53 protein-coding genes and 1 tRNA gene (2 of these 54 only partly in view) are annotated in these 56,137 nt (G+C 64.6%); 21 read left to right on the plus strand and 33 right to left on the minus strand.

The annotated features are described in order from the left end of the window. A protein-coding gene (gene dapA, locus ADAD_RS0106500) for a 4-hydroxy-tetrahydrodipicolinate synthase (protein ID WP_010411342.1) crosses the window boundary here: on the plus strand, positions 1–753 show its 3' portion. Its footprint begins 129 nt before the window's first position; the window shows 753 of its 882 coding nt (coding positions 130–882); its start codon lies beyond the left edge, outside the window; its stop codon occupies positions 751–753. A gap of 559 nt (positions 754–1,312) precedes the next feature. On the opposite strand, the gene ADAD_RS0106505 is transcribed toward dapA, so the two are convergent. Further along, positions 1,313–3,250 carry an alpha/beta hydrolase family protein gene (locus ADAD_RS0106505; protein WP_010411345.1) on the minus strand — a complete coding sequence of 646 codons (1,938 nt, stop codon included), beginning with the start codon at positions 3,248–3,250 and terminating at the stop codon, positions 1,313–1,315. Between the two features lie 115 nt (positions 3,251–3,365). Between ADAD_RS0106505 and smpB the strand changes: the two genes are divergently transcribed. The 5 genes from smpB (at position 3,366) to alaS (ending at position 11,103) form a co-directional block, all read left to right on the plus strand. Then, on the plus strand, positions 3,366–3,848 hold the full coding sequence (gene smpB / locus ADAD_RS0106510) for an SsrA-binding protein SmpB (protein ID WP_010411348.1): 483 nt from the start codon (positions 3,366–3,368) through the stop codon (positions 3,846–3,848). Positions 3,849–4,000: 152 nt separating this feature from the next. Further along, positions 4,001–4,615 carry a DUF2062 domain-containing protein gene (locus ADAD_RS0106515; protein ID WP_237700787.1) on the plus strand — a complete coding sequence of 205 codons (615 nt, stop codon included), beginning with the start codon at positions 4,001–4,003 and terminating at the stop codon, positions 4,613–4,615. Then, positions 4,612–7,044 (plus strand): hybrid sensor histidine kinase/response regulator, encoded by a 2,433-nt coding sequence (locus ADAD_RS0106520; RefSeq protein ID WP_010411352.1) that lies wholly within the window; start codon positions 4,612–4,614, stop codon positions 7,042–7,044. The genes ADAD_RS0106515 and ADAD_RS0106520 overlap by 4 nt, the downstream gene beginning before the upstream one ends. A gap of 128 nt (positions 7,045–7,172) precedes the next feature. Continuing rightward, positions 7,173–8,234, plus strand: coding sequence for a recombinase RecA (recA, locus tag ADAD_RS0106525; protein ID WP_010411354.1), 1,062 nt, complete (start codon positions 7,173–7,175; stop codon positions 8,232–8,234). A 205-nt stretch (positions 8,235–8,439) separates the two neighbouring features. Next, the gene (gene alaS, locus ADAD_RS0106530; protein WP_010411358.1) at positions 8,440–11,103 is read left to right on the plus strand and encodes an alanine--tRNA ligase; all 2,664 of its coding nucleotides are present in this window, start codon (positions 8,440–8,442) and stop codon (positions 11,101–11,103) included. A gap of 9 nt (positions 11,104–11,112) precedes the next feature. Here alaS and ADAD_RS0106535 read toward each other — a convergent pair whose 3' ends face one another. The 8 genes from ADAD_RS0106535 to cpdR all read right to left on the minus strand — a co-directional run bounded on the left by ADAD_RS0106535 (position 11,113) and on the right by cpdR (position 17,603). After that, positions 11,113–11,301 (minus strand): hypothetical protein, encoded by a 189-nt coding sequence (locus tag ADAD_RS0106535; RefSeq protein ID WP_010411361.1) that lies wholly within the window; start codon positions 11,299–11,301, stop codon positions 11,113–11,115. Between the two features lie 11 nt (positions 11,302–11,312). Then, positions 11,313–11,867, minus strand: a complete 555-nt coding sequence (locus ADAD_RS15665) for a hypothetical protein (RefSeq protein ID WP_010411363.1) — start codon at positions 11,865–11,867, stop codon at positions 11,313–11,315. A 10-nt stretch (positions 11,868–11,877) separates the two neighbouring features. Further along, a complete protein-coding gene (locus ADAD_RS0106545) occupies positions 11,878–13,641 on the minus strand; it encodes a cation:proton antiporter domain-containing protein (protein WP_010411367.1) in 1,764 nt (587 codons plus the stop codon). A gap of 76 nt (positions 13,642–13,717) precedes the next feature. Further along, positions 13,718–15,373, minus strand: coding sequence for a GNAT family N-acetyltransferase (locus ADAD_RS0106550; RefSeq protein WP_010411372.1), 1,656 nt, complete (start codon positions 15,371–15,373; stop codon positions 13,718–13,720). Positions 15,374–15,377: 4 nt separating this feature from the next. Further along, positions 15,378–16,610: an NADP-dependent isocitrate dehydrogenase gene (locus ADAD_RS0106555; protein ID WP_010411376.1), complete on the minus strand. Its 1,233-nt coding sequence runs from the start codon at positions 16,608–16,610 to the stop codon at positions 15,378–15,380. 120 nt (positions 16,611–16,730) lie between these two features. Then, a complete protein-coding gene (locus tag ADAD_RS0106560) occupies positions 16,731–16,994 on the minus strand; it encodes a hypothetical protein (protein ID WP_010411378.1) in 264 nt (87 codons plus the stop codon). A gap of 73 nt (positions 16,995–17,067) precedes the next feature. Beyond that, a tRNA-Val gene (locus tag ADAD_RS0106565) sits at positions 17,068–17,142 on the minus strand. 68 nt (positions 17,143–17,210) lie between these two features. Then, the gene (gene cpdR / locus ADAD_RS0106570; protein WP_010411383.1) at positions 17,211–17,603 is read right to left on the minus strand and encodes a cell cycle two-component system response regulator CpdR; all 393 of its coding nucleotides are present in this window, start codon (positions 17,601–17,603) and stop codon (positions 17,211–17,213) included. 98 nt (positions 17,604–17,701) lie between these two features. On the opposite strand from cpdR, the gene ADAD_RS0106575 reads away from it, so the two are divergent. Beyond that, a complete protein-coding gene (locus ADAD_RS0106575; RefSeq protein ID WP_010411387.1) occupies positions 17,702–18,646 on the plus strand; it encodes an N-formylglutamate amidohydrolase in 945 nt (314 codons plus the stop codon). A 194-nt stretch (positions 18,647–18,840) separates the two neighbouring features. On the opposite strand, the gene ADAD_RS0106580 is transcribed toward ADAD_RS0106575, so the two are convergent. Together ADAD_RS0106580 and ADAD_RS0106585 are read right to left on the minus strand one after the other, a co-directional pair. Beyond that, complete coding sequence (locus ADAD_RS0106580) at positions 18,841–19,626, minus strand: SapC family protein (protein WP_010411388.1); 786 nt, start codon at positions 19,624–19,626, stop codon at positions 18,841–18,843. 74 nt (positions 19,627–19,700) lie between these two features. Further along, positions 19,701–21,143 (minus strand): FAD-binding oxidoreductase, encoded by a 1,443-nt coding sequence (locus tag ADAD_RS0106585; protein ID WP_010411391.1) that lies wholly within the window; start codon positions 21,141–21,143, stop codon positions 19,701–19,703. A 379-nt stretch (positions 21,144–21,522) separates the two neighbouring features. On the opposite strand from ADAD_RS0106585, the gene ADAD_RS16335 reads away from it, so the two are divergent. The 3 genes from ADAD_RS16335 (at position 21,523) to ADAD_RS0106600 (ending at position 24,916) form a co-directional block, all read left to right on the plus strand. Next, positions 21,523–21,870 (plus strand): hypothetical protein, encoded by a 348-nt coding sequence (locus ADAD_RS16335; RefSeq protein ID WP_010411394.1) that lies wholly within the window; start codon positions 21,523–21,525, stop codon positions 21,868–21,870. Between the two features lie 92 nt (positions 21,871–21,962). After that, a complete protein-coding gene (locus ADAD_RS0106595) occupies positions 21,963–23,342 on the plus strand; it encodes a DEAD/DEAH box helicase (protein ID WP_010411396.1) in 1,380 nt (459 codons plus the stop codon). Beyond that, positions 23,297–24,916 (plus strand): sensor domain-containing diguanylate cyclase, encoded by a 1,620-nt coding sequence (locus tag ADAD_RS0106600; protein WP_237700788.1) that lies wholly within the window; start codon positions 23,297–23,299, stop codon positions 24,914–24,916. The genes ADAD_RS0106595 and ADAD_RS0106600 overlap by 46 nt, the downstream gene beginning before the upstream one ends. A gap of 4 nt (positions 24,917–24,920) precedes the next feature. Here the strand turns inward: ADAD_RS0106600 and ADAD_RS0106605 are convergent, their stop codons facing one another. Beyond that, on the minus strand, positions 24,921–27,230 hold the full coding sequence (locus ADAD_RS0106605; protein ID WP_010411400.1) for an ATP-dependent helicase: 2,310 nt from the start codon (positions 27,228–27,230) through the stop codon (positions 24,921–24,923). A 143-nt stretch (positions 27,231–27,373) separates the two neighbouring features. Here ADAD_RS0106605 and ADAD_RS0106610 point away from each other — a divergent pair, with 143 nt between their 5' ends. Together ADAD_RS0106610 and ADAD_RS0106615 are read left to right on the plus strand one after the other, a co-directional pair. Further along, on the plus strand, positions 27,374–27,871 hold the full coding sequence (locus ADAD_RS0106610) for a hypothetical protein (RefSeq protein WP_010411402.1): 498 nt from the start codon (positions 27,374–27,376) through the stop codon (positions 27,869–27,871). 104 nt (positions 27,872–27,975) lie between these two features. After that, complete coding sequence (locus ADAD_RS0106615; RefSeq protein ID WP_050803703.1) at positions 27,976–28,275, plus strand: hypothetical protein; 300 nt, start codon at positions 27,976–27,978, stop codon at positions 28,273–28,275. 63 nt (positions 28,276–28,338) lie between these two features. Here ADAD_RS0106615 and rsmD read toward each other — a convergent pair whose 3' ends face one another. Both rsmD and ADAD_RS0106625 read right to left on the minus strand, forming a co-directional pair. After that, the gene (gene rsmD, locus ADAD_RS0106620; RefSeq protein WP_010411407.1) at positions 28,339–28,884 is read right to left on the minus strand and encodes a 16S rRNA (guanine(966)-N(2))-methyltransferase RsmD; all 546 of its coding nucleotides are present in this window, start codon (positions 28,882–28,884) and stop codon (positions 28,339–28,341) included. Beyond that, positions 28,884–29,642, minus strand: coding sequence for a pseudouridine synthase (locus ADAD_RS0106625; RefSeq protein ID WP_010411410.1), 759 nt, complete (start codon positions 29,640–29,642; stop codon positions 28,884–28,886). Before ADAD_RS0106625 ends, rsmD begins: the two co-directional genes overlap by 1 nt. A 504-nt stretch (positions 29,643–30,146) precedes the next feature. Between ADAD_RS0106625 and ADAD_RS0106630 the strand changes: the two genes are divergently transcribed. Next, positions 30,147–31,925: an AmpG family muropeptide MFS transporter gene (locus tag ADAD_RS0106630; protein WP_010411413.1), complete on the plus strand. Its 1,779-nt coding sequence runs from the start codon at positions 30,147–30,149 to the stop codon at positions 31,923–31,925. On the opposite strand, the gene ADAD_RS0106635 is transcribed toward ADAD_RS0106630, so the two are convergent. The 6 genes from ADAD_RS0106635 to trpB all read right to left on the minus strand — a co-directional run bounded on the left by ADAD_RS0106635 (position 31,926) and on the right by trpB (position 37,937). Continuing rightward, positions 31,926–33,221 (minus strand): bifunctional folylpolyglutamate synthase/dihydrofolate synthase, encoded by a 1,296-nt coding sequence (locus tag ADAD_RS0106635; RefSeq protein WP_029139958.1) that lies wholly within the window; start codon positions 33,219–33,221, stop codon positions 31,926–31,928. A 315-nt stretch (positions 33,222–33,536) separates the two neighbouring features. Further along, positions 33,537–34,385, minus strand: a complete 849-nt coding sequence (accD, locus tag ADAD_RS0106645; protein WP_010411421.1) for an acetyl-CoA carboxylase, carboxyltransferase subunit beta — start codon at positions 34,383–34,385, stop codon at positions 33,537–33,539. A 126-nt stretch (positions 34,386–34,511) separates the two neighbouring features. Beyond that, positions 34,512–35,300 (minus strand): tryptophan synthase subunit alpha, encoded by a 789-nt coding sequence (gene trpA / locus ADAD_RS0106650; protein WP_010411426.1) that lies wholly within the window; start codon positions 35,298–35,300, stop codon positions 34,512–34,514. Positions 35,301–35,592: 292 nt separating this feature from the next. Then, entirely contained in the window at positions 35,593–36,042 is a 450-nt protein-coding gene (locus ADAD_RS0106655) for a GFA family protein (protein ID WP_139020357.1), read from the minus strand. Further along, complete coding sequence (locus ADAD_RS0106660) at positions 36,039–36,434, minus strand: endonuclease domain-containing protein (RefSeq protein ID WP_010411430.1); 396 nt, start codon at positions 36,432–36,434, stop codon at positions 36,039–36,041. The genes ADAD_RS0106655 and ADAD_RS0106660 overlap by 4 nt, the downstream gene beginning before the upstream one ends. A 285-nt stretch (positions 36,435–36,719) precedes the next feature. Beyond that, positions 36,720–37,937 carry a tryptophan synthase subunit beta gene (gene trpB, locus ADAD_RS0106670; protein WP_010411435.1) on the minus strand — a complete coding sequence of 406 codons (1,218 nt, stop codon included), beginning with the start codon at positions 37,935–37,937 and terminating at the stop codon, positions 36,720–36,722. Positions 37,938–38,221: 284 nt separating this feature from the next. Between trpB and ADAD_RS0106675 the strand changes: the two genes are divergently transcribed. Next, the gene (locus ADAD_RS0106675) at positions 38,222–38,686 is read left to right on the plus strand and encodes a hypothetical protein (RefSeq protein ID WP_029139960.1); all 465 of its coding nucleotides are present in this window, start codon (positions 38,222–38,224) and stop codon (positions 38,684–38,686) included. A gap of 19 nt (positions 38,687–38,705) precedes the next feature. Here ADAD_RS0106675 and ADAD_RS0106680 read toward each other — a convergent pair whose 3' ends face one another. The 6 genes from ADAD_RS0106680 to purB form a co-directional block, all read right to left on the minus strand. Then, positions 38,706–39,338 (minus strand): phosphoribosylanthranilate isomerase, encoded by a 633-nt coding sequence (locus ADAD_RS0106680; RefSeq protein ID WP_010411442.1) that lies wholly within the window; start codon positions 39,336–39,338, stop codon positions 38,706–38,708. 56 nt (positions 39,339–39,394) lie between these two features. Then, positions 39,395–40,033, minus strand: coding sequence for a hypothetical protein (locus ADAD_RS0106685; protein ID WP_139020358.1), 639 nt, complete (start codon positions 40,031–40,033; stop codon positions 39,395–39,397). 139 nt (positions 40,034–40,172) lie between these two features. Further along, positions 40,173–40,697 carry a hypothetical protein gene (locus tag ADAD_RS0106690; RefSeq protein ID WP_139020359.1) on the minus strand — a complete coding sequence of 175 codons (525 nt, stop codon included), beginning with the start codon at positions 40,695–40,697 and terminating at the stop codon, positions 40,173–40,175. Further along, a complete protein-coding gene (gene pyrF, locus ADAD_RS0106695) occupies positions 40,694–41,368 on the minus strand; it encodes an orotidine-5'-phosphate decarboxylase (protein ID WP_010411449.1) in 675 nt (224 codons plus the stop codon). Before pyrF ends, ADAD_RS0106690 begins: the two co-directional genes overlap by 4 nt. Continuing rightward, positions 41,365–41,889, minus strand: a complete 525-nt coding sequence (locus ADAD_RS17090; RefSeq protein ID WP_010411450.1) for a hypothetical protein — start codon at positions 41,887–41,889, stop codon at positions 41,365–41,367. Before ADAD_RS17090 ends, pyrF begins: the two co-directional genes overlap by 4 nt. 72 nt (positions 41,890–41,961) lie before the next feature. After that, positions 41,962–43,278, minus strand: a complete 1,317-nt coding sequence (gene purB, locus ADAD_RS0106705; RefSeq protein WP_010411453.1) for an adenylosuccinate lyase — start codon at positions 43,276–43,278, stop codon at positions 41,962–41,964. A gap of 195 nt (positions 43,279–43,473) precedes the next feature. Between purB and ADAD_RS0106710 the strand changes: the two genes are divergently transcribed. Next, a complete protein-coding gene (locus ADAD_RS0106710) occupies positions 43,474–46,275 on the plus strand; it encodes a DUF3857 domain-containing protein (RefSeq protein WP_010411456.1) in 2,802 nt (933 codons plus the stop codon). A gap of 69 nt (positions 46,276–46,344) precedes the next feature. Here the strand turns inward: ADAD_RS0106710 and ADAD_RS0106715 are convergent, their stop codons facing one another. Then, the gene (locus tag ADAD_RS0106715) at positions 46,345–47,430 is read right to left on the minus strand and encodes a serine hydrolase domain-containing protein (RefSeq protein ID WP_010411459.1); all 1,086 of its coding nucleotides are present in this window, start codon (positions 47,428–47,430) and stop codon (positions 46,345–46,347) included. 114 nt (positions 47,431–47,544) lie between these two features. Here ADAD_RS0106715 and ADAD_RS0106720 point away from each other — a divergent pair, with 114 nt between their 5' ends. Continuing rightward, positions 47,545–48,297, plus strand: a complete 753-nt coding sequence (locus ADAD_RS0106720) for a winged helix-turn-helix domain-containing protein (RefSeq protein WP_029139961.1) — start codon at positions 47,545–47,547, stop codon at positions 48,295–48,297. Positions 48,298–48,326: 29 nt separating this feature from the next. Here the strand turns inward: ADAD_RS0106720 and radC are convergent, their stop codons facing one another. Then, positions 48,327–48,998: a RadC family protein gene (gene radC / locus ADAD_RS0106725; protein ID WP_050803713.1), complete on the minus strand. Its 672-nt coding sequence runs from the start codon at positions 48,996–48,998 to the stop codon at positions 48,327–48,329. A gap of 278 nt (positions 48,999–49,276) precedes the next feature. Between radC and ADAD_RS0106730 the strand changes: the two genes are divergently transcribed. The 5 genes from ADAD_RS0106730 to ADAD_RS0106750 all read left to right on the plus strand — a co-directional run bounded on the left by ADAD_RS0106730 (position 49,277) and on the right by ADAD_RS0106750 (position 51,873). After that, positions 49,277–49,612 (plus strand): AtpZ/AtpI family protein, encoded by a 336-nt coding sequence (locus tag ADAD_RS0106730; protein ID WP_010411468.1) that lies wholly within the window; start codon positions 49,277–49,279, stop codon positions 49,610–49,612. A 45-nt stretch (positions 49,613–49,657) separates the two neighbouring features. Then, positions 49,658–50,452, plus strand: a complete 795-nt coding sequence (locus ADAD_RS0106735) for a F0F1 ATP synthase subunit A (RefSeq protein WP_010411471.1) — start codon at positions 49,658–49,660, stop codon at positions 50,450–50,452. A gap of 40 nt (positions 50,453–50,492) precedes the next feature. Beyond that, entirely contained in the window at positions 50,493–50,717 is a 225-nt protein-coding gene (locus ADAD_RS0106740; RefSeq protein ID WP_010411474.1) for a F0F1 ATP synthase subunit C, read from the plus strand. Positions 50,718–50,798: 81 nt separating this feature from the next. Beyond that, positions 50,799–51,293: a F0F1 ATP synthase subunit B family protein gene (locus tag ADAD_RS0106745; RefSeq protein ID WP_010411477.1), complete on the plus strand. Its 495-nt coding sequence runs from the start codon at positions 50,799–50,801 to the stop codon at positions 51,291–51,293. Continuing rightward, a complete protein-coding gene (locus ADAD_RS0106750; protein WP_010411481.1) occupies positions 51,286–51,873 on the plus strand; it encodes a F0F1 ATP synthase subunit B family protein in 588 nt (195 codons plus the stop codon). Before ADAD_RS0106745 ends, ADAD_RS0106750 begins: the two co-directional genes overlap by 8 nt. A gap of 113 nt (positions 51,874–51,986) precedes the next feature. Here the strand turns inward: ADAD_RS0106750 and gloB are convergent, their stop codons facing one another. The 5 genes from gloB to cmk form a co-directional block, all read right to left on the minus strand. Further along, entirely contained in the window at positions 51,987–52,742 is a 756-nt protein-coding gene (gloB, locus tag ADAD_RS0106755) for a hydroxyacylglutathione hydrolase (protein ID WP_010411484.1), read from the minus strand. Between the two features lie 19 nt (positions 52,743–52,761). Beyond that, positions 52,762–53,217 (minus strand): hypothetical protein, encoded by a 456-nt coding sequence (locus ADAD_RS0106760; RefSeq protein WP_010411486.1) that lies wholly within the window; start codon positions 53,215–53,217, stop codon positions 52,762–52,764. Between the two features lie 243 nt (positions 53,218–53,460). Beyond that, the gene (locus tag ADAD_RS16345; RefSeq protein ID WP_010411489.1) at positions 53,461–53,709 is read right to left on the minus strand and encodes a GFA family protein; all 249 of its coding nucleotides are present in this window, start codon (positions 53,707–53,709) and stop codon (positions 53,461–53,463) included. Between the two features lie 98 nt (positions 53,710–53,807). Then, positions 53,808–55,511 carry a 30S ribosomal protein S1 gene (gene rpsA, locus ADAD_RS0106770; protein ID WP_010411493.1) on the minus strand — a complete coding sequence of 568 codons (1,704 nt, stop codon included), beginning with the start codon at positions 55,509–55,511 and terminating at the stop codon, positions 53,808–53,810. A gap of 215 nt (positions 55,512–55,726) precedes the next feature. After that, positions 55,727–56,137, minus strand: the 3' portion of a protein-coding gene (cmk, locus tag ADAD_RS0106775; protein ID WP_010411496.1) for a (d)CMP kinase. Its footprint extends 210 nt past the window's final position; the window shows 411 of its 621 coding nt (coding positions 211–621); the start codon falls outside the window, past its right edge; its stop codon occupies positions 55,727–55,729.

The raw sequence follows: 56,137 nt of genomic DNA on the forward strand, positions 1-56,137 counted from the left end.
ACGGGCGAGGCCTCCACGCTTTCGAATGCAGAGCATCACCGTGTGATCGAAATGTGCGTGGAGCAGGCGGCGGGCCGCGTGCCGATCATCGCCGGATGCGGCAGCAACGATACCAACAATGCGCTGCTGCACCTCAAGTTCGCCAAGAAGGCGGGGGTGACCGCAGGTCTGTGTGTCGCCCCCTATTACAACAAGCCGAGCCAAGCGGGTCTGATCGCGCATTTCAGCCATCTGGCCGAGCATGGCGAGCTGCCCATCGTGCTCTACAACGTGCCGGGCCGCACGGTGACCGACATCCTGCCCGAAACGGTCTGCGAACTGGCTGAGAAATTCCCCGAGGTGATCGTGGCGATCAAGGACGCGAGCGAGGATCTGTCGCGCGTGTCCGACCATCGCATGGGCATCAGCAGGGATTTCTGCCAGCTTTCGGGCAATGACGAACTGGCGCTGCCGTTCAATGCGGCGGGCGGTTCGGGCTGCATCTCGGTAACCGCCAACGTCGCGCCCGCGCTGTGTGCCGAATTCCAGCAGGCCTGCGCCGACAATGATCTGGTGAGGGCGCGCGAGCTGAACGACCTTCTCTATCCGCTGCACTACGCGATGTTCGAGGATTCGAGCCCCGCGCCGGTGAAGTATGCGCTCAGCCGCACGCAGAGCTGGATGACCGACGAGGTGCGGTTGCCGCTGGTCGCGTGTTCCGAGCACGCCCGCCGCGCGGTCGATAAGGCGCTGGAGCACGCAGGGCTGGTGTGAGGCACTCTGCTCTGATTGCCGCAGCCTTGGCTTTGTTGGGTTGCGGAGAGATCTCGCATGAGCGCCCTCGAAATGCAGATGCCTGGAACCTGCGATCAGACACCTTGATCCACAGTACCCCATTCACAGAGCTGTCGGTTGCGACGGATGGCGGGTTTTCGCTCGACGGCAGAGTTCATGCTGAAGATGATCTCTCGCGTGTATTGACACTAATCCAGCAAATCGAGCCTGCTCCGGTGCTCGTGGTAACCTATGAGGGTGAGGAAGAGCCCCAGGCCTGGGCTCGGACGATCGCCGCTGCTGAGTCCAGGTTTTGCGACCTGCCAGAGACCTGGTGCTGGAAAGGTCCAGCATCTGAAGCGCCGCCCGAGATACAGAGGGCACGCCGCGCGCGGGCGCGTTCGAACTAGAGCGATTTAAAGCACCTCGCCCTCGTCGAGCAGGGGCGTCGTCGGGTGGGGCGGTTCGCTGACTCAACGCTCCGAAGTGGCCCGCCATGCGGTCGAGGCGGGCTGGAGAGCGCAGGGCTGGTCTGGCTTCTGTCAGGGACCGAACAGCATCAGTCCGGAGGGTTGTGCTCCTGAACGAAGCGCATGGCGGACTCGAGCATCTGGCGGCGGGTGACCGATAGGGAGAGCCAGTGGTCCTCACCATCGAGGGTCACAAGTTCATAGGGCTTGTCGGCATCCTTCAGGGCGTCTGCCATCTTGTACGAATGCGAAAAGGGCACGACCGTATCGTCTTCGCCATGGATAAGCATCACGGGCGCATCTGCACGGTCCGCGAAGCGCCGCGGCGAAACCTCGTCCCACCCGCTTCTTGGCCCGAGCTGCTCGAGGAGCGCCGTTTTCGTGACCCGGCGTTCGCCCGAAGCCCGATAATCCTCGTCGTACATGGCCTTGAGGTCCGTGACGGGGGCGACCGCCACTGCACAGCGATAGATTCCCTGCTGCAGAGTAATGCCCGCCAGTGCGGCGTATCCGCCATAGCTCGCGCCCATGATGCAAGCGCGGTCCGGATCGACGATCCCCCGCTCGGCGAGTGCGGAGAGCCCGTCGGAAATGTCGGTCTGCATCTTGCGGCCCCATTCGCCGTAGCCGGCAGACTTGAACTTCTGGCTGCGATTGGTCGACCCTCGGAAATTGGGCTGGAAGACGGCGTAGCCGCGCGAAGCGAAGGCTTGCGCCCACCAGTCGAATTGCTCGCGATCTTCGGCGTGCGGTCCGCCGTGCGGGAACAGGATGACGGGCAGGTTTTCGGGTGCGCGGCCCGGCGGCAGGGTGAGGATGCCGTCCATTTCGAGCCCATCGGACGCGGTGTATTCGACGGTCGAAATCGGCCCCACCTGGTCGGGCGTGATGAGCCTGCGCTCGACGCCGAAACCGTCGGCGCGAAGGGTGGCCAGGTCCACGGTAAACCAGGATCCGCTGTCGCCGTTGCCGCTGGTGCGAACCAGAACCTTGTCGAAATCGGGTGTCCAGTCGACCATTCGCATATCGCGTCCGGCAAAGGCCCTCATGATCTTGGCAGCCGCCTCCTGATGCTCCGGATCGGCGAAGACGGGTCTGCCTTCACTGTCGAGATAACCCAGCAGGTGCCCGGTGTTCTCTGCAAAATACAAGCGCTCGAACCCTGCGCCCTCCAGGAACGGGTGAGGCGCACCGCCCGCCAGGGGGACCTCGTACCACCGCGTGATGTCGTCCTCGCCTCGTTCCGAATAGACAGCGGTTGCCCCACCGAAGCCGAGGCCGATCAAACCGACCCGGCCGGCGCTTTGGCGCCCCTCGGCCAGCCGATCATTGTCGGGACCGCGAATTTCCCAGCGACCGTTCGTCCGGTCGATGTCGAGCGTTGCGGCAACCTGCCCATTTCGGTCGATCAGCCAATCCCGGGATGTGCCGGCCCCGGTAGGAGACGCTATCCGGCGATTGTCGTCTTTCTCTATGTCCGTCGCATAAAGGAATGGGCGGCCATGATCGAAAGAATAGGCGCTGCCATCGCGCCGGAATTCGAGGGTTCCGAAAAAAGCGACCCAGCGTCCGTCGATCCGGCGTATGCCGTAGTCCCCGAAAACGGCATTTGCGAGCCGCCGGTCCGAACCGAAGATGGTCTGGATGGGGCCGTCGAAAGTGACCGGTATGACTTGCGCGGTCGCCACTTCGGCCTTGTCGGTCGTGAATCCCCGAAGGTCTTCTGTCTGGCTCCTCACCAGCATGACCCGGTCGTCCCCGATCCAGTCGAAATACCGGATTTTCACGTCGCCCACGGCCAGTTGTCGGATCAGGGTGTTTCCCGGACCGAGAAACACGAGCATCCGCGTTCCGTTCATCCGCACCAATACTGCGACGTTGTTGCCGCTTGGAGAGATGGCGGCATCCTCGACCTCCGGCAGATCGCCAAAGGCTTCCAGCGGCGGTGGCGCGGCAACGGCCGATGCTCCGATCGTGGTGGCGAGCAGGAGCGCCGCGAGCATCGCGCGAAGAACATTGTAAAACATGGTTGAACCCCCGATCCCTGATCCCGTGTCTGCGCTGTGCCGCCCCTGCTTTGCAAGAGAAATACAACGCCAAGTCTTTCGTTCTCACGACAGTATGCCTACATCGCGCCACCTTATGGCCCGTCCCAAACCCACCACTTTCGACAAGCGCAAGGTCGTCGCCGAAAACCGGCGCGCGCGCTTCGATTACGAGGTGGAGGAGAAATTCGAAGCCGGCATCGCGCTTCAGGGCACCGAAGTGAAATCGCTCCGCTCGGGCGAAGCCGCGATCGCCGAATCCTATGCCGAGGTGCGTGATGGGGAGGCGTGGCTCATCAACGCCAATATTCCCGAATATACGCACGGCAACCGCCTGAACCACGAGCCCAAGCGCCCGCGCAAGCTGCTGCTCCACCAACGTGAAATCCAGAAGTTGCTGGGCGCGGTCGAGCGCAAGGGCATGACGCTTGTGCCGCTGTCCGTGTATTTCAACGGACAGGGTCGGGCGAAGGTCGAACTGGCGCTGGCCAAGGGTCGCCAGACCAAGGACAAGCGCGATTATATCAAGGATCGCGACTGGCAGCGCGACAAGGCCCGCATCCTGCGCGAGCGCGGGTAAATTTTTCTGCGAAAGACCGGCGCGATTAAGGAACCGGCCATCGCCTTGCGACTATCGCGGCGAAATGCCCTCGGGCACGAGAATTTTTAACCGATTTCAGGGGTGCCCAGCTTGCCCTGCGCATCCCTCGCCACCATCATCGAACGAGCAGTATGAGCCAGGGATCAGACAGCCTACACAAGCCGGCGAAGCGGTCGGCGCCATGGGCTTACCTGCGTCGCTATACTGACCGCGAGATGCTGGCGCAGAACCGCATCCTGCGGCCTATCGCGCATCGTTTCCTCAGCCCCGAACTCTGGCGCTTTACCCGTCGCAACGTCCCACGCGGTGTTGCGCTTGGGCTGTTTGCGGGATTCGTCATTCCGATCGGCCAGATTTTCCTCGCCCTGATCCTCGCCTTCACCGTGCGCGCGAATGTGCCGATCGCCAGCGGGGTGACGCTGGTCACCAACCCGCTCACCTTGCCCTTCTGGCTCTGGGCGGCCAACCGCGTCGGTCACCGGGTCCTTACCATCGCTCCCGAAACGGGCGCCGCGCTGATGGAGCACGACGGCCTGATGTCGTTGAGCGGGATTTTCGAGGCTGCGGGCGCGACCGTGCTGGGCTTCCTGATCTTCACGGTGCTGTTTCCGCCGCTGGGCTACTTCATCTCCAAGGGCGTATGGCGGCTTGCGATGGGCCGCAGGCGCAAGACGCGGCTCAAGCGTGGAGCGCTGGCACGCCTCTCTGCCCAGAGCGAAGCTGCGAAGGAGAGCGGCCCGGAATGAGCCCGCTGGCCGAACCCACCCGCAACGGCACTCCGCTTGGCTGGGTAGTCCTGCTGCTGGCGCTGGTCGTCAGCGTGATGGTGGTCTGGCTGCTGAGTTCGCTTCCCCTGCTTACCGCTGCCTATGCGGGCGGCCTCGCCACGCTGATGGCGCTGCTGATCCTGCTGCGCGGGAAGGCGGACGGGGCGCGGGTGGATGCGCTCGCCCCTCCCGACTGGAGCGTGACACTGGCTGCCATCGATCAGCCCGGCACCCTGGTCGCGATTACCGATCGGGCGAACCGGCTGGTGTGTGCCAGCGCGGCGTTCTCTTCGCGCTTCGGGGTGGAGAAGGCTCCGCCAAATCTCGCACTGGGTGAAGACGGGGCGGACGAGATCCTGCTCAAGACTGCGCGCGAGGCATGGCGCGAAGGCAGGGCGCACGCCTCTCATCTGGCGCTCGGCAAGGACGATCTGCGCTGGGAGGTAGAGGCGTTGCGCGCCGGGCGCGGCGAGGATCATCTGGTGTGGCGTTTCCGCCCCGAATCGAGCGAGGATCTGGCGAGCGACGTCGGGCAGCTGGTAGCCGGGCCGCTGGGCAAGATGCTGGACCGGGCGGGTGTTGTCGCTGCACTGGTATCCCCAGAAGGCACGGTCCGCGCTGCATCGCCCGCCTTCGTCGATCGCGCGACCGGCGATCCATCGACCACGCTTGCCGGTCGTGAATTTGCGGATTTCCTGCGGCTGGACGAACGCGAGCGGATTTATTTCGCACGCTCTGGCCGCGAGGGCGAGCCGTTCAAGCTGGTTCACGTGCCGCTGAACGATCTCGATGAAAACTGGACGGTCGGACCTGAGGATGCGCCCTCGCTGATGCTGCTGATGGAAGCGCATGCCGCGGTGGCGGACAATGCGGCCAGCGACACCGCGCCCAAGGTGGAAGCGCTGATAGAGGCGCTGCCGCTGGGGCTGGCGATGACAGACCGCGACGGGCGCTTCCTGTTCGCCAACCCTTCCTTCCTTCGCGCGATCGGGCGCCCGGACAAGGGTCTGCCGACATTTCCCTCTGACCTCGTGGTACGCGAGGACAAGAGCGCGATTTCGGACGCGGTGCGCCGCTTTGGCAAGGGCGGCGTGGCGAGCGGGGATGTCGCCGTGCGGCTGGCCTCGGCTCCTGAGGAGCCGGTTTCGCTCGGCCTCGCCAGCATGCGCGGCCTGGGCGAGCCTGCGGTTCTGCTGACCCTCGCCGATTCGCGTGAGGAGACCGAGCTCAAGCGCCAGATCGCGCAGACCACCAAGATGCAGGCGATCGGCCAGCTTGCGGGCGGGGTGGCGCACGACTTCAACAACGTGCTCACCGCGATCATCGGCTATTGCGACCTGATGCTGCTGCGCCACATGCCTGGCGACAGCGATTACGACGACATCCAGCAGATTCGCGCCAATTCCAACCGCGCAGCCAGCCTCACCCGGCAATTGCTCGCCTTCAGCCGCCAGCAGACCCTGCGGCCCGAAGTGCTGCAGCTGCCCGATGTCGTTTCCGAGGTAAGCCAGCTGCTCAAGCGCCTGCTGGGCGAGAAGATCGAGCTGCGCGTGCGACACGACCGCGATCTGGGCCCGGTCCGAGCGGACCCGGGCCAGCTGGAGCAGGTCATCGTCAACCTCGCGGTCAATGCGCGCGACGCGATCGCGGCGCAGGGGGACGGCACGGGGACGCTGGTCATGTCCACCCGCAAGGTCTCCGTGAAGGAGACCCGCAGTCACGCAGCCGACATGCCGCCAGGCGAATATACCGCCCTGATCGTGCGCGACACCGGCGGGGGCATCCCGCCCGCGGTGATGGGCAAGATATTCGATCCCTTTTTCACCACCAAGGAGCTGGGGAAGGGCACAGGCCTGGGACTTTCGACCGTGTACGGCATCATCCGCCAGTCGGGCGGGCATGTCTATGTCGAGAACGTTGAAGGGGGCGACGGGCTCGGCGCGGGCGCACGTTTCGCGATCTATCTGCCGGTCCATCGCGGTTCTGCGGGCGAAGACAGGCGCGTCGAGCCGGATGAGCCCGCCCGTGCCTGGTCGAGCGGGGGGCGGGTGCTTCTGGTCGAGGACGAGGATATGGTTCGCGCGGTGGCCGAGAGGGCATTGGTTCGCGCCGGATTCACCGTCAACGCGCAGCCCGACGGGGAGGATGGTCTGGCGGAGATTGCCAATGGCGGCGAGTTCGACCTGATCGTCTCCGACGTCGTCATGCCGGGGATGGATGGACCGGCAATGGCCCGCGCGATCCGCAAGCTGCGGCCCAATATCCCGATTCTCTTCATGTCCGGCTACGCGGAGGAAACCCTCCGGGACGAGATCAACATCGAAAATATGCATTTCATTGCCAAACCGTTCAGCGTGGAACAGATTTCGCGCAAGGTGGGTGAGGTGCTGAGCTCTGCAAGCGCATGATAAATCGGGCTTAACTGCCCATATCGAGAAATTTTCGTTCTCCCCTTGTTCTATCGGAACATAAGCGGTACATACTGCTCATGTCGATAAGGGCTCGGCCCGACTAGGCACATCAAGGAGAGCGTGCGATGGCTGCGAAACTCAAGCTGGTAGATGACAAGGAAAGCAACGTGGACCGTCAGAAGGCGCTCGACGCCGCCCTCGCACAGATCGACCGGGCCTTCGGCAAGGGCTCGGCAATGAAGCTGGGCTCCAAGGAAGCGATGAATGTTGAAGCGATCTCGACCGGATCGCTCGGCCTTGACATCGCGCTTGGCGTGGGCGGACTGCCCAAAGGGCGCGTGATCGAAGTGTACGGGCCGGAAAGCTCGGGCAAGACCACGCTGGCCCTGCATGTGCTGGCCGAATGCCAGAAGGCTGGCGGTACGGTCGCCTTCGTAGATGCGGAGCATGCGCTGGACCCGGTCTACGCCCGCAAGCTCGGCGTCGATATCGACGAACTGATCGTCTCGCAGCCCGATACGGGCGAGCAGGCGCTGGAGATCGTCGACACGCTGGTTCGTTCCAATGCGATCGACGTGCTGGTGGTCGATTCGGTCGCCGCGCTGGTGCCGCGCGCCGAGATCGAGGGCGAGATGGGCGATAGCCACGTCGGCCTCCAGGCCCGCCTGATGTCGCAGTCGCTGCGCAAGCTTACCGGCTCGATCAACCGGTCGAAGTGCATGGTGATCTTCATCAATCAGCTGCGCATGAAGATCGGCGTGATGTACGGAAACCCGGAGACGACCACCGGCGGCAACGCACTCAAGTTCTATGCTTCGGTGCGGCTCGACATTCGCCGCACTGGCCAGATCAAGGATCGTGACGAGATCATCGGCAACTCGACCCGGGTGAAGGTGGTCAAGAACAAGGTGGCCCCGCCCTTCAAGCAGGTCGAGTTCGACATCATGTACGGCCAGGGCATTTCCAAGATCGGCGAGATTCTCGATCTCGGCGTGAAGGCGGGAATCGTCGAGAAATCGGGCTCGTGGTTCTCCTACGATTCCACCCGGATTGGCCAGGGACGCGAGAATGCGAAGACCTTCCTCAAGGAAAACCCCGAGATTTGCGACAAGTTGGAGGCTGCGATTCGCGGCAAGACCGACGATGTCGCCGAGGAGATGATGGTCGGTCCTGACGCGGAGGACTGATCGCTTCTTCTCTAGCGGGCGCAAGGGAGCGCCCGGAAACCCGGAAAGCCGGTTGCGGCCCTTCCTCGTGAAGGCATCGCAACCGGCTTTTCCGTTGGGGGCGCGTCCGAACAGGGCGGGAGGATGGTTTGATCCACGGCCTTGTACCGCCGCCGTTGTGCGAAAGCTTGTCGGTAGGGCGCTTCTTGCCTAACTCGGCTGCATCATGACGAGCACCAACGACATCCGCCGGACCTTCATCGAGTATTTCGAAAAAAGGGGCCATGCCCGCGTCCCATCCGCACCGCTGGTGCCGCACAACGACCCCAGCCTGATGTTCGTCAACGCGGGCATGGTTCCGTTCAAGAACGTGTTCACAGGGCTCGAAACCCCGCCTGCCCCCCGCGCGGTCAGCGCGCAGAAATGCGTGCGCGCAGGGGGCAAGCACAATGATCTCGACAATGTCGGCTATACCGCCCGGCACCACACCTTCTTCGAGATGCTCGGCAATTTCTCTTTCGGGGACTATTTCAAGGAACAGGCGATCGAACATGCCTGGACCTTGCTGACCAAGGAGTTCGGGCTCGATCCGGACCGACTGCTCGCCACCGTCTACCACACCGACGACGAGGCATACGCCCTGTGGCAGAAGATCGCGGGCCTCCCCGAAGACCGTATCATCCGCATCGCCACCAAGGACAATTTCTGGGCGATGGGGGACGACGGCCCCTGCGGCCCGTGCTCGGAAGTCTTCTGGGATCACGGTGACCACATCGCCGGTGGCCCGCCGGGATCGCCCGATGAAGATGGCGACCGTTTCGTAGAGATCTGGAACCTGGTGTTCATGCAGAACGAGCAGCGGGGCGGGGAGATCGTGGGCGACCTGCCAAGCCAGAACATCGACACCGGTATGGGGCTGGAGCGGATCGCGGCCGTCCTTCAGGGCGTTCACAACAACTACGATACCGATACCTTCAAGACGCTGATCGCCGCAGCCGAGGCGCAACTGCACGAAGGCGCGAGCGAGGCGACCATCGCCAGCCACAGGATCATCGCGGACCACCTGCGCGCCACCGGGTTCCTGATCGCCGACGGCGTGCTCCCCTCCAATGAGGGGCGCGGGTACGTGCTGCGCCGGATAATGCGACGCGCCATGCGCCACGCCCACCTGCTGGGCGCGGAAACCCCTTTGATGCACCGACTTGTCCCGACGCTCGTCGCCGAGATGGGGCAGGCCTACCCCGAACTCGCACGGGGACAGGCGCTGATCGAGGAAACGCTCGAACGGGAAGAAACCCGCTTCCGCGAAACGCTGGAGAAGGGCCTGCGGCTGCTCGACGAGGCGACCGGCAATCTTGCTGAGGGTGACGAACTCGATGGTGAGGTCGCCTTCAAGCTCTACGATACCTACGGTTTTCCCTACGATCTGACCGAAGACGCCCTTCGCGCGCAGGGCATCGCTGTAGACCGTGATGGCTTCGATGCCGCAATGGCCCGCCAGCGAGAGGCGGCACGCGCCGCATGGAAAGGCAGCGGCGAGGCAGCCGACAGCGAAGTCTGGTTCGCCATCGCCGAGCGCGAGGGCGCAAGCGAATTTACCGGCTACTCGGCAACCCAGGGCGAGGGGCGCGTGGTTGCCATCGTCAAGGACGGCGAGGAGGTCCAGTCTGCCGGGGAGGGGGACGAGGTTGTCCTGCTCACCAATCAGACGCCCTTCTATGGCGAAAGCGGGGGCCAGTCGGGCGATAGCGGAACCATCAGCACCCATGCGGGGCTGCGGATCGCGGTACGTGACACCGGCAAGCCGCTGGGGCGCCTGCACACCCATCAGGGCGTCGTGGAAGCGGGCAGCGTGACGGTGGGCGACGAAGTGCGCCTGTCGATCGATGTGGACCGGCGCGATCGTATCCGGGCCAATCACTCGGCCACGCACCTCGTTCATGCAGCGCTTCGCAATCGGCTTGGTGAGGGCGTAACGCAGAAGGGCTCGCTGGTGGCAGAAGGTCGCATGCGGTTCGACTTCTCTCATCCGACGCCGCTCACTGCAGAAGACATCGCGGCCATCGAAGCCGAAGTGAACGCCGAGATTCGCGCGAACGAGCCGGTCGATACCCGCCTCATGTCGCCTGACGAAGCGGTGGAAGCAGGCGCACTTGCCCTGTTCGGCGAAAAATACGGTGACGAGGTTCGCGTGTTGTCGATGGGGCGCGCCAGCGACGAGGGGCGAACCTACTCGGTGGAACTGTGCGGCGGGACGCATGTGAATGCGACCGGCGACATCCAGCTGTTCCGGATCGTTTCGGAAAGTGCGGTCAGTTCTGGCGTACGCCGGATCGAGGCGCTGACCGGAGAGGCGGCTCGTGCCTGGTTGGTTGCGCGTGAGGAAGGGCTGAAGGATGCTGCCGCCGCACTGCGCACGACGCCGGACGAAGTCACGGGACGCATCGAGGCGCTTCTCGACGAACGCAAGCGGCTCGAAAAAGAACTGGCGGCGGCGAAGAAGCAGCTGGCACTTGGCGGCGGCGGGAGCGCCGCTGGGCCGCAGACCGAAAAGGTTGGCGATATCGCCTTCTCCGGCCAGGTGATCGAGGGGCTGGACCCGAAGGAATTGCGGCCCCTGCTGGACGAGGCCAAGCAGCGGCTCGGCTCCGGAGTGGCGGCGCTGTGTGCGGCAGGCGAGGACAAGGCGGCATTTGCGGTCGCGGTGACGGACGATCTCACCGATCGCTTCAGCGCGGTCGATCTGGTGCGCGCGGGCGTCGCGGCATTGGGAGGAAAGGGCGGCGGCGGCCGCCCGGACATGGCACAAGGCGGCGGCCCCGACCCGTCGAAGGCCGAGGCCGCGCTTGATGCCGTGCGTCAGGCGCTGCGCGAAGCGGTCAGCGCCTGAGGTTCGGGCCTAGCGTGCGCCGCTGCCGGCGCGGCGCGCGTCGGGTTCGCTCCCGCGATTGATTCCCTCACCGCCGGTATCTGCCGGGCGGCTGGCATCGCGGCGCGCCGACGGCTTCGCCTTGCCCTTGCCTTCGACATTCTGCGGCTTGAACTTTTCGTCGTTCGGGATCGGTTTGGTCGGGTCGATATCGGACATTTTTCTCTCCTTCACCCGACCAATGCGTGAGCGCGGCGAGAGTTCAAATTTCCTTTGCGATTTTGCAGACTTCGGGCCGCGTAAAGATCCCGTAGAGCGGCTTTCGCAGGCAGAAGAACGTGCTCGACTATGGCCGGATCGCCGGTGAGAAGCGCATCCTCCAGTGATCGGACGATGGAGACGCGACGACTTTCGTGTTCGGGTGGAAGGTTATCGTCCGCCAGGCGCTGCGCCAGGCGCAGCAGGTCGAATGCCGGTCGAACCAGCAGAAAACGATCGATCATGGCTTGCGTCGCCACCGTTCGGCCCGGCTGGGCTCCGCTATGCGACAGCGCCTGTGTCACGAACTGGCCGGCGCCGAAGCAGTCGTAAGCGATGCAGCCACCAAAGCCGAGGCGTTCACGGTCTTCATAAATGGTGCAAGTGCCGCACGGGGCCAGCCGGGGGCAGGGTTCGCCACTGCGCTTGCTAGCCGCGAAGCCAGGCATATCGTCGGAGGGATAGGCAACGCAGCACAGCGCCGCGCATTTCGCGCAGTCCGATGTGGTGGCGATCCGTTCCGGCATGTGTTGTCTTTCAGCCTTCTGCGGTGCTCGTGCGGAGCTTGGGCGCGTGTTCCAGTGCGCCCTCGGTCTGAATCTGCGTACGGTACTCGTCGCGCTTTTCGTGGATCGAGGCGATGACGGGACCCATCGCCACGCCAATGTCGACCAGCACGGCCTCGGACAGCTGCAGCGAGCTTTCCAGCGTTTCGGGAACGGCGTGGCTTGCGCCGGCGCGATAGAGCTCCGCCGCATGCTGGATATCGCGTGCGCGGCTGACGATCAGCAGATCGGGATAGGCCTTGCGCAGCCGCGCGACGAGACGCTGCGCGAGTACCGGCGCATCCATGGTCAGCACGATGGCTGCAGCATCCTGCACCCGCAACGCCTGCAGCGTCTCCCGCCGGGAGGCGTTGCCGAAATAGACATTGTAGCCGTCGCGCTTGTCCTGCTGCACCAGATCGGCGTCGGATTCGATGCTGATATAGGGCTTTCCATGGACGGTGAGCATGTCTGCCACCAGACGCCCGACACGCCCGCCGCCCACGACGATGACACGCCCGGCCGGCAAGGTATCGTCGGGAGAAATATCGGGCACCGAATCCACCCGGCGCGCCACCGCTCGACCGATCAGCGCGAGAAGCGGCGTTATCGTCAGGCCGATAGCGGTGACGATCTGCCAGAACTGTGTCGTTCCGGGCTGAATCAGCATGGCCGAGCTGGCGGCAGTGAGGACGATCAGCGTCGTTTCGGACGGGCTCGCCATCAGGATGCCGGTCTCCGTCGCGGTATTGCGCCGTGCGCCCATCAGCCGCAGCAGCATGCCCGTGACGAAGGCCTTGAACGTCACCACCAGCACGACTGCGGTGAGGATCGTTCCGAGGTTTGCGCCCAGCACCTGCAAGTCGATGCTCATGCCAATGGTAATCAGGAAGATACCGAGCGCGAGGCCCTTGAACGGCTCGATGATCGCCTCGACTTCCCCGTGAAAATCGGTTTCGGCGATCAGCAGCCCGGCGATCAGCGCGCCGACGATTGGGGAGAGGCCTGCGACGCCGGTGGCGAGGCTCGCACCGATGACAACCAGCAGCGTGGCAGCAAGAAATACCTCGGGGCTTTTCGTTCGGGCGGCCTGCGCGAACAGGATCGGCAACGCGTAGCGACCGACCACCAGCAGCGCCGCCACCACGGCGGCGCCTTGCCAGAGTGTCGTCCACAAGCCCGTCATCCCGTCGGCCTGTGCATAGGGGGCAAGCGCGCCGAGCATGAAGATGATCGGCACGATGGCGATATCTTCGAACAGCAGCATCGAAAGCGCGGCGCGGCCGACGGGCGAATTTGTGCCTGAAATCGGGAGCACGATGGCGGTGGAGGACAGCGCCAGCGCAAGGCCAAGGGCCATCGCCCCGGTCCAGTACTGGCCCATCATGGCCAGCAGCAGCGCAATCGAACTGCCGATGATGAGCAGCTCCAGCGCGCCGAGGCCGAAGACCAGCTTGCGCATCTGCCACAGGCGCTTGAACGAAAGCTCCAGACCGATGGTGAACAGCAGCAGGATGATCCCGAACTCGGCGAATATGTCGAGCGAGTCCGGTTCCGATATCGTCACATGCGTCAGCCACGCGACTTCAGGGGTGAGCGCACCCAATCCATAGGGCCCCACCAGAATGCCGATCAGCAGGAAACCGATCACCGGCGTGATGCGAAAGCGTGCGAACAGCGGGATGACGATCCCTGCTGCGCCCAGGATTACCAGCGCATCGGAAAGCGCGGTTGTCGGTTCGAGTTCGCCGGCCACGGTTCAGCCTATAACCCGGTTTGGCTGACTTTGAACCCTCGATCCGCTGCAATGCGGCATAAGGGACAAGGCGAAATCAGCCGCCACCGGGGGTGCGCGGGCCGGTGGGCTGCGTATCCTGCGCGGCAGCTTCGGATTCGGCCTCGCCGATACGCGGCGAAACCTGGCCCACGCGCTTGTCCCACTCGATCTGGTAGAGATCGAAGCGGCGATCCGCGAGGTTGCGTACCGTGCCTTCGGCACGCGCCCAGCTCAGGTCCGCGAGGTTCACGTCGCTGATGGTCAGCGTCTCGACGTTCTCGCTTGCCTCTGCCGCGATCCCGTCGCGCGCGAAGGGGAAATCGCAAGGCGTCAGGATGCAGCTTTGCGCGTACTGGATATCCATGTTCGCCACATTGGGCAGGTTGCCGACGTTCCCGCTCAGGACGGTGAAGCACTGGTTCTCGATCGCGCGGGCCTGCGCGCAGTAACGCACGCGCATGTAGCCCTGCCGGCTGTCCGTGCAGAAGGGCACGAAGATGATGCGCGCGCCTTCGTCGACCAGCCGGCGCGCCAGTTCGGGGAATTCGCTGTCGTAGCAGATCAGCACCCCGATCGGCCCGCAGTCGGTAGGGATGGCGTCGATCGAATCGCCACCCTTGATGTTCCACCAGTAGGCCTCGTTTGGCGTGGGGTGGATCTTTTCCTGCGCATGGATCGATCCGTCGCGCAGGCACACATAGGCGACGTTGTGGATGTCGCCGTCGTCCATGCGCGTGGGGTGCGAGCCACCGATGATGTTGATGTTGTAGCTGAGCGCCATCTCGCTCAGCTTCTGGCGGATTTTGGGGGTGTAGCGGCTCAGCGCCTCGATCGCTTCGATCGGGCTCAGTTCCTTTTCCTCCGCGCTCAGCAGCATCAGCGTGAAGAGTTCGGGGAAGAGGATGAAGTCGCTCTCGTAGTCCGCCGCGACGTCGACGAAATATTCGACGTGACGCATGAACTCATCGAAACCGGACACCGCGCGCGCCTGCAGCTGGCAGGTGGCAATCCGCACGCTTTCGACATCGCGGGGCAGCCGGTGTTTGCGCGGCGCGTCGCTGTCCACGTAGGGGTTGCGCCAGACCATGCGCACCGCGAAGGCCTTCGATTTCTTGTCTTCGGGCAGGTAGTTTTGGAGGATGCCCTGCGGTTCGAACCCATTGGCCAGCTGGAAGCGCAGCACGGGGTCGTGGATCTTGTTGTCGATCACCTTGTCGAGGTAATCCTGCGGGCCTTCGGCATTGTTGCGCTTGCGCCGCATCGCGTTGGCGAGGCCGGGCATGCGGCCACCGAACACGATGCCCGCAAGATCCAGCCGCTCGGCCAGCGAACGGCGTTCCTCGTAAAGGCGCCGCCCCAGGCGCGTGCCACGCACCTTGGGGTCGACGCACATCTCGTAGCCGTACAGCCAGTCGCCGGTCGGATCGTGACGGCTGCCAAAGCCGTTGCCGGTCACCTCGTCCCATGTGTGGTTGGAGAACGCGACATTCTCCGACAGGCGCATCGAGGCGCAATAGCCCACGATCTGCCCATCGAGCTTGGCCACGAAACAGCCATCGCGGTAGTTGTTCAACTGCCCACGTATCTCGCCCAGCGTATAGGGCGGCAGATCGACATAGGCGCGGCTGACGAGATCGGCGATCTCGCGCACGTCCTTCAGCTTCGCTTGCCGGACTTCCAGCCGCGCCTTGGTCTTTGCAGTGCCGCTCAATGTCTTAGGCCGGGGCCAGGCCCTGCTTCTTCATCTCGGTTTCGAGGTTGTTCACGATCGCCTCGAAGAACTGCTCGGTCGTCAGCCAGCTCTGGCCCGGGCCGATCAGCAGGGCGAGGTCCTTGGTCATCTGGCCGCTTTCGACCGTCTGGATGCAGACCTTTTCCAGCGTCTCCGCGAACTTGACGACATCGGGCGTATTGTCGAACTTGCCGCGATACATCAGGCCGCGCGTCCAAGCGAAGATGCTGGCGATCGGGTTGGTCGACGTCGCCTTGCCTTCCTGATGCTGGCGGTAGTGGCGGGTAACGGTGCCGTGCGCGGCTTCCGCTTCCACCGTCTCGCCGTCCGGGGTCATCAGCACGCTGGTCATCAGGCCGAGCGAGCCGAAGCCCTGCGCCACAACGTCGGACTGCACGTCGCCGTCGTAGTTCTTGCAGGCCCACACGAACTTGCCGCTCCACTTGAGCGCGGCGGCCACCATGTCGTCGATGAGGCGGTGTTCGTAGGTGATCCCGGCGGCCTTGAACTTGTCCGCAAACTCGGCGTCGAACACCTCCTGGAACAGGTCCTTGAAGCGGCCATCGTACTTCTTGAGGATCGTGTTCTTCGTGGAGAGGTACACCGGCCACTTGCGGTCGAGCCCGTAGTTCATGCAGGCCCGGGCGAAGTCGCGGATCGAATCGTCCAGGTTGTACATCGCCATCGCGACGCCCGAGCTCTGGAATTCGTACACGTCGAGATCGATCTTCTCGCCGTCCTCGCCTTCGAAGACGAGACGCAGCTTGCCGGCACCGGGGATCAGCGTGTCCTTGGCGCGGTACTGGTCGCCGAAGGCATGGCGGCCGACCACGATCGGGTCGGTCCAGCCGGGCACCAGCCGCGGCACGTTGTCGATCACGATCGGTTCGCGGAAGACGACGCCGCCCAGAATGTTGCGAATCGTGCCATTGGGCGAGACCCACATCTTCTTGAGGTCGAATTCCTCGACGCGCTGTTCGTCGGGGGTGATCGTGGCGCATTTCACGCCCACGCCGTACTGCTTGATGGCGTTGGCGGCATCGACCGTGATCTGGTCCTCGGTCTCGTCGCGCTTCTCGATCGACAGGTCGTAATACTTCAGATCGATATCGAGATAGGGCAGGATCAGGCGTTCACGGATCCACTGCCAGATGATCTTCGTCATTTCGTCGCCGTCGAGTTCGACAACCGGGTTCTTGACCTGAATTTTTGCCATTATGGGTCCCTGCTGATCCGCATGTTTCTGAATGGGGGTGAAATCTGGCGCGGCTTTAGCAGAGGTCGGGGCTCACGCAAGGCGGGCGAACCGTGCATCTATCCCTCCGGCCGCAGATCTTCATGACAGATCCAGTGTTCGAAGCCAGGCCATGGCGCCCGCGTCCTGCCCCTTGAACTTCGGCCCGTCACGCAGCGGCGCGACAAGCAGGCCGGCATCCTCGGGAAGTTGCCATTTGATGCGATGATAGAGCTGCGAGCGTGTCAGTTCGCTCGAGATACAGTAGACGCCGGGCGAAAACCGCCGTCCGTCCCCGTGGAGTTCCAGATCTTCCGGAACGTCTTCCGGGTCCCGGACCACGAGAAGATAGAGGGATTCTGCCAAGGGAATTCGCCAGAATGCTTGCTGGTGACGTAAAACCCGGTGCCCTGTCGTACCCGGGCGAGGAAATCCCCCATGGTGGGCGTACCAAGATTTGAACTTGGGACCCCTACGATGTCAACATAGTGCTCTACCCCTGAGCTATACGCCCGCACCATGGGGATGTCGCCTTGACGGCGGACGCGCCAGATAGCCGCGCGGCGCGTCGGTTACAAGAGGCTAAAGCAGCGCTTCCTTCGCATCGGCAAAAACCCGGTCCACTTCCAGTACCAGATCGCGCAGGTGGAATGGCTTGGACAGCACCTTTGCCTGCGGCTGGTCGGCACTGGCCTTGAGCGAGACCGCGGCGAAGCCAGTGATGAACATCACGCGGGTTTCCGGGCTCATCTCGTTGCAGCGCTGGGCCAGTTCGATCCCGTCCATCTCCGGCATCACGATATCGGAAAGCAGAAGATCGTATTCGCCAGTTTCCAGCAGCGGCAGGGCCGCCGTGCCGCAATCGACCGAATCGACCGCATAGCCCGCCTTTTCCAGTGCGCGGCTCAGATAGGTCCGCATCGCTTCCTCGTCCTCCGCCAGGAGGATTCGCCGGTAATGTGAAGGTTCGCTCATAGGACGCCTCCATAGCGCGAGGCGCTTAATGAATCTTTGGCGTGGGCGGGGCTTGCCCTGCTTTGACACACACCCTCTTCGGGTACAGCGTGACACCGATGGAAGCGGCGGCGCACAGCGATTCGCGGGAGATGATTCCCGGAGGAATGATCCCCGGAAGCGGGGTGCCAGCCTTCACCTTGCTGGGCGTACGTCAGGCGAAACTTCCGGTGCTGATTGCTGCTCCGCACGGCGGGCGGTCCTATCCAGCCGAAATCGAATCGCGCATGCGCAATCCGGGGATCGCCAAGCTGCGGCTGGAAGATCGCCTGGTGGACGAACTGGCGACGGCCGTCGCTGATCTGACCGGCGCGGCCACGCTGGTGGCGCATGCGCCGCGAGCCATGCTCGATCTCAACCGTGCGCCCGACGATCTCGACTGGTCGATGCTGGGGGAGGGGCGGCCGACCGGGCAGGTCCATTCGAGCGCGAATCGGCGGGCGCGAAGCGGGCTCGGGCTGGTGCCGAGGCGCGTTTCGGGGGTGGGCGAGATATGGACTGCTTCGCTGTCGCACGCGGAGGTGGCCGATCGTATTGCGGGCATTCACGAGCCCTATCACCGTGCACTCTCCAAGGCGCTTGGCGAGATTCGCAAGGCGTGGGGCGTCGCCCTCCTCATCGATCTGCATTCGATGCCGCCGCTGCGGGCCGCGCACCCGGGGGAGCGGGCGACCGAGTTCGTGATCGGCGACCGATTCGGGGTTTCCTGCGACGACGCGCTTGCCAGCCGGGCGCTGCAGTTTCTGGCGAAGAACGAGCGTGGGGCGGCGCATAATCGCCCCTATGCGGGAGGCTATGTTCTGGATCGGCATGGCAGCCCGCCGCTTGCGATCCATGCCCTGCAGTTGGAGGTGTGCCGGACCCTCTACCTCGATGCGCGCTTCGACGGGCCGAGCGCGCGCATGCCCGCTCTGGCGCGGCTGGTGGCGGAACTCGTTCGCGCGCTGGCGGATGAAATCCTGCCCGATCGGGGCGAGCACGACCTGCCGCTCGCTGCGGAATAAAAAAACCACCTCGTGCAAGGTTGCACGAGGTGGCCAAGGTTCAGGGAGGAAACACGCTGGAAAGCGTGCTTATCCGGGGCGGCTATGAGGGGGGATGCCGCCCGGACACCACAGATTTGGGGTGCCTCAACGCATTGTCAACCATCGCCCGGACCGCTTGCGACCCGGGCGATGTGCGGAGTGGTGAAAGACGGTCAGGCGGCCGGTTTCTGATCGCCCGAGGGCATCTTGCCCTGCTGTTCCTGGCGACCGAAAATGTGGCGCATCAGCTCGAGCGAGGTGATCTGGGCGTAGATGATCGGCAGGATGCCGTCATTGCTCCAGCGTACCAGGGTCTCACCATCGAGCTTCTTGAACTTGTCGAGATCGACCATCCGGAAGCCCTTGTAGATATAGGGCTTGTCCGGGGCTTCGTTACGCTGGATGGCGACTTCGCCTTCCATCAGCAGATCATGCTTCTGCAGTTCGTCGGTCAGCATCTTCGTGCGCAAGCCGGCTTCTTCGAACTTCTCGCAGAACTCGAGGGCCGATTTCGTCTGGTCCGTGGTCGACCCGTCGTCGTTGAAAAGCCGCTCGCCTTCTTCGAATTCGCCGATCGAATCGGAGGTCGGATCGAAACACAGCGAAAGATTGTCGTTTTCGTTCGACAGCTTGGCGAGGATGAAGGGATAGCGGCGGATATAGGCCGGCACGTAAACCTGCTCGATCAGCTTGCCGTCATCGTCGAAGAAGGTGTTCACCCCTTCATTGAGGCCCATCAGAGCCAGCGGCAGGGGGTTCTCCCCCGAGGAGAACACGATCGGATAGTGCCGCGCCGCCTGAATGAACTCGTCAGCCGTCAGCGGGATCGCGTGCTGCTTCGCCAGCCACGGTGCCGAATCGGACATCCGGCTGCGGAAATTCAGGTGATCCCGCGTGTTGAGAGGCATCAGGTCTTGATAGAAAATCGGAAGCTGGGGCTTTTGCGGCGCGCTGGCCATCGGTCTCTCCATGAACGGTGGAAATGATGAAGGGGCGGGCGCCGATACGCCTTCCCGCGTAAAGAAGCCGCGCCTTAGGCGGCGGGCGCGCGGCTGGCAAGCGGCACCAGCTTCCCCGGGTTCATGATGCCTTGCGGGTCGAGCGCCTGCTTGACGCCGCGCAGAATGCTCAGCGTGGCCGGATCGGCAAGCCGGCCGAGCTCGTCGCGTTTCATCTGGCCGATGCCGTGTTCGGCGCTGATCGAACCGGCCCATTCGGTCACCAGGTCGTGCACGGCCGCACTGATCGCCTTGCCGTCGGCATCCTCCCACTCGCCACCCCTGGCCCCTTCGGGCGCGCGCAGGTGGAAGTGGACATTGCCATCGCCCAGATGACCGAAGGCGACCGCTCGCGTGCCTGCGAATTGTCGCTCCAGTACGGCGCTGGCCTCTTCGATGAAGGCCGGCATTTTTTCAGGGGGTACGGAGATATCATGCTGAACGGCAGGCCCGCGCGCGCGCTCGGCCGAAGAAATGCCATCGCGCAGGGACCATAGGGCCTCGGCTTGCGTCTCGCTTGCGGCGATGGTCGCATCCTCGACCAGCCCCTGCTCCAACGCGGTCTCGAGCAGGCTGGTGACGCGTTTCTGCAAGCTGTCCGCCTGCGTCTCGTCCGCAACCAGTTCGAGCAGCGCGTACCATTTGTGCGGTTCCCCCAGCGGATCGCGTGCGGCGGGCTCGTAAGCGAGCACGGCATCGAGCGCATCGCGCGGCATGATCTCGAAGCCTTCGAGTGCCGCGCCCTCGCGTTGCTGCGCCAGCAGGAGGAGCCTGCGCGCCTGGTGCACGGATGGCAGCCCGACGAACAGGACGCGCCTGGCCGCGATCTGCGGCAGCAGCGAAAGGGTGGCGCCGGTCACGATCCCCAGCGTGCCTTCCGACCCGATAAGCAGCTGCTTGAGATCGAACCCGCGGTTGTCCTTCTTCAGCGCCGCCAGCGTATCCAGTACGGTGCCGTCGGGCAGCACGGCCTCGAGCCCGCGTACCTGCGCACGCATCGTGCCGTGGCGCAGCACCTGCGTGCCGCCCGCATTGGTGGAAATCAGCCCGCCTATCGTCGCCGAACCCTTGCCCCCCAGCGTCAGGGGAAAGCGCAGGCCGCGCTCTGCCGCCGCCTGATGCAGGGTTTGCAGGACTACGCCTGCATCGCACACCACTTGCTGGGCGTCCTCGTCCCAGTGTCGAATCGTATCCATGCGCCTGAGCGAGAGAAGCAGCGAATCGCCACTCTCATCCGGGGTTGCACCGCCGGACATTCCGCTATTGCCACCCTGCGGGACGATCGGAACGCGATGCTGCGCGCACAGCTTCACCAGAGCGGCGACCTCTTCGGTCGAAGCTGGCGAGGCCAGGGCTAGCGCCCGCCCGGAATAGCGCCCGCGCCAGTCGGTGAGCCAGGGATTCATCACCTCGCTGTCGCGGCTCAGCCCGCGTTGGCCCAGAAGCGTGGTCGCGGCGGAGAGAAAGGCATCGCTCATGTTGGCGCCATGCCACACCCCGGCCGCCCTATGCCAGTCCGGCGCAAAAGGGGACTGCCGCAATTAAGCCGCCATTCAAAAGACGGGACTATGTGTTGCGTCCGGGTAGATCGAATGGGGCGGGGCGATCTCTTGGACTCCCGCCTGTGAGGATAACGGCACAACCATGCATTTCATGGCTGCATTTCTGGCACCTCTTCTCGCGCTGTCTCCAGCGCAGCGGGACGAATCGTCCCCGTCGCCCGTGTCCCTCCCGTCCCCGCTCCTGCTGACGGAAGCGCCGGTCGAGAGCCCCGGAGCCGAGGCTCCAGGGTGGCTCGCTGCAGAGGCATGGCGTGAAGGACTTGAAGCGCGGCAGGTGCGTATCCGACAGGAGATCATGATTCGCGTTTCGCCGCGCCGCTCCAATACGCGAGAGATGATCGCGGACTGGCGGCGGGTAATGCCCCGCCGCTTCGAACAGCGGAAAATCGGCAAATGCGTGCCAGCGCGCAGCATCGTGGGCGTGCAGACCGTAAGCTCGCGCGACCTCGTGCTCTACCTCTCGGACAATCGGATGATCCGCGCCCAGCTTGGCAAATCGTGCAATGCGCGCGATTTCTATCTCGGCTTCTACATGGAGCCGAACGATGATGGGGAGCTTTGTGCCGGGCGCGATACCTTGCGAGCGCGCAATGGCGCGACTTGCAAGATCGGGGCGATTCGCCAGCTTGTCCCGTTGGAATAGGCGCTATTCCTTGACAATCCGGCGCTGTTGGGCGATGGCGCGCGCGCTCCTGCGGCACAATGCAGTACAGCCCTCCACATCCGGAAAACTGAATGAAATTCGCCGATCTCGGCCTCTCCGATAAGTTGCTGCAGGCGGTGGAAGCCGCCGGATATAGCGAGCCTACGCCCATTCAGGAGCAGGCGATCCCGCCGATCCTGATGATGAAGGACATCATCGGGATCGCGCAGACGGGCACCGGCAAGACCGCCAGCTTCGTCCTGCCGATGATCGATATTCTCGCCAGCGGGCGGCGCCGCGCGCTGATGCCGCGCTCGCTCATCCTCGCGCCGACGCGCGAGCTTGCGGCGCAGGTGGCGGAGAATTTCGAGAAGTACGGCAAGCAGCACGATTTGCAGCTCGCGCTGCTGATCGGCGGGGTGCAGATGGGCGATCAGATCAAGGCGCTCAACGAAGGCGTCGATGTGCTCATCGCCACGCCGGGCCGCCTGATGGACCTGTTCGAACGCGGCAAGATTCTGCTCAACGGGTGCGAAATGCTCGTCATCGACGAGGCGGACCGGATGCTCGACATGGGGTTCATCCCCGATATCGAGACGATCTGTTCCAAACTGCCCGAACCGCGCCAGACGCTGCTGTTCAGCGCGACCATGCCGCCGCCGATCGAAAAGCTGGCGGGCAAGTTCCTCGATAACCCCAAGCGGATCGAGGTGAGCCGCGCGGCCTCCACCAACGAGAACATCACGGCGTTCAAGATCCCGGTCAAACCGCGCGAGAAGCGCGAGACGTTGCGCTGGCTGCTTCGAAACGACCTCGTCGAAACCGCGATCGTCTTTTCCAACCGGAAGACGACGGTGCGCGAGATCAACAAGAGCCTTCAGAGCCACGGTTTCGCCAGCGGCGAGATCCACGGCGACATGGACCAGTCCAGCCGGATCAAGGAACTCGACCGGTTCAAGGCGGGCGAGATCAACATCCTGGTCGCGTCCGACGTTGCGGCGAGGGGCCTCGACATCAAGGGCGTGAGCCACGTCTTCAACTTCGATACCCCATGGCATCCGGACGATTATGTTCACCGCATCGGGCGGACCGGCCGCGCCGGCGCGAAGGGACGCGCGTTCACCTTCGTGACCGAAGACGATGCGGAAGCGATCGAGAATGTCGAAAAGCTGACCGGCGCGACGATTGCGTCTTTCGGCAAGGACGACGTGCGGGTGGAACTGGCTCAGCCGGAATCGGAGCCGAAGCCGAAGTCCAGATCGAAGCCCAAGAGCAAGCCGGAGCAGCGTGACGAGGAGCGCGACACGCAGGAGCCGCGCAAACCGGCGAGCGAAAGCAAGCCGCGCAACAAAGGCGACGAGAAGCCGGCGCGCGGTCGTGGCGGGCGCAACCGCCGCGATGACGATGAAGTGATCCCGGCGGGCGAGTGGAACGGGCCCAAACCCGATTTCCTTTCTGTCAGCGCGCTCTGACGGGGCATTTGCGGGATATTCCGCGCCATGGAATTAGCGTCGTATTAACCAGCTTCGGGTCATTCCTTTCCGGCAGGGAAGGAATTGCAATGCCAGAACGTGCTGCCAGGGAGGAAATGCTTCGCCAGCGCACCCTCTCTGCGCTTCGAATCCTCGATACCGTACCAGAAGCCGAATTCGACGCCCTGGTCCGCTCAGCGCGCCGGATATTCGGCTGCCGCACAGCCTATATCTCGCTGATCGACACCGACAGGCAATGGTTCAAGGCACGCGAGGGCTTCGCACCGGATGAGGTTCCGCGCGAATGCTCCATCTGCGCGACCGCCGTTGCCGAGAACCGCGAGATCGTGGTGAACAACCTTCAGGAGCATCCGGTTTACGGCAGGAAGCCGGAAATCTCGTCGATGCCCGAGCTGCAGTTCTTCGCGACAATTCCGCTCATTGGGCCGGAACTGGACGGCGAGCGTGTGGCTATCGGCACCTTGTGCGTGATCGACGACAGGCCGCATCGTGCTGCGTGCGAGGAACTGGACGAATTACGCCAGCTCGCTCGTGTGATCGAGACTCTCTTGCGAACCAGAATGGAGTGCGAGCTTGCAAAGCAGGCGATCGCGCAGCGCAAGGACCTGGTTGAGGCCCTCCACCGGACGCAGCGACAATTCGAGCTAGCCGAGCAGATGGCGCAGATCGGCCATTGGCGGATGGACCTGGAAACACAGGAGCTTTTCTGGTCGCGCCAGACAAGCGCGATTCACGCGATCGAGAACCCGACCAGAGCGCATCTGGAGAGGGGGCTCGACTACTTCCTGCCGAAAGACCGTCCGCGCATCTCGAGCGCGGTAGAGGAATGTGCCAGAAACGGCATTCCCTACGATCTCGAACTGGATTTTCGTGATGCCAAGGGCGTGCTCAAGCGGGTTCGGGCGATCGGCGAACAGGAGATCGTTGGCGGCAAGCCGGTTGGGGTTATCGGCGTTTTTCAGGATATTACGGAGCGCTATCACCTTGAAACGCGGTTGCGTACCGCAGCGCATGTGGACGAACTGACCGGTCTGCCGAACCGTGCTCGGCTCAATCAGTATCTCGACCGAACCATCGATTCCGCCAGCCAGTCCGGCCGGGCGATGGCGATGCTCCTGATCGATCTCGATCACTTCAAGGAGGTCAATGACCGGCTTGGCCATGAAGCTGGCGACAGGGTGCTGAAGAATGTCGCGGTGCAGCTTCTGAGCGAACCCTTCGCCAATCAGCTGTCGGCGCGGCTTGGCGGGGACGAATTCGTGATGGTGATCGAGAACGAGGCGCTTTTGCTCGATCTCGAGGGATCGATACAGCAGCTGCTCGACAAACTCCGGATGGAGATCGGCGAGGGCGAGGAGCGGATGCAGGTCAGCGCCACGATCGGCGCCGCCTGGCTGACCCACGAAAACAACGAACGTAGCGCGCTGATGCGCTGCGCCGACCACGCGCTGTATCAGGCCAAGCGCAAGGAGCGTGGCACATCGACGATCTGCTCCGAAGCGGTGGCGGGTGAACGGCTCACGCTCAGGCCCCAGCTGCGCGCGGTAGGTTAGTCTTTCAGTCCGCCAGTTTCACGAAGCTGTCGATCACGCGTTTGGTGCCGCTGGTTTCGAATTCGATTTCCAGCTTGTTGCCTTCCTGGCTCATCACCGTGCCGTAGCCGAACTTGTCATGGAAGACCCGCGCGCCGAGTGCGACGTCGGTGCGCGGTTTCGCGGCGAAGCTGGCGGCGGAGCGGCGGCTTTCCTGCACACGTGCCGGCTTTGTCTCGTACCCGGTCGCCAGCGCCCGCTGCCAACCGGGGCCGCGCTTGTTGGACCGATCGGGCCGGTCGCGGGTGACGTGAGCGAACGGATCGTCCCGCTCGCTCCAGTTGGCCCGCCAGAGCGACGCCCCGCCAGACATCGTGCTCTCGCTTTCGATGTGGTCTTCGGGCAGCTCCCCGATGAAGCGACTGGGGAGCGAACTTGTCCATTGGCCGTAGATGCGCCGGTTGGCAGCATGGAAGATGGTGCAGGCTTTCCTGGCGCGCGTGATCGCCACGTAGGCGAGGCGGCGTTCCTCCTCCAGTGACGCAAGCCCGCCTTCGTCGAGCGCGCGCTGGCTGGGAAACACGCCTTCTTCCCAGCCGACCAGGAACAGGTGATCGAACTCCAGCCCCTTGGCGGCATGGATGGTCATGATGGTGACCTTGGGATCTTCGGCGTTGGCATCATTGTCCATCACCAGCGCGACATGTTCGAGGAAATCGCCGAGCGTCTCGTAGTCTTCCATCGCGCGTGCGAGTTCGGACAGGTTTTCGAGCCGCCCCTTGGCCTCCACCGAACGCTCGTTCTCGAGCATCGCCTGATAGCCGCTTTCTTCCAGCACCTGCCGCAGCAGTTCGGCGGGTGCCAGCTTGCCCGCCTCCTCGCGCCAATGGAGGAACTGACGCATCAGGCCGCCGATGGTGCTGCGCGCGCGGGCAGGCAGTTCGTCGCTGTCGGCAAGGTCGAGGCTGGCGGCAGCAAGCGGCATGCCGGTGCGCCGGGCATGCTGGTACATCTTCTCCAGCGTCTTCGCGCCGAGGCCGCGCTTGGGCTGGTTGTATATCCGTTCGAACGCGAGATCGTCCGCCGGCTGGGCGATCACCCGCAGGTAGGCTAGCGCATCGCGGATTTCGGCGCGCTCGTAGAAGCGGAAGCCGCCGATGATGCGATAGTTCATGCCGATCTGGATGAAGCGGTCTTCGAACTCGCGGGTCTGGTACTGCGCACGTACGAGGATGGCGATCTCGTCGAGGCCCACTCCGCCTCGCTCGAGGGTCTCGATCTCTTCGCCCACGCGGCGCGCTTCCTCGGGCCCGTCCCATACGCCGATGACGCGGACCTTCTCGCCCGTGTCGGTCTCGGTCCACAATTCCTTGCCGAGCCGCTGGCTGTTCTCCCCGATCAGGCCCGACGCCGCTCCGAGAATGTGCGGGGTGGAGCGATAGTTCTGCTCCAGTTTGATGACCTTGGCGCCGGGAAAGTCCTTCTCGAACTTCAGGATATTGGCCACTTCTGCGCCGCGCCAGGAATAGATCGACTGGTCGTCGTCGCCCACCACGCAGATGTTCTTGCGCTCCTGCGCGAGCAGGCGAAGCCACAGGTACTGGACCTGATTGGTGTCCTGATACTCGTCCACCAGTATGTACTTGAATCGGTTCTGGTACTGGGCGAGCACATCGCTGTGCTGACGGAAGATGTTGAGCACATGCAGCAGCAGGTCGCCGAAGTCGCAAGCGTTCAGCGCTTTCAGCCGCTCCTGATACGTCTTGTAGAGTTGCGCACCACGCCCGTTGGCGTAGCTTTCGTTCTCGACCGCATCGAGATCGCCGGGGTTCAGCCCGCGGTTCTTCCACCGGTCGATCAGCCCGGCCAGCTGGCGGGCGGGCCAGCGCTTCTCGTCCAGCTCCGCCTCGGCGATCAGCGTCTTGAGCAGGCGCAGCTGGTCGTCCGGGTCGATGATCGTGAAGTTGCTTTGCAGGCCGACCAGTTCGGCGTGGCGACGCAGCATCTTGGCGCCGATCGCATGGAAGGTGCCGAGCCACGGCATGCCTTCGACAGCCTCGCCGATATGCCGACCCACACGCTCGCGCATCTCGCGCGCGGCCTTGTTGGTGAAGGTGACGCACAGGATTTCGCTCGGCCAGGCGAGCCGCATGGCGACGAGGTGCGCCAGCCTTGCGGTAAGCGCGGATGTCTTGCCCGTACCTGCTCCCGCCAGCATCAGCACCGGCCCCTCGGTCGTCAGCACCGCCTCGCGCTGGGGTGGGTTCAGCCGTGCGGCATAGGGCGGGATATCCGCGTCACCGGCGGCGGTGGCAAGTGGAAGGGCATCGTTCATGGCTGTCTCGAACAGGTAGGGAACGCGGACTGCCCGAGCAAGGGAAGCGACCGTCTTGCTCCCCGACAAGGGCGGCGCATTCGGAACCTCGACACGGAGGGCTCGTTGGTGGGGCAAGGACGAGGGAAAAAGGAGACAGAGATATGAAAAAGCTTATTATTGCTTCGACTGCCGCCTGCGGCCTCGCAATTGCTGCCGTACCGGCGATCGCTGACGATCACATGCAGGAAGCCGAATCCTACATGATGACTGATGCGCAGGAAGCCATGTACATGGACTGGTCGGCGGAAAACCGCATGACCTATCAGGAATGGCCGATCGAAGCGCAGGAGTATTACTGGACGCTCAACGATAACCAGAAGTCGATCTGGTGGGATCGCCTGAACAACGAACAGCGCGTCAGGATCGTCGAAATGGCGCCTGCCCAGCGAACCGCGGCCTGGCAGTCCATCAACTCGCAACTTAGCGGAACCGCGACGGCCACGACCACGCGCACGACTTCGTCGGGCAACATGAAGATCAACTATCGCAGCAATGCGGTGGTCCAGCCGACCCCTGGCGATGAAGGTCCGCCGCCGGCAGATCTGCCGATCTGCGAACCGCAGGAGCAGGACAACTGCATCAATCGCGGGGCAGTGTAAGCTCTACCGAGAACATACCGGGCCTTTGATACAGGGCCGAACCGTGGCAGCATCCGAGAATATATCGGGTGCTGCCGCTTTCGTTGCAGAAGGAGTTTCGTGAAATGCGCAAGATTGCTCTTATCGGTTTGGCCGGCCTCGCCGCCGGTTTCGCTCTTCCGGCCACCGCGCAGACGGCGCCGGCACCCAAGATCAATTTCGTCAGCCAGGAAACCGTCCAGCCCACGCCGGGAGACGAAGGGCCGCCAACGGGCGATGTGCCGATCTGCAAGCAGGGCGAGGAAGACAACTGCATCAACAGCTGGGAAGCCAACCGCACCGGCAACCGGCCGATCAATTACTGGCCGGGCCGCCCGGCGAGCGAGATCGACGAACCGCTGCCGCTCGACCAGCCCGACCGCTAGGGCAGGGCAGGCAGTTTCAAGGTGAAAGGGCTCCTGCCAGCGTTGGCCGGGGCCCTTCGCATGTCAGGCCTCGGCTCTCAGCAAGAACAGCCTCGCCTTGCCCACCTTGCGTTCGGCATCGACCGTCACGCCGCGCAGGCGCGGGTTCTCCTTCACGCCGACCTCCAGCGATATCCACGTGGCAGGTCCGATCCAGCCGAGCCGCAGGAGCTTGTCGATGGCCACGGCGCCGGCTCCGGTTTCGTAGGGCGGGTCAAGCATGATCAGGTCGTGCGGCTGCTTCGCCGGGCCGAGCCTCAGCACCGAAGCCTGGTTGACCGAGGCGCGTGTTCCCGCGCCGAGCGAAGCGAGGTTCTTGCGGATTGCCTCGATCGCGCGCTTGTCTTCCTCGACGAACAGGCACGACGCGCAGCCACGGGACAGGGCCTCGATCCCGAGCGCGCCCGATCCTGCGAACAGATCCGCCGCGCTCAGCCCTTCGAACGTGCCGAGGCGGCTGGCGAGCATGTTGAACAGCGTTTCGCGCGTGCGATCCGCCGTCGGGCGGGTGGTGTCTCCCGCCGGTGCGACGATGCTTCGTCCACCCCATTCGCCCGCGATCACCCGCATCAGTCGCGCACCTGCTTCACGGAAGAGCGGAAGCGCCCGATGTCCTGTTTCTTGATCTCCACGGCCTGTCCGCGCCCGAGATCGCCGAGGGTGACCGGCCCGAATGCGGTGCGCACAAGACGGTTTACCTCAAGCCCCAGATGCTCGAGCACGCGGCGCACCTCGCGGTTCTTGCCTTCGGTAATCGTCAGTTCGATCCACTGGTTGGCGCCGGTGCGCCGTTCCAGGTTCGCATCGATCCGTCCGTAATGCACCCCGTCGATGGTGATCCCTTCGATCAGGCTCTCCAGCTGCTCCTGCGTGACGCTGCCATGCGCACGCGCGCGATATGTGCGCTCAACCGAATTGGCAGGTAGTTCCAGCATGCGCTTGAATTCGCCGTCATTGGTCAGCAGCAGCAGGCCTTCGGTGTTGTAGTCCAGCCGTCCGATCGGCATCACGCGGGGGGCCGATTTGGGCAGGGCATTGCGCAGCGCATCGTAGATCGTGGCGCGGCCCTTCGGATCGCGTTCTGCCGTGATGAGGCCGGATGGCTTGTGAAAGGCGAACAGGCGCGTCGGTTCGGGTTTGGTAACGGGCTTGCCGTCCACGGTGACGCCGCGCAGATGTTCGAGCACGGTGTTCGGCGTTTCGAGCACTTTGCCATCGATAGCAATCCGCCCGTCGGCGATCATGCGTTCGACCTCGCGGCGGCTGGCCACGCCGGCGCGCGCCAGCAATTTGGCGATCCGGTCGCCCTTGCGTGTCGTTTCGGTCATGACAGCCCGCTTAGCGGCACAGCGGCCAGGCGCCAACTGCTGCTGCGTTCAGGCTCCGGCCCTGTCGTAATGCGGGTGTGGCTCGCGCCGGCTATCCGAATCGCGATCGGTAAGAAAAGGCCGCCATTCAATGCTGTCCTTGATCATCGGACGATGGCACCGGCCGCATGTCGTCCGATGATGTAGACTGTCGTGCCAGACGCGCTTGCGGTCGATCTTGTGACCGAGCAGACCACATAAAATCTCATTCACCACGGCAACTACCCCCTAGGTTGTCAGTGCCTGGTTGGACTCAACTATCACACGATCTTTTCTATGCCACAATTCGCGCGGCATTTGTGAAGATTTGGGGATATTCGAGGCAGCGTGGAAGAAGCGCTTGGATTCACTTGGAAGATTTTTGCAGCGCAGCAATCCCAACCATCCCGCTTTCGTCTATCGGGGCTAGGCTTTGCCAACAGACACGGGCTAGAAGCACCCGGGAGTATCCAGGAGGGGTGGCCGATGGCCGAAGCAAAAGCCGACACGAAAAAGCCGGGTCTGGCCGCGGTGCTGCGCTCGCTCGGGCAGGCGAAGACCGCTTACATGTTGCTGTTCGGCTTTGCCGCCGGGCTGCCCTATGCGCTGGTGCTGGGCACGCTTTATGCCTGGCTGTCCGATTCCGGTGAAATCGATCTGGAGACGATGGGCGTCTTCTCGCTGATCGGCCTCGCCTACGCCTTCAAGTTCCTGTGGAGCCCCGCGCTCGACCGGGTCGATATTCCGGGGCTGCGCAGGCTGGGAAAGCGCAAGCAGTGGATCGTGACCGCGCAGGTGCTGATCGGGGCAGCGCTGCTTTCCCTCAGCTTCATCACCCCGACCAACGAGACGATCGGGATTTTCAGCCTTCTCGCAGGGCTGGCGGCCTTCGCCAGCGCGACCCAGGATGTCGTGATCGATGCTTGGCGCGTAGATGTGGCGGACGAGGTGGCGACCATCGATATCCTCTCCACCGTCTACCAGATGGGCTACCGCATTGCGGCGCTCGTCGGCGGGGCACTGGCACTGTTCCTTGCCGAGCGGACCGACTGGCCCACGGTCTATCTCAGCATGGGTGCGATCATGCTGCTCGTCGGCATTTCCGGTCTGTGGGCGCCCGATACGGACGCGTCCGTCGCGCTGGATCGCACCGATGCCGACATGAACGATCCCCATGGTCTGCGCGAAGCCGGACAGATCGTGCCGCGCGTACGGGCCTGGGCCCTCGCTGCCGTTGGCGTGCTGTGGGGCTGGGCGCTTGCCACCGTGGGTGTCTTCATGGTCCGGTCGCTGACCAGCGATCCCGATGCACGACCTGACTCGGTCGAATTCATCAGCGGAATGGGCCCGCTGATCGTGATTGCCACCGTGGTTGTACCCGCTCTGATCGCTGCGTGGCTGGTGCGCGTGCAGCGCAGCGGCAACCATGTGATCCCGGCCACCTTCGAGGGGCACGAGCCGGCCACGCAGACCGGCAAGCCGTTGTCGCCCTACGCCGCGACCGGCAGCCTGGACCGTGTGATGGACCACCTCTACCGCGCGCTGGTCCTCCCGCTGACGGACCTTGTCGGTCGGCTCGGCTGGGCGATGATCATCGTCATCGCGCTGGTGCTGACCTATCGCATCACCGACGCGATCTGGGGCACTTTCGCCTATCCGTTCTATCTCGGCGAGCTGGAATACACGAAGGACGAGGTCGCGGTCGCGTCCAAGTTCTTCGGTGTGGGTGCACTGGTGCTCGGGCTGGCGGTGGGCGGCTACATGCTGACTGCGATCGGCCGGATGCTGACGCTGACGCTGGGCGCGTTCCTCGCCGCGATCACCAACCTGCTCTATGCCGATCTCGCCATCGGAGGCGTTCGGGTGCAGGCCTTCAGCGACACGATCGGCTTCACGTGGCTCGTCTCGGCGCTCGGCGGGGACGAGCGGCTGGCGACGCTGATGATGGCCATCGCGGGCGAGAACATCGCGGTCGGCATCGCGGGCGCGGCCTTCGTCGCCTATCTCTCCAGCATCGTCTCGCGCGGGTACAGCGCGGTGCAATACGCGCTGCTCTCCTCACTCACGCTGCTGGTCGGCACGCTGGGGCGCGGCGCGCTGGGGCAGATGATCGAGGAGCGCGGCTATTTCGATGTCTTCATCCTCACCACGGCCATCGGCATGTTCGCGGTGCTGCTGTGCATCGTCGAATGGGTTCGCATCGCCCGTTCGGGGCGCGACCAGAATGCACCGCCGCCCGATCCCGACGCGGTTGCTGCCGAGTAGTCACCCCGGGATCTCGTCGGTGAGCCGCAGGACTTCGCCCGCCAGGTAGAGCGAGCCTGCGATCAGCACCGGCAACCCATCCTCCGGCAGGGCGTCGAGCGCCTCGCCCACCGTCTCTGCGGCGCGGGCATCAGGCCCGAAGACTTCCGGCGCATGATGCTCGTGCCCCGGTACGGGAACGGCCACGATGCTTGCGATGCTGCCTTGAAGAGGATCGACCAGGGCCCGCGGGTCCTTGTTGGCCAGCATGCCGAGGATGAGGTGCACCCTCCGGCCTGTAAAGTGGCGCGCCAGCGCCTCGCCCGCGCTCGGGTTATGGCCGCCATCGACCCACACTTCGCGCGCACCGGTCATTGGCGAGGCGGGGAGGCGCTGGAGCCGGGCGGGCCAGGTCGCCGTCCGCAATCCCCGCGCCATCGCATCGCGCGAGACGCTCACCCGGTCCTGATGGCGCAGCATGGCGATGGCGAGTGCGGCATTCTCCGCCTGATGTGCGCCGGGCAGCGCGGGGAGGGGCAGGGCGATTTCGCCGTGCTCGTCGGCATAGTGCAGCCCGGTTTCAGTGCTGCTCGCGTGCCAGCCTTGCCCGCGCATCGCCAGCAGCGCCTCGCGCGCCAGCGCCGCCCGCTCGATCTCCAGTGTTGCGCCCTCGGGGTAGGAGAGCGTCGCCAGCGGCACGCCCGGCTTGGCGATGCCTGCCTTTTCGAAGGCGATGCGGGCGAGCGGCTGCGAAGGCACATCCGGTTCCGGCGCGAGCAGGAACCGCTCGTGGTCCAGCCCCAGCGCCGCGATCCCGCACGCGGCGAGCACCTGCGGCCCCAGCACGTTGGTCGCATCGAAGCGACCGCCGAGGCCGACCTCGATCACGCAGGCATCGGCCGGCGTGCGCGCGAAGGCGAGGAAGGTCGCGGCGATGGTGACTTCGAAGAAGCTGGGGTTCAGATCATCGCCCGCATCGAGCACTTCGGCCAGCAGCGCGGCGAGCTGCGCATCCTCGATCAGCTTGCCAGCGATCCGGATACGCTCGTTATAGCGCACCAGATGCGGGCTGGTGGCGACGTGGACGCGCTTGCCATCCGCCTCCAGCATCGCGCGCAGGAAGGCGCAGGTCGAGCCCTTGCCGTTCGTGCCCGCGACGTGGAACACGGGCGGGAGGCGGTCCTGTGGATCACCGAGGCGCGCACATAGAGCGCGGATCGTCTCCAGCCCCAAGCGGCCATCGGGCACCGAAAGCGCGGCCAGCCGGTCGAGCTGGGCCTGCACGGCCGGATCGTCGGAGCGAGCGAAGTCCTTCATGCCTTTGGCCTCCACCAGGCCCAAGCGACGAGTCCGAAGCCTGACGCGAAGCACCCTATGGCAAGCCAACCGGCCCAGAAGGGCAACTCGGGCGCGCACCAGTCGAAGCAGAAGACCTTGGGGCCGCGAGCAGGAAGCTCTCCGCCCCAAGTCTCAACGAACCACTCCCAATGGCCGAGCACCGCTGCATTCATCCAGTTAGCGGCAATAACGGACTGAAGAGTCGCCGCCATTGCGGCGAACGCGAACAGCAGCAGCGCTATCGCCAGCCGTCTGTCGCGCCTGGGCTTCATTCGTCGTCGCCCGTCCGAGTGTTCAAGCCGCCTTCGATCCGCGCATATAGCGCAGCATCATCGCCAGCTCGCCCTTCAGGTCGTGGCGGTTCACCACGCGGTCGACCATGCCGTGTTCGTGCAGGTATTCGGCGCGCTGGAAGCCTTCGGGCAGCTGTTCGCGGATCGTCTCCTGGATCACGCGCTGGCCCGCGAAGCCGATCAGCGCGCCCGGTTCCGCGATCTGCACATCGCCGAGCATCGCGTAGCTGGCGGTGACGCCGCCGGTGGTCGGGTCGGTCAGCAGCACGATATAGGGCAGGCCCGCCTGACGCAGCTTGCGCACCATCACGGTCGCCTTGGGCATCTGCATGAGGCTGAGAATGCCTTCCTGCATCCGCGCGCCGCCCGCTGCGGTTACGACGATGTAGCCGCACTTGCGCCGCAGCGCTTCGGCCGCGCCGTCGCAGAAGGCCTGGCCCACCGCCATGCCCATCGAACCGCCCATGAAGTGGAAGTCCTGCACGCCCATCACCGCGGGCTGGCCGTCGATCGCGCCGCTGGCGACGGTGAAGGCATCGCGGTGCGGGTTGTTCGCACGCGCGGCCTTGAGCCTGTCGGTATAGCGCTTGGAATCACGGAACTTGAGCGGGTCTTCCTTGACCTCGGGCTGGGGCAGCAGGTCGAAGCCCTCGTCCATCAATATGGCGATCCGCGTGTCGGCGCCGATCCGCCCGTGATGCTCGCAGCGCGGGCAGACGTAGAGGTTGTCGGCATAGTCGCTCGCGAAGATCATCTCTCCGCAGCCCTTGCACTTGATCCACAGCGTCTCGTCGGTGGAGCGCTTGGCGACGAAGGGTAGCGAATTGCGGACACGATTGAACCAGCTCATGCGGCGTTCCTATAGGTTACGTTCTCTTACTCGTCATCCCCGCGAAGGCGGGGATCCAGATGAGGGCGGTGGATCGACCAACCGAGGTCATCTGGGCCCCTGCCTGCGCAGGGGCGACGGGGTGTCTCAGCTTTGCGAATGCACGGCCTGCGCAAGTCTTGCGGTGAGATCGCGCAGGTGCGCGGGTGCATCAACGCCATGCTCGGCGACCAGATCGACCAGCGCGGAGCCGACGACGACGCCATCCGCCACGCGCGCGATGGCACCCGCCTGCTCGGGCGTGCGTACGCCGAAGCCGACCGCAACGGGCAGGTCGGTCGCCGCCTTCATGCGCTTCACCGCCGCATCGATGCTGTCCTGCGCCGCGCTCTGCTTGCCGGTGATCCCTGCGACCGAAACGTAGTAGAGGAAGCCCTCGGAGCCCTCGACCACGGTCGGCAGGCGGAAGTCGTCGGTGGTGGGGGTGGCAAGCCGGATCGGGGCGATGCCCTGTTCGCGCAGTGCCGGGCCGAGCGCGGAGTCCTCCTCGGGCGGGATGTCGACGCAGATCACGCCGTCGACGCCTGCGCCCGCCGCTTCCTTGGCAAACCATTCAGGCCCGCGCCGCACCATCGGGTTGGCATAACCCATCAGCACCAGCGGCACATTCGGGTGCCGCGTGCGGAACTCGTTGGCGATCATCAGCACGTCGGCGGTGGTCGTGCCCGCCTTGAGAGCGCGGATGTTCGCCGCCTGGATCGCGGGGCCGTCCGCCATCGGATCGGTGAAGGGCATCCCCAGCTCGATCACATCCGCGCCGCCATCGACCAGCGCATCGAGATTGGCGGCAGTATCGCCGTCGCCCGCGGTGACGAAGCACACCAGCGCGGGGTGTGGCTTGGCAAAAGCGGCGGCGATTCGGTTCGCGTTGTTCACCTGGGCTCCTTCGGGGCTGAACGCTGACACACCTGACACAGTGTCCAAGGGGAGAAAAACTTGTCCACCGCGCGCATGGCAAAGAACGGCTGGGTGGGGAAGGGCGGTGAGCGGGTCATGCGGCGATTATGCCAGCGGGGAGGGGGTGTAGGACAGAGTTTCTCGCATGCGTCACCCCGGACTTGATCCGGGGTCCCGCTGCCTTGAGTGGCGCGCTCCGGAAGAAGCGGAATCCCGGATCAAGTCCGGGATGATGATTGAGGTAGCGGCGACCCGGCTTTCGTCTTCCGAGCTATGGCCCGTCATCCTCCGCACACACCACGCGCGCCGGAGTCCAGCCCTTGCGCCGCCGTGCGAGCCGGTCGTCGGTTTCTTCTCCGTCGAAGGAGGCGGGGCTGGCGGGGGTGAAATCGCTCAGGCGATCCATCGTGTTGATGTTGACGACGCCCAGCAGCCGCTCGTCGACCATCCCCACCGCTACGCAGGGCACGCCGCAATGCGCGCAGATGATGAAGTCGGTAATTCCCAGCCCGAAGCGGTAGCGGCGAATGTCATCGGGTGCGCGATGCGACAGGACAAGCTCGCCCTGCGGATCGCTGGTCCACGCCGCGCCATGCTTGGTGCAGAAGGAGCACCCGCACGCGCGCGCCGCGGGGAGGGCCGAGGAATGGGGGCGCAACTCGACCGAGACCCTGCCGCAATGGCACGAGCCGATGAGAGAGAGGGGTTGGGGCCTGTTCATCCTTTAGCCCCCTCACCTTCAGGGGAGGGGGTTGGGGGAGGGGCATGACGCAGTGCTTCCACAATCTCGCCGAGCCGTTGCAAGACACCGTCCATATTCTCCATCACATCGACGTTGGCGAAGCGGACGACGTGATACCCGAGCTCCTCTAGACACCGCGATCGGTCGGCATCGTATTCGGCCCTTTCCGCATGCGTATCGCCATCCAGCTCGATCACCAGCTTCGGATCGTTCGCAGCAAAGTCCGCGATGTAGCGCCCGATCACCTTCTGCCGCCGAAACTTGATCCCTTGAAAACGCCCGCTGCGCAGTTCGAGCCACAACCGCGTCTCCGGCTCGGTCATGCCCTTGCGCATGTCGCGGGCGCGGCGGGTCAGTTCGGCGTCGCGCAAGGCCCCTCTCCCAACCCTCTCCCCAAGCGGGGAGAGGGCTTTTGGGCTTTGGAGCCGCACAACCGTCGATAAGTCATGGGTACTTGGCCTTCACCCTGAAGATCATGTTTGCCAAGGACATAATCACGGTGACGCCGACTGCCACCGCCAAGCAATCTAGCCAATCGACGGCTTCTTCGAACAGGAAGTCTGCGAGAGCCCTGACTCCGAAAATTCCCAGAAAATAGAGCGGTGCAAGGCGCATAGCCTCTTCAAACCGCATCCGCCTTCTGGGTCTGGCTCCCACTAAATCTCTACCCCCAGCTTCTCCGCGACCGTGAAGATGTCCTTGTCCCCGCGCCCACACAAGTTTGCGAGGATGATCGCGTCCTTGTCCATCTCCTTCGCCCGCTTCGCCACTGCGGCAATGGCATGCGAAGGCTCCAGCGCGGGAATGATCCCCTCGGTCCGGCACAGCAGCTGGAACGCCTCCAGAGCCTCGTCGTCGGTGACGGCGGTGTATTCGACGCGGCCGGTGTCCTTCAGCCAGGCGTGCTCCGGCCCGATGCCGGGATAGTCGAGGCCTGCCGAGATCGAGTGGCCTTCGGTGATCTGGCCGTCCTCGTCTTGCAGCAGGAAGGTCTTGTTGCCGTGGAGGATGCCGGGGGCGCCGCCGGTCAGGCTGGCGGCGTGCTGGTCACCGTCGAGGCCGAGGCCCGCCGCTTCGACGCCGAGCATCTTCACGTCCGCGTCGTCGAGGAAGGGGTGGAACAGACCGAGCGCGTTGGAGCCGCCGCCGATGCACGCGACCAGCAGGTCGGGCAGGCGGCCGGCGCGTTTGTGCATTTGCGCGCGCGCTTCGGTGCCGATCACGCTCTGGAAGTCGCGGACCATCGCGGGGTAGGGGTGCGGGCCGGCGGCGGTGCCGATGATGTAGAATGTGTCATCGACATTCGCGACCCAGTCTCGCAGCGCCTCGTTCATCGCGTCTTTCAGCGTGCCGCGCCCGCTCGTCACCGGCACGATCTCCGCGCCGAGCAGTTTCATGCGGAACACGTTGGGCGACTGCCGCCGCACGTCCTCGGCGCCCATGTACACCACGCAGGGCAGGCCGAAGCGCGCGCAGACCGTGGCGGTGGCGACGCCGTGCTGGCCCGCGCCGGTCTCTGCAATGATCCGCGTCTTGCCCATGCGGATCGCGAGCAGGATCTGGCCGATGCAGTTGTTGATCTTGTGCGCGCCGGTGTGGTTCAGCTCGTCGCGCTTGAACCAGACCTGCGCGCCGCCCAGCGCCTCGGTCAGACGCTCCGCGAAATAGAGCGGGCTGGGGCGGCCGACATAGTGTTCGAGCAGATCCTCGAACTGGTCGGTGAAGGCGGGGTCCTTCTTGGCCTCGTCATAGGCCTGCTCCAGCGCGAGGATGTTGGGCATCAGCGTTTCGGCGACATAGCGCCCGCCGAACTCGCCGAAATGGCCCTGATCGTCCGGTTGGGTGCGGTAGGAATTGGGAACAGCGTCGGTCACACAAGATCCGTTCTTGCTGGCCTTGTCGAAGCGCTGGTCATGCTCCGAACATGGCTTGGGGGAAGAGTCGCCACAGGCCTATCGGCCATCTTCGATCCCGACAAGCTCGGCGCGGGCGGGTCAAGTGGGCCGATAGGCCAGGCCCCGGCATCGCAAACCCGGATCAGAGAAAAACCCTCCCGGATCGGAATGCCGCCGGTCGCGCCATTCTATGATGGAAATCGCGGCTTTGACCGGGCCTGCGCTCTGCCGGGAGCGCTGCGGCCCCCTGACAGGATCTTTTCATGCATAAACCTATTGTGTTTTCCGCGCTCCTGATCGCTCTTCCGGCGGCCCCCGTCGCCGCCGAGGACGCGACCGGCGGAGCCCGTGCAGAGCTTCGCGGCGGGGTCGCCTGGTCGGAAGGCCACACCGATCCCGTCCTCGGCATTGCGACGGGTTACGATTTCGACCTGGGCGACCACACCTTCCTGGGCGGCGAAGTTTCGGGCGAGAAGATCCTGGCGGAGGACACCTACGTGGAGCTCGCGCTTACCGCGCGTCTCGGCACGGCCGTGAGCGAGAAGGGCAGCCTCTTCGTCAACGGCGGCTACACCTTCACCCATCACGGCGACGGGCCGCATCTGGGCCTGGGCTACGAATATCACCTCGGCCATGGTGGCACCTATGTTGCCGCCGAATATCGGCATGTCTTCGTGGACCATCACCAGGCCAACGCGATCACCATCGGCATCGGCACGTTTTTCTGACCGCTATCGGTCGCCGGGGCTATCGGGCGTTGCGCACCGCGTCGCAGAAGGCGCGGATCAGGGCGATGTCCTTGACGCCCGGCGCGCTCTCCACCCCGCTCGATACGTCGACCAGCGGCGCGCCGGTGCGGCGGATCGCCTCGGCGACGTTATCCGGCCTGAGCCCCCCGGCAAGGGCCCATGGCATGCCGATATCGGCCCGGTCGAGCAGCGCCCAGTCGAACGGCTCGCCATTCCCGCCCGGCAGCAAGGCGGGCGGCGCATCGAACAGCAGGCGGTCGGCGCAACCCTTGTAGGTGCTCGCCCGGTCGAGCGCGGAGGCATCGCCCAGGCCGATGGCCTTCCACGTCTCGACATCGAACTGCGCGCCCGACACCGCCACGGCTTCGGGTGCCTCGCGCCCGTGGAACTGGAGGATATCGGGGCGAACCGTATCGACGATCGCGGCCAGCAAGGCCTCGTCGGGATCGACCACCAGCACGACCGTGCGCACAGCGTCGGGCACCCGTGCGCGCAGCGCGGCTGCGTCTTCCAGCGATACGTGACGCGGGCTCGGCGGGAAATGGACCAGGCCGATATGGCTTGCGCCCGCATCCACGGCGGCGTCGATCGTTTCGGGCGTGGAGAGCCCGCAAATCTTGATCCCGGTCATGCAGGCCGATTGCTCTGGTCGGCTCCCGCGAGTCAATCCCGCTCAGCGATCCTCGCCTAGCAAGCGGGCGAACTCATGAATTCGCGATCGACGTTTGCGCCGCTGTTTCTGCCTATGCCTACCGTGATCGGCTTGTAGCCTCGCAGTGCTCGGCGGATTTCGCGCTGCAACGCCTCACCAAGTTCGAAATGCATCCCGGAGGTTCTGGAAAAGGTCGAACCCAGCCGCAAGGTAACCGACTTTTCGCCTATGGCTTTCGTGACCGGAATATAGACTTTCCAGTCCAGTTTGCCGATATCGGAATACACCATGTCGCGCACCCGCCCACGCGGCGTGATGATCCTGCCATTCTGCTTCAGGACCATGTAGTCGTTCGTGGACGCGGTCCCTTCCGCCTTGAGGTGAAGCTGGCCTTGGTAAATGCAGAACGCGAAGCTCTTGCCTCGCAGTTCACGCAAGAAGGAGCCGGTCTCGAAATAGCAGTCGTCGCAGGACATGAGGCCAGCGGCACGACGTTTCGTATACTCCACGGCATCCGCGTCGAGACGGCTGAGCCAGCCCTTGTACCAGCTATGATAACGCTGCGCCTGGGTATCGCTGGTCAGGTCCACGTATTGTTGCGCTGCTGCCGGTTGGGCCGGAACAAGACAACCTGCGATCAGCGCAGCGATCACTGCGGGTACAATCGGTTTCACAAGATTCCTCCCGTTTTTCAACGGGAATGAATACTAACGTGCGCGATTCCTCCCGTTTTTCAACGGGAATGAATACTAACGTGCGCGCGCGACGATGCCAAGGTGGGGCGGTGAAGCGAAATTGCGTCGGCCGATCGGCTCAGGGTTCGATCGGAGGGAGGAAAGGCCCGCCGAGCGATCCGTCGAAGGCGATCCGGCGCACCGCAGCGTCCTCGACATCATATTCGACGCCGAAGAAGTGCCATCCGCCGTCGCAGATCGTGAAAGGTTCGCGCTCGTCGTAGTCAATCGATGCGGGATAGAAATTGCCGTAGATCATCCGGCGGCCATCCTCGTAATAGCCGACATACTGGCGCTTGTAGAGCGACGGGTCATGGGGCCAGTCGAACGGCGTGGCGGTGCCCGGCTGTGCGCTCCCGATCGACGCCGCGTATTCGTCGGCACGGTCGCGCAGCAACCGCATCGCCGCGCTTTCGATCGCGGTCACTTCGCGCGGGGTGGGGGTAAAGAGCCGTTCCGGATTCTCGGGGCCGGGGCGCGAACAGGTCTGCGTTGCGGCCGTGCCGAGGGCGGGATCGAGCAGCGTGACCCGCTCTTGCACCGCGTAGGGGGTCGCGCAGCCTGCGAGGAGCGCGATCGCGGCACAGGCCAAGGGCTGCCTCACAACGTCCCCTCGATCGCCTTCGCAGCGGCGAGCGGGTCCTCCGCCTTGCTGATGGGCCGCCCGATCACCAGCACGCTCGCGCCGTCGTCGCGCGCCTGGCGCGGGGTGACGACGCGCTTCTGGTCGCCCGCAGAACTGCCCGCCGGGCGCAGGCCGGGCACGACGAAGAAGCCGTGTTTCCAGCGCTTGTGCACTTCGCCCACCTCGTGGCCGGAGCATACGATACCGTCGAGCCCCGCTTCCTGCGCCAGATCGGCGAGGCGCAGGACCTGATCGTGCGCGCTGCCCGAAACGCCGGTGCGCGCCAGATCGCGCTCGTCGAGGCTGGTCAGCATGGTAACGCCGACCACTTTGGTGTTCTCGCCCGCCGCAGCCTTGGCATCTTCCATCATCGCGCGCCCACCGCCTGCGTGGACGGTGACGATGGCAGGCTCCAGCACATGGATGGCCTGCATCGCGCCGGCGACCGTGTTCGGAATGTCGTGGAATTTCAGATCGAGGAAGATCGGCAGGCCGACCTGCGCGATTTCATGCACGCCGTGGTGGCCGTGCTGGCAGAAAAACTCGAGGCCCAGCTTCAGGCCGCCGATATGGCCCTTCACCTTTTCGGCAAGAGCACGTGCTGCATCGAGACGCGGCAGGTCGAGGGCGAGATAGACTGGGTTGCTCACGTTGTAGCCGGTTTATCCTGATTGGGTGTTTCGTCCGCCTCGGCGGCCTGTGCGTCGTCCGCAGCAGCCTGCTGCGAAGCTGCGTCTTGAGGAGCCGTCTCCTCGGCATTTTCCGCCGGTTGCGGTTCGTCTGCGGTCAGCCGCGTTTCCTCGCGCGGGGCGGGGGCGCCAGCCGTGGTCTCTTCATGCGATTCGGGTGTGCTTTCCGGCTCCGGCTCGACCGGTTCCGTCCGTTCCGCTTCCTCGCGGTCGCTTTCGCGCGCGGCGGCGGAGACGGAGCTGGCCTTGGCCGCGATCTCCAGGCTGCGGATCTTGCGGTTGAGGCTCCAGATCACCCCGCGCGCATAGAGCCAGGTGGGCAGGAAGCCGAGCAGGAAGGAGATGATGACAAGTGCGGGCACCTTGGTTTCCAGCACCAGGTTGTCCCAGATCATCACCTCGACATCGCGCCAGTTGAAGAACGAGAACAGGACCACGCCGACCAGGATCAGCACCCAGATTATCGTGCGTACAACTTGCATCTCGAACCCCCCTCGATTTCGCCCGGCGAAGCGTAAACCGCCTGCCTTACCGCGTCCAGCGCGTCAGCCCGGTCAGCTCTCTCCGAAGACGCGGGCGAAGATCGTATCGACGTGTTTCAGGTGGTAGTCGAGGTCGAACAGGGCGGTAAGGTCATTTTCGGACAGTGCCCGGGACACATCCTCATCGTGCTTCAGCAGGTCGAGCAGCTGCAGCCGTCCGTCGCTTTCCCACACCTTCATCGCGTTGCGCTGGACGATTGCATAGGCATCCTCGCGGCTGACACCGTTCTGGGTGAGCGCCAGCAGCACGCGCTGCGAATGGATCAGGCCGCCCATCCGGTCCATGTTGGCCTGCATCCGCTCGGGATAGACAAGCAGCTTGTCGACCACGCCGGTCAGCCGGGCGAGCGCGAAGTCGAGCGTGATCGTGGCGTCGGGACCGATGAAGCGCTCGACCGAGGAGTGGCTGATATCCCGCTCGTGCCACAGGGCTACGTTCTCCAGCGCGGGGAGGGCATAGGCGCGGATCATGCGCGCCTGACCGGTCAGGTTCTCGGTGAGGACCGGGTTGCGCTTGTGCGGCATGGCCGAGCTACCCTTCTGCCCCTTGGAGAAGAACTCCTCGGCTTCCAGCACTTCGGTCCGCTGCAGGTGGCGGATTTCCACCGCCAGCCGTTCGATACTGCCCGCGACCACTGCCAGCGTGGCGAAGTACATCGCGTGGCGATCGCGCGGGATCACCTGCGTGCTGACGGTTTCCGGGACCAGGCCCAGCTTGTCCGCGACATAGGCTTCGACGTCGGGCGAGATATTGGCGAAGGTGCCCACCGCGCCGCTGATCGCGCAGGTGGCGATTTCGGTGCGCGCATCCCACAGGCGCGCGCGGCACCGGTCGAACTCGGCATAGGCCTGCGCCAGCTTGAGGCCGAAGGTGACGGGTTCGGCGTGGATGCCATGGCTGCGCCCGATGGTGGGGGTGAGCTTGTGTTCCTCTGCCCGGCGTTTCAGCGCTGCCAGAAGCTCGTCCATGTCCGCCAGCAGGATATCGGTGGCGCGCACCAGCTGGACCGAAAGCGTGGTATCGAGCACGTCCGAGCTGGTCATGCCCTGGTGCATGAAGCGCGCTTCCTCGCCCACATGCTCGGCCACCCAGGTCAGGAAGGCGATCACGTCGTGCTTGGTGACGGCTTCGATCGCGTCGATCGCATCGACATCGATTTCGGGGTTCGTGTCCCACCAGTCCCACAGCGCTTTGGCCGCACTTTCCGGCACCACGCCCAGATCGGCGAGCTTCTGCGTCGCGTGCGCCTCGATCTCGAACCAGATGCGGTATTTCGCCTCCGGCTCCCACAGGGCGGTCATCTCTGGGCGGGCATAGCGGGGGACCATCGGGCGGCTCCGGTTGGAATTGCGGGGATGGACGCGCGGCTATGACGCATGGCGGCGGTTGGCAAGGGCAAGAACGATGCGGGCATTCGGGCCCGCGATCGATCGCCTGCGGGACAAGTGCCTCAGATCGCGCTTGATTGCCCGGGGCCGGGCTGTAAGCCTGCCCGGCACATCACGGGGATTTTCGGGGGAACTATGCGTCATCACTTTCTGCTCTCGGTCGCGACCGGGATCGTCGCCTGCGCGCTGGCTGCACCTGCCACGGCGGGGGAGACGATACTGTACGCAGAGGAGGGCGCGTGGGTCGATGTCGCCGATCTGCCGCCGCCCACCGAGAGCCAGGGCGAACCGATCCGGCTGATCGAGACCCAGGTCCGCATGGAAGATGGCGTCGTGTCCGCCTATGGCGATGTGGCCTTTGCGCTGGACAGTTCGGAAATGATGGATGCGATGAGCACCATTTCCACCCAGTGGATGCCCGACAAGGGCGATCTCACCATCCACCGGGTCGAACTGGTGCGCGATGGCAAGGTGATCGATCTGCTGGCCAATGGCGCGCAGTTCGAGGTTCTGCGGCGCGAGGAACGGCTGGAACAGCGCATCATCGACGGCGCGCTGACCGCGACGCTGACCGTTCCCGGCGCCCAGCTGGGCGATATCCTGCGCTACAGCTTCACCACCACCAGCGACGAGCAGGTGCTCGAAGACGGGATGGAGTACGTCAACGCGGTCCCTGCCGAGCCGATTCCCGTGGCGAAGGGCCGGATGGTGCTGTCGTGGCCTGCCGACGCTCAGGTTCGCTGGGCGACCACGCGGGTCGATGCGCCGATCGCACAGGCCACCCGGGACGGCTACGAATACGTGACCATCACGCTCCCCGCTGCCGAGGTCACGGCGATTCCCGACGACGCACCGACGCGGTTCCGGCTGCCCCCCGCGATCCGTGCGAGCACGTTCGAGAGCTACGCCGAGATTTCCTCCGTCATCGCGCCGTTCTTCGCCACGCAAGGCACGATCGAGCCGGGCGGCCCGCTGGCGGAAAAGGTCGCCGAGATTGCGCGGCAGACCTCCGATCCGCTGGAACAGGCGGCGCTGGCCACGCAGTTCGTGCAGGACGAGGTCAGCTACCTGATGAACGGCCTCGACGGGGGCAACTACATACCGCAGAGCCCGGCGGAGACCTGGGACGCGCGCACGGGGGACTGCAAGGCGAAGTCCCTGTTGTTGCTCGCCATGCTGCGCGAACTGGGCATCACGGCCGATGCCGTGCTGGTCCACAGCCAGATCGGCGATGCGGTGCCCGAACTGCTCCCCGCGCTGGGCAATTTCGACCATATGATCGTGCTCGCGCAGATCGGGGGGGAGCCCTACTGGCTCGACGGGACCAATAGCGGTCTTCGCATCAGCAATATCGTGGAGGTGCCGCGCTTCCGCTACGCCCTGCCGCTGCGGCCCGGCGGTGCGGATCTGCGGGAAATGACGATGCGTCCGCAGGCCATTCCCGACGAGGCGGTCGTTTTGCGAATCGACCAGTCGGCGGGGATCGACCTGCCGGCGATCTACGAGATCACGATGGAGTTCAGCGGGGCGAGCGCGCGCGGCTATCAGGCTCTCTCGCTGATCGAGGACGCCGATCAGAAAGAGGATACGCTCTATCGCACCGTGTCCGCCGTGCTCGGCGATCACCAGCTCGCCGAGAGCAGCGTTGCGTTCGACGTGTCCAGCGGCATTGCCACGATTGCCGCACGCGGTCTCATCGGTTCGCCGTGGGACGACGGTGATGCCCGGCTGGAGCTGGACGTGCCGTTCCAGTCGGCCGACAGCTTCAGCTTCGAAGTCGACCGGTCGCGTCCGGAAATCGCGGACATTCCGGTCACGGTGCGCGGGCCGGTCTATTATCGGCGCAATATCGAATGGCTGCTGCCCGAAGACGGCGGCGAGTTCCGGTTGCTGGGCGCCACCGGCATAAACGAGGTGATCGGCGGCACCCGGCTGGTTTCCTCGACCAGTCTCGACCCCGCGAAGCTGCAGATCGCGGAGGAAGTGCAGAGCCTCGAGTGGGAAGTCCCGGCAAGCGCGCTGCCCGATATCCGGCGCGAGACCCTGCGCATGAAGCGCAGCCTGCCGCGCCTGCGGGCTTCGCGCGAGGCGAAGCGCCGCTGGGAGTACGCAGGGGCGGAGCGCTCGCGCCTCGGCCCGATTGCGGATGTCTACGACATGCTCGTCGCCGACGCCGAATCCGACGAAACCGGTGCTTATCTCTATCGCTTCGAATTCCGTTACAATACGGGCGACTTCGCTGGCGCACTGGAGGACGCAAGTGCGGCGATCGCCCGCGATGCCTCGGCGGACAATTACCTGCGCCGCGCCTCCGCAGCGTGGCAGCTGGACGATCTCGAGCAGGCGCTGGCCGATTACGAGGCGGCGGCCGATATCGACCCCGACTACACGCTTCACACGACCCGGCTCGAAACGCTGGCGCTGCTCGGCCGCACGGACGAAGCCGTGGCGCTGGTGGACGAGAACGCCTTCCTGTTCGAGGATCCGAAGAACGAGGCGATGAGCCGATCCTACGTGCTGGGCTTCGCGGGGCAGGCCGACGAAGGCCTCGATGGGCTGCGCGACGAGCTGGCCATCGAACCCGACGATGCAGGCCTGCTCAACTCGCTGTGCTGGGACAGCGGCATATTCGACCGCGTGACCGAGGAAACGCTGGATGTCTGCACGCGCGCGGTGGAACAGGCGAACAACAGCGCCGGCGCCATCGATAGCCGTGCGCTCGCTCTCTACCGGCTCGGCCGGTACGAGGAAGCGCTGCGCGATCTGGACGTGGTGCTGGCGCGCGAACCGGGGCAGCACGCCTCGCGCTACCTGCGCGCTGCCGTGAAGCGGGCGCTTGGGCGAGAGGCCGAGGCGCGCGAGGATCTTTCCGTCGCCCGCCACGCCGCGCCGGGCGCTGCCAAGCTGTACGAGGCGTGGGGGCTGCTGGAGAATTGATCCACGGGCGCGGCTGAACTGCGGCCTCTGCGCGGGAGAATTGCAGCTTCCGCGCAGGGGGCTTCGCGTTCAGCCGTAGGGCGCCATCAGCAATTCCGCCAGACGCGGGTCGCCCATCAGTCGGCCGGCGATGGGCATCATCACCTTGTGGCCATTGGCGCCGTTGGTCATCACCACCACGCCGCGGCGCGTCCCGGGATCGTAGAGGGCGATGGCCTTTTCGCCGATGTCACCGCCGGTATGTTCCAGCACAACGCGGTCGCCATAGTCGTACAGAAACCAGCCCAGGCCCCAGCCCTGCCGGGATGGGCAGAAAGCGGCACGTTCGCCTTCCCTGCAGGCGGGGCGATAGCTGGTGGCATCGCGCACTGTGCTGCGCTGGTCGGCAAGCTTGCCCGCGATCTGCGGCCGATCCAGCGCGGAGAGCATGAAGCGGGCATATTCCGCCGGTGTGGTTCGCAGATCGTCCGAAGCAGAAGGCTTCTCTCGCACGACGTTGCGCACGCTCTCGCCCTTCTTGTAGGGCATGGCCACGTGGCCGAGGAACCCGGACGTTTCGGTGTAGGACGTCAGTTGCATCCCCGCAGGATCGAACACGAGCTCGCGCGCCAGGTCCTCGAAATTGCGGCCGGTCCAGATTTCGACCGCCTTCATCATCCATTCGTAGGCTTCGCCCGAATAGCCAACCTTCTCGCCCGGGTCGGCAATGAACTTCAGCGTGCCTTCGGTCTCGTAGCGCCAGTTGGGCAGGCCGGTCTTGTGGCGCATCACCATCCGCGCGGTAATCTTCTGCGCCCGCGGGTCTTCGGCAATGTCGGGATCGACCAGCGCTTGCGCCAGGGGGCGATCGAGATCGATCTCGCCTCGCGCGGCCAGCCGCATGACCACTTCTGCAGTGATGGGCTTGGTCAGCGAAGCGACATTGTAAAGCGTCTCTTCATCCGCTTCGACGCCCCATTCCTGCTCGCCGTACTGGGTCGCAAGAACGACCTTGCCGTTTTCGATCAGCGCAACACCCACGCTCGGCACGTCATGTTCGGCGAGCAGCGCCGGTGCCGCCTGGTCGAGCCATTGCTGCGGCGATTCCTGATCCTGCGCATGGGCGGGCAGGGCGATCAGGGTGGCGGCGAGACAAATTGCCTTCAGCGATTTCAACACTATTCTCCATGCGGTTGATCCGATGCCGATCGCCTGCTGCAAAGAGCGCCCTTGATGCACCTCAATCCGCATAAAACTTCCGTCCCGGATACGGAGGAAGCGCCGCTACGGGTGTCCGATCTGACAATCGACCCGGCCACCCGCAGTGTCGAGCGGGCGGGCGAGGCGATCGACGTTCGCGGCCTCAGTTTCGATCTGTTGTGGGAGCTGGCCAAGGCATCTCCCCGGCCTGTCTCGCGCGATCTGCTGATCGAGCGCGTATGGTCGCAGCGGCATGTGGAAGACCACACGATCAACCAGCGGGTGAGCATGCTCCGCAAGGCGCTGGGCGACGACGGCGAGCCGCATCGCTATATCCGCCGCATGCCGGGCGAGGGTTACGCGCTGGTGGAGGCAGGCCCGGCCGGGCAAGCGAAGCGTGCCGCGTTTTCGCCGCCGGGCATGTCGGCCAGAAGGTGGATCTGGATTGCGCTAGCGACCCTCGCCGCGATCATTGCCGGCGCAACACTCTGGTTGTCGCGCGGCGAGGAGCGTCCTCTGACCCAGCAGGAGATTATCGCGCAGCTGGACGAGCCGATCACGCTCGAAATGCAGGCGCGGGTGATTTACAATCGGGAGGATAGGGCGCTGCGTATCGGATCGACGGAACCGTTCGATACGCCGATGCTCGGCACCTTCGATGGCGTCGATATGTTTGTGGCGGGTGTGCCCGCAACCGACGAGCTGATCAGAGTGCCGCGCGGCCTCGAGCTTGTGTGCCGGATGCGCGACAATCCTGCGGAAGGGTTCGAGAGGGTGGAGCCTGCCTGGCGCGAGTACCTGCGGTCGCAGGACCTGGCCGGGGCCTGCGCTGAGAGCGCCTGACGCCCGGTGCGCCCGCCTGCTGGCACAGTTCAGATCAGGCCCTGCGCCTTCAGGCTTACGTGCCGGCCATGGCCGATGATGACGTGATCGTGGACGGTGATGCCCAGCAGGCGGCCGGCTTCAGCGATGCGGTGCGTGATCGCAATGTCCGCCTTGCTTGGCTCCGGGCTGCCGCTGGGGTGGTTGTGGACCAGGATCAGCGCCGCCGCGCCCAGGTCCAGCCCGCGGCGAATCACTTCGCGCGGGTGGATCGCGGCCTCGTCGATCGACCCGTCGCCCACGTGATGGTCCTGAACCAGCCGGTTCTTCGTATCGAGGTAGAGCACGCGCACGCGCTCCACGGTCAGATTGGCCATGTCGGTGGACAAATAGTCGATCAGCGCCTGCCAGTTCGAGATTACCGGCCGGTCCGCCACCTCGCTGCGCGCCATGCGCCGCGCCGCCAGCGCCACCGCCTTGAGCGCCGCCGCGCTCGCCTCGCCCATGCCGGGCGATTTCGCCAGCGCGGCAGGCTCCGCCTCCAGCACGCGGGCGAGGCTGCCGAACCGGGCGAGCAGCGCCTTGGCGATCGGCTTGGTGTCGCCCCTGCGAATGGCGGCGAACAGCAGGTATTCGAGCACTTCGTAATCGGCGAGCGCTTCCGCCCCGCCGGTCAGCAAGCGCTGGCGCAGGCGTTCGCGGTGGCCGGTTGCGGTGGGCATGGAGGTGGCGGACGCGGGCGGGGCAGGCGCTCCGGCTGCGCCCTGCGCGTCCTCGCCGAACAGATCTTCGCCGCGCTGACCCACCCTTGTCTCGCCCTCCTCCTGCGATCTGCGAGCATTGCCTTTCGGGGAGAATTGCGCAAGCACGGCGCAGCCTGCGCACGCTTGCCTATCGCCTTCGGTTGACTTGCGAAAAACCCTTTTCTAAGGCGGCGGCGCCCTCGGCGGGCAGGTCCTGCCCATGCCGCGCGATCTTCTTTATAGAAAGGAAGCGAAGCATGAGCGACGATCCGTCCGCACGAGAGCCCATACCCGAGGATGCGCGGATCGACGCGCTCGAGCAGCGGCTCAAGGCCGCACGCGAGCGAGAGGAGAAGCGCAACCCGTCGAAGACCCAAAGCAAGTCCGACGCGGATTACAGCGCCGGCAACAGGGTTCTGGCGGATCTTCTGGGTGGGCTGCTCGGCGGCGGTCTTCTCGGTTTTGGCGTGGATGCCATTTTCGGGACGACGCCCTGGGGTCTGTTGGTCGGCCTGTTCCTCGGGATAGGCGTGGCTTTCAGGAACATTTTCCGCATGACCAAAACAACGCCTCCATCGTCCGACGACAAGTGACAGCAGGGGCCGCGTTGCGGCATCAGACGCGAACGGGAATTTCAGGTGGCCGCCGAAGAAGGCAAAGTCGATCCGATGTACCAGTTCACCATCAAGCCGCTCTTCGGAACGGAAGAATGGGAACTGGGCTCTACCGGCGTGAACATCGCGTTCACGAACAGCGCGCTGTGGATGATGATCACCACCATCGCGGTGATCGCGTTCGTCCAGATGGGCACCAAGCAGCAGATGATCCCCGGCCGCTGGCAGGTCGCGGTTGAGAGCCTGACGAGCTTCATCGACAATCTGGTGCAGTCGAGCATCGGGGCGCAGGGGCGCAAGTACATCCCCTATGTCTTCACGCTGTTCATCTTCATCCTGTTCGGCAACCTGCTCGGCCTGCTGCCGCTCGGCGTGCTGGGCGTGCATCCGTTCACCTTTACCAGCCACTTCACAGTTACCGGCGTGCTTGCGGTCATCAGCTTCTCGATCGTGCTGCTCGTGGGTTTCTGGAAGCACGGCTTCAAGTTCTTCACCCTGTTCGTGCCGCACGGCACGCCGATCTTCATGGCTCCGCTGATCGCGGTGGTCGAATTCATCTCGTTCATGGTCCGCCCCTTCAGCCTCGCGCTGCGTCTGTTCGTCGCGATGATGGCGGGGCATATCCTGCTCGAGGTGCTGGCAAGCTTCGTCGTCAGCGGCGGGCTCGCCGGGCTCGGCTTCGGCGCGATCGTCAGCCTGCCCAGCATGCTGCTGATGATCGTCATCTGCGCGCTGGAACTGCTGGTCGCGGGGATCCAGGCCTACGTCTTCGCGCTGTTGACCGCGCTGTACATCAACGACGCCGAAAATCTTCACTAAGCCATTTAGCAAACAACGATTTCACGAAGGAGTATTAGTAATGGAAGCTGAAGCAGCAAAATTGCTCGGAGCCGGTTTCGCGGCCATTGGTTGCGGCCTTGCGGCGCTGGGCGTGGGCAACGTGTTCGCCTCGTTCCTCGACGGCGCGCTGCGCAACCCGGGTGCCGCTGACGGCCAGCAGGGCCGCCTCTTCATCGGCTTCGCCGGTGCCGAGCTTCTGGGCCTGCTCGCGTTCGTCATCGCCATCCTCCTCGCCGTCGGCTGAGGATTCGCTCTACGGACGGGCCGGGGCATGATCCCGGCCCGTTCGCCGAGCATTCAAGCATAGCGCCCGGACAGATTCCCGATGCCCCAGATTTCCCAGCTCGCCGAGACTTTCTCCAGCCAGATCGTGTGGCTGCTGGTGTTCTTCGCCATCACCTATTTCATCGTAGGGCGGGGCATGGTGCCGCGCGTGATGGATACGATGGATCGCCGCAGCAAGCAGATCGCCGACGATATCTCGGCGGCGCACGCTGCGCGCGAACAGGCGGACAAGGAAGAGGAAGCCTGGCGCGCGCGTGAGAACGAGAACCGGGCACGCGCACAGGCGCTGATTTCGGAAGCCAAGGCGGAAGCTGCGGCGAAGTCCGAAAAGAAGATTGCCGCCGCTCAGAAGCGGTTGGACAAGAAGCTCGAGGAAGCGGACGAGCGTATCGCCGCCTCGCGCAAGGACGCGCTGGAAGAGATCGAAACGGTCGCGACCGATGCCACGCAGGACATCGTGGCCCGGCTCGCCGGCATCAAGGTTGCCAAGCCCGCCGCAAAGTCCGCGGTGAAGGAGAGCCTCGCCAATGGCTGACACAACGACCATCCCGGCAGAGGCCGAAGCCCTGACCACCGGTGAGGCGACGCAGGCGCATACCGAAGTCGATCACGGCGCGGGCAAGCATGTCGAGCCCGAACTGTTCTACATGGCGCCCTACCAGTGGGTGTCGATCGCGATGCTCATTCTGCTGCTGGGCGCTATCCTCGTGGGCAAGGTCCACAAGACGCTGGGCAAGGGTCTGGACGACCGGATTGCCGCCATCCGCGAGGAACTGGACGAGGCCAAGCGCCTGCGCTCCGAAGCCGAGCAGCTGCGCGACGAATACGCCACCAAGATCGCCAATGCGGAAAGCGATGCCGAAGCGATGCTGGAAAGCGCCAAGGCCGAAGCCGAGGCGATCCTGACCCGCGCCGAGGCCGACAGCAAGGCGCTGGTCGAACGGCGCAAGCGCATGGCGCAGGACAAGATCTCCGCCGCCGAACGCGAAGCCGTGGCCGAAGTTCGCGCCAAGGCCGCGCTCGCCGCAGCGACCGCCAGCCGCAAGCTGATCGGCGAGAACCTGGACGCGGAAACCGACCGCAAGCTGGCCGACGATCTGATCGCCGGAATCTGATCCGCTATCCCGACTGGTTACGAGAGGCCCCGCTTTTGCGGGGCCTTTTCGTATGTGACGCGCGAGCGAGGTTCGAACGGCTTACCGCTCCCGCCAGGCCTGCGGTTCGAATGCTAGAAGGAATCCTTCGCGGCGCGCAGCTTCGCAAACGTATCCGCCGGGGTTTCGCCACCCCAGCGTTCCCGCATCTCGGGCGTATCGGCGCGCAGGAAGGGGTTGGTCTCCAGCTCGCGCGATAGCTGCGTGGGCACGGTAGGCTCGCCCTCCGCGCGCGCGGCCTCGATCTCCTTTGCATAGTCTTGCAGCGCCGCGTTGTCGGGATCGGCGTGCAGCGCAAATTGCGCGTTCGCCTGCGTGTATTCGTGCGCGCAATAGAGCGTGGTTTCAGGTGGCAGCGCCTTGAGCCGTTCGAGGCTGTCCCAGAACTGCTGCGGCTCTCCTTCGAACATCCGGCCGCAGCCCAGCGCGAAGACGCTGTCGCCGACAAAGGCGATGCCGTCTTGCGGCAGGTGGAAGGCGATGTGGCCATTGGTGTGGCCCGACACGTCGATCACCCGTGCCGTGTGTTCGCCCAGCGTCACTTCGTCGCCATGCGCCACCACACGGTCGATCGGGGAGAGCTTTTCCACCTCCTGCGGCGCGATCACCTTCGCACCTGTCTCCTCCACGATGGCCTTGTTTCCGCCCGCGTGATCGGGGTGCCAGTGGGTGTTCCAGATATGCGTGATCCGCCACCCCTTCGCTTCGGCCTGCTTCAGGTATTCCGCGCCATCAGGCGTATCGATGGCTGCGGTTTCTCCGCTGTCGGAATCGTGCAGCAGGAAGCCGTAATTGTCGCTGAGGCAGGGGAACTGGTGGATCTGGAGCATGGGGGCCTCGCAAAGGTGCTCAGTAAACCGAGACGTCGAGCCGTTCGGGCTCCCCGTCGCGCGTATAGATATCGACCGCGACCAGCACGTTGCGCTCGACGATCTTGCGCGCCGATTGTTCGGTCAGGTTGCCATTGGCCACCATGGCCTCGATCCGCTCCCGATTGGCCGCCTCGCCGAACACGGGATCGGTCTGGTCGTCCGCCTGGCTGACGTCGCGTGCGTGAAAATTCACCCGGTCCTCGCGCAGCACCTGCCACGCTTCGGTGTGGCGGCCGCCGGCGGCCGCCTGGTGATCGGGCTCGTAGAGAAATGCGCGGTACTGCCCCGCCAGCTTGAGGGGCGCGCGCGATTCCTCGGCAACCGGCTCTGCGGCAGGCGGTGCGTCTTCGGTTTCGGCGGAGCATCCGGCAGCGGTCAGCGCCAGCGGGATGAGGAGGGCCGCGAGCGCGGCGCGTGTCTTGATCGATTGCATGCGCCCAACGCTATGGGAGGCGCCGGGCCGAGACAAGGATTGTGTAATGCGGGCTGCGCGCTCCGCCGGCTCAGGCGGCTGTCAGCCGTCGCGCCCGCGCGGCAAACGCTCCGCAGTTTCGGGCACCACGATCCAGTCGTGCCGGTTCTCCTCGAACACGGACCGGTGGGGCGGGCCCGTGTCCGATCCATCGAAGGCGCCGCTGGCAATGCCGATGCCGCCCGGGTGTTTGCTGGTGGTGAGTCAGAAGGGTGTGCCGCAGGTCGGGCAGAATCCGTGGGTCAGTTCGTTTCCGCTGTCCGCGATGCGGGTGTATTCGGTGCTCTCGCCCGAGAGGATTACGTCTTCGCGGGGGAAATAGACCATCAGCCCGAAGGGCGATCCGGTGCGCCGCTGGCAGGCCTTGCAATGGCACATGACCCGCGCGCCAAGTCTGGCGACATCCTCCGGGATTTCGGCCCTCAGCTGGCCGCACTGGCAGCGCGCTTCCATGCAGGCGAGCTTACCCGCGCCCGGCGGATACGAAAAGCCCCGCCGCTCCGGTGGGGAGGGCGGGGCTCTTCATGATTACGCCTGAAGGCGCGGCAGGCTTAGTCGTCCTGCTTCTTCAGCGCTTCGCCCAGGATGTCGCCCAGCGATGCACCGCTGTCGGCCGAACCGTACTGTTCCACGGCCTGCTTCTCTTCGGCGATCTGGTACGCCTTGATCGAGAAGGTCGGCTTCTTGGACCGGTCGAACCCGGTGACCATCGCGTCGATCTTCTGGCCGGCCTGGAAGCGATCCGGACGCTGTTCGTCGCGGTCGCGGCCGAGGTCCGAACGCTTGATGAAGCCGGTCGCACCGTCTTCGCCAACCTGCACTTCGAGGCCGCCATCGCGGACTTCGAGGACGGTGACGGTGACGGTTTCGCCGCGACGCAGCGAACCACCGGCGGCGGCTTCGGTCGGCGCACCCTTTTCGAGCTGCTTCATGCCGAGGCTGATGCGTTCCTTGTCGACATCGACGTCGAGAACGATGGCCTTGACCTCTTCACCCTTGCGGTGAAGCGCCAGCGCGTCCTCGCCCGAGATGCCCCACGCGATGTCGGACATGTGGACCATGCCGTCGACGTCGCCAGGCAGGCCGATGAACAGGCCGAATTCGGTGGCGTTCTTGACTTCGCCTTCGACTTCGCTGCCGATCGGGTGCGCTTCGGCGAACTCTTCCCACGGGTTGCGCTGAGCCTGCTTGAGGCCGAGCGAGATGCGGCGCTTTTCGGAATCGACTTCCAGCACCATGACTTCGACTTCCTGCGAGGTCGACACGATCTTGCCCGGATGGACGTTCTTCTTCGTCCAGCTCATTTCGGAAACGTGGACCAGGCCTTCGATGCCCGGCTCGACTTCCACGAAGGCGCCGTATTCGGTGATGTTGGTCACCTGGCCCGTCAGCTTCATGCCGACCGGGTACTTGGCGGCGACGCCATCCCACGGATCGCTTTCGAGCTGCTTCATGCCGAGGCTGATGCGCTGCGTTTCGGCATTGATGCGGATGATCTGCACGGTCACGGTCTGGCCGATCTCGATCACTTCGCTGGGGTGGTTGACCCGCTTGTAGCTCATGTCGGTGACGTGGAGCAGGCCGTCGATGCCGCCCAGATCCACGAAGGCGCCGTAATCGGTGATGTTCTTGACCACACCGTCGACCACCTGGCCTTCGGCGAGCTGGTCGATCAGTTCGCTGCGCTGTTCGGCGCGGGTTTCTTCGAGAACCGCGCGGCGCGAGACGACGATGTTGCCGCGGCGGCGATCCATCTTGAGGATCTGGAAGGGCTGCGGCTGATCCATCAGCGGGGTGACGTCGCGCACGGGGCGGATGTCGACCTGGCTGCCGGGCAGGAAGGCCACGGCGCCGTCGAGATCGACGGTGAAGCCGCCCTTCACGCGGCCGAAGATGCGGCCTTCGACGCGCTTGCCTTCGCCGAATTCGCTTTCGAGGCGATCCCACGCGGCTTCGCGGCGGGCGCGGTCGCGGCTGAGCATCGCTTCGCCGTCGGCGTTTTCGACGCGGTCGACATAGACTTCGACTTCGCTGCCGACTTCGAGGCCGTGCTCGTCATCAACGCGCATGAATTCGCGCAGGTCCACGCGGCCTTCGCTCTTCAGGCCGACATCGATCAGGGCCATGCCGTTTTCGATTGCGGTGACGGTGCCCTTGACGACGCGGCCTTCAAAGCCGCCTTCGTCCGCATCGCCGAGCTGTTCGTTGAGAAGCGCTTCGAAATCGTCGCGCGTCGGGTTGGCTGCAGTTGCCATAGGGTTCGGTTTTCCTAATTCACATTTGCTACCGGCCACCGGTTTTTCCGGGGTCTTTACCCGTCTCCGGCGCAGGATTGCGACGGCTTACGGGGCAAGAGGGCCGCTTGCCGCACGAGGCCGTATGCCACCGCACGGGTCCTACGATTCCGATTGAATGCGAGAACGGGCGCGCAATTACGTCCGATCCGGCAAAAATGCAAGCAAAACCGGGCCTAGCGCGCGTGCTGCGTGACGATCTCTACCGCCGCCGCGATCGACGCCTCTTTGTCCAGCGTGGTCGTGTCGAGAACGAAAGCGTCCTGCGCGGCCACCAGCGGCGCGTCCTTGCGGCCCATGTCGCGCTCGTCGCGCCGGGCGATCTGTTCGTGTACCTCGTCGCGGGTAACGCCGCGGCCCTGGCCCTTGAGTTCGGCGAAGCGTCGGTCGGTCCGCGCGTCGAGCGAGGCGGTGACGAACAGCTTCACATCTGCATCCGGGCAGATCACCGTGCCGATATCGCGCCCGTCGAGCACCGCGCCGCCTTCGCGCTGCGCAAAGGTGCGCTGGCGTTCGAGCAGCGCCGCGCGCACCTTCGGATGAACGGAGACGCGGCTGGCGAAGCTGCCCGAAACCTCGCTGCGCAG

This window comes from Citromicrobium sp. JLT1363 (assembly GCF_000186705.1).
Lineage (GTDB): Bacteria > Pseudomonadota > Alphaproteobacteria > Sphingomonadales > Sphingomonadaceae > Alteriqipengyuania.

Coding starts and splice junctions, on each gene's coding strand:
- ADAD_RS0106595 (WP_010411396.1), top strand. CDS start 21,963: ATGAAATTCGCCGATCTCGGCCTCTCCGATAAGTTGCTGCAGGCGGTG.
- ADAD_RS0106740 (WP_010411474.1), top strand. CDS start 50,493: ATGGAAGCTGAAGCAGCAAAATTGCTCGGAGCCGGTTTCGCGGCCATT.
- gloB (WP_010411484.1), bottom strand. CDS start 52,742: ATGCTCCAGATCCACCAGTTCCCCTGCCTCAGCGACAATTACGGCTTC.
- ADAD_RS0106520 (WP_010411352.1), top strand. CDS start 4,612: ATGAGCCCGCTGGCCGAACCCACCCGCAACGGCACTCCGCTTGGCTGG.
- ADAD_RS17090 (WP_010411450.1), bottom strand. CDS start 41,889: ATGCAAGTTGTACGCACGATAATCTGGGTGCTGATCCTGGTCGGCGTG.
- ADAD_RS16335 (WP_010411394.1), top strand. CDS start 21,523: ATGATTCGCGTTTCGCCGCGCCGCTCCAATACGCGAGAGATGATCGCG.
- ADAD_RS0106630 (WP_010411413.1), top strand. CDS start 30,147: ATGGCCGAAGCAAAAGCCGACACGAAAAAGCCGGGTCTGGCCGCGGTG.
- recA (WP_010411354.1), top strand. CDS start 7,173: ATGGCTGCGAAACTCAAGCTGGTAGATGACAAGGAAAGCAACGTGGAC.
- ADAD_RS0106680 (WP_010411442.1), bottom strand. CDS start 39,338: ATGACCGGGATCAAGATTTGCGGGCTCTCCACGCCCGAAACGATCGAC.
- accD (WP_010411421.1), bottom strand. CDS start 34,385: ATGAGCTGGTTCAATCGTGTCCGCAATTCGCTACCCTTCGTCGCCAAG.
- ADAD_RS0106745 (WP_010411477.1), top strand. CDS start 50,799: ATGCCCCAGATTTCCCAGCTCGCCGAGACTTTCTCCAGCCAGATCGTG.
- ADAD_RS0106655 (WP_139020357.1), bottom strand. CDS start 36,042: ATGAACAGGCCCCAACCCCTCTCTCTCATCGGCTCGTGCCATTGCGGC.
- ADAD_RS0106605 (WP_010411400.1), bottom strand. CDS start 27,230: ATGAACGATGCCCTTCCACTTGCCACCGCCGCCGGTGACGCGGATATC.
- ADAD_RS0106615 (WP_050803703.1), top strand. CDS start 27,976: ATGCGCAAGATTGCTCTTATCGGTTTGGCCGGCCTCGCCGCCGGTTTC.
- ADAD_RS0106535 (WP_010411361.1), bottom strand. CDS start 11,301: ATGTCCGATATCGACCCGACCAAACCGATCCCGAACGACGAAAAGTTC.
- ADAD_RS0106710 (WP_010411456.1), top strand. CDS start 43,474: ATGCGTCATCACTTTCTGCTCTCGGTCGCGACCGGGATCGTCGCCTGC.
- rsmD (WP_010411407.1), bottom strand. CDS start 28,884: ATGCGGGTGATCGCGGGCGAATGGGGTGGACGAAGCATCGTCGCACCG.
- ADAD_RS0106760 (WP_010411486.1), bottom strand. CDS start 53,217: ATGCAATCGATCAAGACACGCGCCGCGCTCGCGGCCCTCCTCATCCCG.
- ADAD_RS0106505 (WP_010411345.1), bottom strand. CDS start 3,250: ATGTTTTACAATGTTCTTCGCGCGATGCTCGCGGCGCTCCTGCTCGCC.
- ADAD_RS0106750 (WP_010411481.1), top strand. CDS start 51,286: ATGGCTGACACAACGACCATCCCGGCAGAGGCCGAAGCCCTGACCACC.
- ADAD_RS0106610 (WP_010411402.1), top strand. CDS start 27,374: ATGAAAAAGCTTATTATTGCTTCGACTGCCGCCTGCGGCCTCGCAATT.
- ADAD_RS0106555 (WP_010411376.1), bottom strand. CDS start 16,610: ATGGCAAAAATTCAGGTCAAGAACCCGGTTGTCGAACTCGACGGCGAC.
- ADAD_RS0106515 (WP_237700787.1), top strand. CDS start 4,001: ATGAGCCAGGGATCAGACAGCCTACACAAGCCGGCGAAGCGGTCGGCG.
- ADAD_RS0106730 (WP_010411468.1), top strand. CDS start 49,277: ATGAGCGACGATCCGTCCGCACGAGAGCCCATACCCGAGGATGCGCGG.
- ADAD_RS15665 (WP_010411363.1), bottom strand. CDS start 11,867: ATGCCGGAACGGATCGCCACCACATCGGACTGCGCGAAATGCGCGGCG.
- radC (WP_050803713.1), bottom strand. CDS start 48,998: ATGCCCACCGCAACCGGCCACCGCGAACGCCTGCGCCAGCGCTTGCTG.
- purB (WP_010411453.1), bottom strand. CDS start 43,278: ATGGTCCCCCGCTATGCCCGCCCAGAGATGACCGCCCTGTGGGAGCCG.
- rpsA (WP_010411493.1), bottom strand. CDS start 55,511: ATGGCAACTGCAGCCAACCCGACGCGCGACGATTTCGAAGCGCTTCTC.
- ADAD_RS0106575 (WP_010411387.1), top strand. CDS start 17,702: ATGGAAGCGGCGGCGCACAGCGATTCGCGGGAGATGATTCCCGGAGGA.
- ADAD_RS0106675 (WP_029139960.1), top strand. CDS start 38,222: ATGCATAAACCTATTGTGTTTTCCGCGCTCCTGATCGCTCTTCCGGCG.
- ADAD_RS0106585 (WP_010411391.1), bottom strand. CDS start 21,143: ATGAGCGATGCCTTTCTCTCCGCCGCGACCACGCTTCTGGGCCAACGC.
- smpB (WP_010411348.1), top strand. CDS start 3,366: ATGGCCCGTCCCAAACCCACCACTTTCGACAAGCGCAAGGTCGTCGCC.
- alaS (WP_010411358.1), top strand. CDS start 8,440: ATGACGAGCACCAACGACATCCGCCGGACCTTCATCGAGTATTTCGAA.
- ADAD_RS16345 (WP_010411489.1), bottom strand. CDS start 53,709: ATGGAAGCGCGCTGCCAGTGCGGCCAGCTGAGGGCCGAAATCCCGGAG.
- cpdR (WP_010411383.1), bottom strand. CDS start 17,603: ATGAGCGAACCTTCACATTACCGGCGAATCCTCCTGGCGGAGGACGAG.
- ADAD_RS0106580 (WP_010411388.1), bottom strand. CDS start 19,626: ATGGCCAGCGCGCCGCAAAAGCCCCAGCTTCCGATTTTCTATCAAGAC.
- ADAD_RS0106625 (WP_010411410.1), bottom strand. CDS start 29,642: ATGACCGAAACGACACGCAAGGGCGACCGGATCGCCAAATTGCTGGCG.
- ADAD_RS0106635 (WP_029139958.1), bottom strand. CDS start 33,221: ATGAAGGACTTCGCTCGCTCCGACGATCCGGCCGTGCAGGCCCAGCTC.